The following is a 56,547-nucleotide window of genomic DNA, read 5'->3' as shown; positions in this document are numbered from 1 at the left end:
GGTGGGCCGGTGTCGCCCGCTACAGCCAGGCCCCGGACCGCGCGGGCGCGAAGCAGTTCGTGCAGCGGGTCTACGACACGGTGAAGACCGGTGCGAGCCGGCTCACCGCGGACGGCCAGGCGCTGACGCTCGACGCCGACCCGTCGGTGGCCCCGGTGGAGCCGACGAGGGTCCCGCTGGCCGCGTCCACGACCCCGGCCCCGGCGGTCACCAGCGCCGTCTCGGCGGATTGCCCCTCCGGGCTGAGCTGCAGCTTCGTGGCAGCCGCGTACAAGCAGAACAGCACCACGCCGGACGACTTCGGCAACTACAACGTGACCGACCGCCCCGGCAACGGGGAGGACGTGCGCTACATCGTCATCCACGACATGGAGGGCACCTACGACGGCAGCATCAAGGAGTTCCAGACCTCGACGGCGTACGCCAGCGCCCACTACCTGATCGCCGACGACGGCCGCGTCACCCAGATGGTGCAGCTCAAGGACGAGGCGTGGCACGCGGCGAACAAGACCGTGAACATGCACTCGGTCGGCGTGGAGCACGAGGGCTTCGCGATCAAGACCGGTGACTGGTACACCGAGCAGGAGTACGACTCCTCCGCCGTCCTGGTGAAATACCTGGCCCAGAAATTCGGCATCCCGCTGGACCGCGAGCACATCATCGGCCACGACGAGGTGCCCGGGCCGCTGGACGCCAACGTCAAGACGCAGCACTGGGACCCGGGGCCGTACTGGGACTGGAACCACTACATGTCGCTGCTCGGCGCCCCCGACGGCGCGGGCGGCGCGGGCGGCCCGTTGAAGACCGGCCAGCTGATCCGGGTGGTGCCGCCGTACACCACGGCGAACCAGCCGGCGCTGACCAACGGCGGCGCGGCGGTCCCCGCGCACCCGGCGAACTTCGTCTACCTGTACACCTCGCCGTCCACCGGTGCCTCGCTGCCCGTCGACCCGTACCTGGGCAGCGGCGTGAAGTGGAGCGAGGGGTCGAACTGGGCCGACAAGGTCCCGGCGGGCGGTGCCTACGTCGTCGCGGGAGTGCAGATCGACTGGACGGCGATCTGGTACCAGGGCCGCGCGCTGTGGTTCCACAACCCGGGCGGGCAGTACGCCTCGGTCGTCTCCCCGACCTCCGTGCTGACCCCGGCGTCCGGCAAGTCCACCATCCCGGTCTACGGCCGGGCCTACCCCGAGGACACCGCCTACGCGGGCACCGGCGTCCCCGTGCAGGACAGCAACTCCGCCTCGCTGACGAAGTACACCATCGCGGCGGGCCAGGCCTACGCGCAGGCGGGCCCGGAGAAGGCCGGCGACTACTGGTACGCGGGCACCTACGCGGGCACTGCGACCGGTGACCGCACCCTGGTCAAGGGCACGGCGCTCTTCTACCCGATCCGCTACAACCACCGGATCGCCTGGGTGCGGGCCAGTGACGTGCAGCAGATCACCAGCGGCGCGGCGGCGTCCACCACGGGCCGGCACAACCTGCTCGGCCGGGACGCCTCCGGCGTGCTGTGGCAGTACCAGGGCAGCGGCAGCGCCACAACGCCGCTCTTCTCCCGCTTCCGGGTCGGCGGCGGCTGGCAGGGCTACAACGTGCTGAGCGCGCTCGACACCATGAACGCGAACGGCACCGGCGACCTGGTGGCCCGCGACGCCACCGGGACGCTCTGGTACTACCGGGGCAGCGGCAAGCCCGCGACGCCGCTGCTGAACCGGGTGACGGTCGGCGGCGGCTGGAACACCTACGGCAAGCTCCTCGGCGCGGGCGACGTCACGGGAGACGGACGCCCCGACCTGATAGGCGAGGGCGGCACCGGCTACCTCTGGCTCTACAAGGGCACCGGCAGCGCGACCGCCCCCTTCTCCGGCAGGTCCCCGATAGGCGGGGGATGGAACATCTACAACGCGCTGACCGCCCCTGGCGACATCACCGGCGACGGCAAGGCCGACCTGGTGGCCCGCGACTCCGCCGGCAGCCTCTGGCTCTACAAGGGCACCGGCAGCCCCACCACCCCCTACGCGAGCAGGACGAAGATCGGCGGCGGGTGGCAGATCTACAACACGCTCACCTGACGGACGACGTCCCGGTGCGCTAAGGTCTGCGGCATGATCGCGCTGCAGAACCCGCTGACGCACCAGGACTGGTGGTGGACCGCTCATCCGGCGGCCCGCTGAATCGCGCGTATCAGCAGCACTTCGCGAAGGCCGCCCGCAGGGGCGGCCTTCGGCGTTTCCCGGACCGGTCGCCGCCCCTTCCTCCCCGCCGTCAAGGAAGGACCACCGACCGTGCCACAGAACCCGGCCGCCGTACGGCTCGTCACCCGACTGCTCACCCCAGGACACCCCCCCTTCGCCCTGCTGCACCGCAGGACGCCGGGGCGGCCGGAAGGGGTCGTGGAGGTGCTGGCGGGCCCCGTCGGCACCGTCTCCCGGCTCGCCGACATCCCGCTGCCCACGGGAGCCGCCGGCGGTGCCCGCACCGACGCCCTCGCCCTGATCCCCTTCCGGCAGATCCGCGAACGCGGCTTCGACGTCCGCGACGACGGCACCCCGCTGGTCGTGCTGCACCCCGAGGAGTCCGCCGAGGTCCCGCTGGCCGACCTGCTCGACGCTCTGCCCGACATCCCCGTCGAGGTGGCGGACGGCGCCTTCGACGTCGACGACGACGCCTACGCCGGCATCGTCGGCCGGGTCATCGAGGACGAGATCGGCCGCGGCGAGGGCGCCAACTTCGTGATCCGGCGCACCTTCCGCGGCAGCATCCCCGGCTACGGCCCCGCAGCCGCCCTCGCCCTCTTCGCCCGGCTGCTGCGCGGCGAACGCGGCGCCTACTGGACGTACGTCGTGCACACCCCCGAGCGAACCCTGGTCGGCGCCAGCCCCGAGGTGCACGTGCGGATGTCCGGCAACACCGTGGTGATGAACCCGATCAGCGGCACCTACCGCTACCCGCCGGAGGGCCCGAGCGCCGCCGGGCTGCTGGACTTCCTCGCCGACCCCAAGGAGGCCGAGGAGCTGACCATGGTGGTGGACGAGGAACTGAAGATGATGTGCACCGTCTGCGACCTGGGCGGGGTCGTGGTCGGCCCGCGGCTGAAGGAGATGGCGCACCTCGCGCACACCGAGTACGAGCTGCGCGGGCGCTCCACGCTCGACGTCCGCGAGGTGCTGCGCGAGACGATGTTCGCCGCGACCGTGACCGGCTCGCCGGTACAGAACGCCTGCCGGGTCATCGAGCGCCACGAGCCCGGCGGGCGCGGCTACTACGCCGGTGCGCTGGCCCTCATCGGCCGGGACGCGGGCGGCGCCCAGACGCTGGACTCCCCCATCCTGATCCGCACCGCCGACATCTCCCCGTCAGGTGAGCTGCGCGTCCCGGTCGGCGCGACGCTCGTACGGCACTCCCTGCCGCACGCCGAGGTCGCCGAGACCCACGCCAAGGCCGCGGGTGTGCTCACCGCGCTCGGGGTGCGCGAGGCTCCGGTCCGCGCCCCGGGCGCGCCCGGGCCCCGGCTGGCCGACGACATCCGGGTGCGGGCCGCGCTCGACGCGCGCAGGGCGCATCTGGCGCCGTTCTGGCTGCGGATGCAGGCCGAGCACCCGCTGCCGACCGCGCACGCCCTGATGGTCGACGGCGAGGACACCTTCACCGCGATGCTGGCCCACCTGCTGCGGTCCTCGGGCCACGCGGTGACCGTACGCCGCTACGACGACCCGCGGTTGCGGGCCGCGGCGCTGGGCCACCAGGGCCCGGTGGTGCTCGGCCCCGGCCCGGGCGACCCGGCCGACACCGCCGACCCCAAGATGCGCCTGCTGCGGCAGCTCGCCGCCGACCTGGTCCGTGACCACCCGCACGGCCTGCTCGGGGTGTGCCTCGGCCACGAGCTGCTGGCCGCGGAACTGGGCCTGGACCTGGTCCGCAAGGACGAGCCGTTCCAGGGCGCGCAGCGGACCGTCGACCTCTTCGGCCGCAAGGAGACCGTCGGCTTCTACAACTCCTTCACCGCGCGCTGCGACGACGCCGCCGCGGAGGAACTGGCGATGCACCGGGTCGAGCTGAGCCGCGACCCGGTCACCGGCGACATCCACGCGATGCGCGGCCCCGGCTTCGCGGGTGTCCAGTTCCACCCCGAGTCGGTGCTGACGCTGAACGGCTCGGAGATCGCCGCCGGCCTGCTCGCGGGGGTGCTGCTGCCCTCCGGCTGACCCCGCTCAGGCGGTCTCGCCGTAGTAGCTGGCGTCCAGTGCCGATTCGGCGAGCACCGGCTCGGCCAGCACCGGGCCGATCAGCGTCAGCACCTCGGCGATCATGGCGTATTCGTCGGCGGTGCCGTCCACCACGAGGTCGGCGAGCGAGCGGGAGGGGGCGACATGGGCGGCATGGCGCTCCCGTCCGCTGGCGAGGTAGTTCAGCAGCGACACCCGCGGGTCCTGCCGCTGGACCTCGATCTTGCGGAGGATCTTCCTGGCCAGCCGGATGTCGTCAGGCGTGTCCACGTAGACGCGCCAGGCGGCCCGGGCGGCGACCGCGGGCAGGGTCAGGGCGAAAAGGCCCTCGACCACCACCAGGCGGTGCCGCCCGGACCCGGCGGCCGCGTCGATCGCGGCGGTCACCGCGGTCTCGTCGATGGACCCCGGGTGGTTCCAGTCCAGGGTCTCCGCGCCGGTCGCGCTGAGCGTCCTGACCCCGCGCAGCGGATCGTGCGCGGGGACGTAGAAGTCGTCGAGATGGATCAGCCCGACGGTGTCGGGATGATGCAGCGCCAATGCCTCCGCAAGGGTGGACTTGCCGGACGCGGTGCCGCCCGCGACCGCCAGTACGGGCACGCAGAGCCCTCCCGCTCGCCACCCGCCACCGCCCTTGTTCGGTGGCGCTTCGCGCGTGGCCTTATCACCCGCCATACCGGGCGCTCCTCATGTGCTCAAAGGGGGAAACGAAGCGGCCGGACAAGCCGGGTGCAGGGAGAATAGGTCGCGGGGAACACCTGCTGCAAGCGCTGTCGGTCTGCGTCTTCGCGGCTACCCGAAGAAGACCCCCGCCTCCGCGTAGAGCGACGGGTCGACGGTCTTGATCCGCGCCGTCGCGTCACCGATCGGCACCCGGACGATCTCGGTGGACTGCAGCGCGACCATCTTCCCGAAGTCCCCGTCCCTGACCGCCTCCACGGCGTGCAGGCCGAAGCGGGTGGCAAGCCAGCGGTCGAAGGCGCTGGGGGTGCCGCCGCGCTGGACGTGGCCGAGAACGGTGGTCCTGGCCTCCTTGCCGGTGCGCTTCTCGATCTGGTTTGCGAGCCATTCGCCGATGCCGGACAGCCGGACGTGCCCGAAGGAGTCGAGGGTGCCGTCCTTGAGGACCATGTCGCCGTCCCGCGGCATCGCACCCTCGGCGACGACCACGATCGGCGCGTAACGGATCTTGAAACGGCTCTCGACCCAGGCGCACACCTGGTCGAGGTCGAAGCGCTGTTCCGGTATGAGGATCACGTTGGCGCCGCCGGCCAGGCCGGAGTGCAGCGCGATCCACCCCGCGTGCCGGCCCATCACCTCGACCACCAGGACCCGCATGTGCGACTCGGCGGTCGTGTGGAGCCGGTCGATCGCCTCGGTCGCGATGTTGACCGCGGTGTCGAAGCCGAAGGTGTAGTCGGTGGCGGACAGGTCGTTGTCGATGGTCTTGGGGACCCCGACCACTTTTACGCCGTGTTCCTGATGGAGGGTGGCGGCGACGCCGAGGGTGTCCTCGCCACCGATCGCGATGAGCGCGTCGATGCCCTCCGCCGCCAGGTTCTCCTGGACCCTGCGCACGCCGCCCTCGATCTTGAGCGGGTTGGTGCGCGAGGAGCCGAGTATGGTGCCGCCCCGCGGCAGTATGCCGCGGACTGCCGGGATGTCGAGCCGTACCGTGTCCCCTTCGAGGGGACCCCGCCAACCGTCCCTGAAGCCGGTGAAGTCGTACCCGTACTCCTGGACGCCTTTACGTACGATGCCGCGGATGACCGCATTGAGGCCGGGGCAGTCTCCGCCGCCAGTCAGGACTCCGACTCGCATGGACTCTTCCCTTCGTCGCAAGCCAGCTGTGCCGGATGTGACAACCTCCGCCAAGCTAGCGTGACTTGGGTCACATGTCGCCGTCCTTGCGGGCCGCCGGGCCCTCGTCGAGACCCGCCTCGATCGCGTATCGGACAAGCTCGACGCGATTGTGCAGCTGGAGTTTGCCGAGGGTGTTCTGCACGTGGTTCTGCACCGTCCGGTGCGAGATGACCAGGCGCTGGGCGATCTGCTTGTAGCTCAGCCCCTTCGCGACCAGCCGCAGCACCTCGGTCTCCCGGTCGGTCAGCCGGGGCGCGGCCGCGCCGCCCGGTGCGGCGGGCGGCGGGACATGGGCCAGCCGCCGGTATTCGCCGAGCACCAGCCCGGCCAGGCCGGGGGTGAAGACCGGGTCGCCCACCGCGGTCCTGCGAACCGCGTCCACCAGCTCCTCACGGCCCGCGGACTTCAACAGGTAGCCGGTCGCCCCGGATTTGACCGCTTCCAGTACGTCGGTGTGCTCACCGCTTGCGGACAGCACCAGGACCCGTACGGCCGGGTCGCCCGCCACGACCTCCTTGCAGACCCGCACACCGGACGCGCCGGGCAGGTTGAGGTCCAGGACCAGCACCTGCGGGCGGGCGGCCTTCGCACGGCGGATCGCCTCCGGGCCGTCGCCGGCCGTCGCCACCACCTTGAAGCCGGCCTCCGTCAGGTCGCGGGCCACGGCCTCACGCCACATCGGGTGGTCGTCCACCACCATCACCGTGACCGGCTGCTGGGCGGCCAGGTCGTCGCCGACCGTCATGCGGTGCCTCCTCCCTCGGCGGCGACGACGACCGCCGCCTCTTCCTGTACCGGACACAGCCTGGGCAGCCGCAGTTCCACCTCGGTGCCCTGGCCGGGCAGCGACAGCAGCTCCGCGGTGCCGCCGAGGTCCCGCAGCCGCCCGCGGATCGACTGCGCCACGCCGAGCCGCCCCTCCGCCGCCGCGGCCGCCAGCCGGCCCTCCGCGATACCGGGACCGTCGTCGCGCACCGTCACCAGCACCGCGTCCGGCTCGTCCTCCACCAGGATCCAGGCATGCGCCCGCTCCCCCGCGTGCCGCCACACGTTGTCCAAAGCCGCGCCGGCGGCGGCCGCCAGCTCCGCGGCCGCCGCCGGGTCGAGCAGCACGGGGGTGCCGGGCGCGGACAGCGTCACCCGGGCCGAGGCGTACGGCGCGAGCAGGGTCCGCAGATCGTGCGGCCCCCGCGGCCCTTCCGCCCCCGCATGCGGCGCGGGAATCGGGGCGCCGCTGACCAGGGTGCGCAGCGCGGCCTCCTGCTCGCCGGCCATCCGGCCCAGCTCCGCGGCCTCTCCGCCCGCCTGGTCGCCGCGCCGCTGGACCATCGCCAGCACCTGGAGCACGCCGTCGTGGATGTCCCTCGCCAGCCGCTCCCGCTCACGGGTGGCCGCCTCGATCTGGAGCGCGCGGGCCAGGGTGCGCTCGCTGATCCTCGCCACCTCGACCACATAGCCGATGCCGATGCTGGCGACCCAGACCAGCAGCACGTTGTGCAGGGTGTCGCGGCCCGGGACGCCGCCGCGCTCGGCCAGATCGGCCGCCGCCACCAGCGAGGAGGCGAGGGCGGCCCACCGCCAGCCGCCCTTGATCGCGAAAGCCAGCACCGAGCCGGCCGTCCATATGGAGGGCAGCGTGAAGGCGCCGCCATCGATGCGCGCCTGGGTGTCCACGACCGCCGTCAGCAGGATGCCGGTGATCGCCAGCGTCAGGTCGGCGGCGAGGAATCCCTTGGTGCAGCGCCGCTCCGACATCACCCGGCCGAGGGTGGCCAGCGTCCACACCGCGAGCGCCGCGATGTAGGCGCCGCCGGTCAGGGGGTGGCGGAGGTCGTCGTACGCGTAGCAGTACAGCGCGACCGCGTAGCCGGCCGTCAGTACGCGGTACGCCACCAGTGCGCGCCACAGCGGTTGTTCCACGGACATCCGCATCCGTGCCCCCTCTCCCCCGCCCCACCTTATCCGCGGCGGCGCCCCCGCCCCAGGGCGCGGGGAACCCCCACCCACCGTCGTATGCCGCCGAACCGCCACCACCCCCCAGCGGCGCGAGCAACCCCCCACTCACCGTCGTATGGCGACGAACCGCACCACCCCAGGGGCGCGTGGGGGCGCCCCCAGGCGAAGCCCTGGGGGAGAAGGGAGCGACCAGCCACGCACGGCCGTCGTGCCGCGACGAACCGCACCACCTCAGGGGCGCGAGGAACTGCGCGACAAGCCCCCCACCGGGGCGCGGGTCGTCACCGACCCAAAGGGGCAATTACTGTCGCACACGGACCACCGGCCGGTGGCCGGTTGCTCGCGCCGTTCCCCGCGCCCCTGGGTGGTTGCCCTCTCCCGCAAGGGCGCCCCGCAGGGGCGTGTGAAGGCACCCCAGGCGAAGCTCTGGGGGGAGAACTGCACGACCAGCCACGCACGGCCGTCGCGCCGCGACGAACCGCCACCACCCCAGGGGCGCGTGGGGGCGCCCCCAGGCGAAGCCCTGGGGGAGAACGGAGCGACAAGCCCCCACCGGGGCGCGGGTCGTCACCGACCCAAAGGGGCAATTACTGTCGCAGACGGACCACCGGCCGGTGGCCGGTTGCTCGCGCAGTTCCCCGCGCCCCTGTATGGCACCGCCCGACGAAAACGCACCCCAGCCCCGCGCCAGCGGACGCTCACCGCCCGAGGCAAAAGCACCCCGGACCCGCGCCAGCGGAAGGGCGCCGCCCGCCGCAAACGCACCCCAGACCCGGGGCAGCGGAGGGGTGCCGCGGGGCAGAAGGGGGCCGCACTCGCAGGTGCGGGGAGGGGGCTGCGGGCTATTGGGCCGCCGCCTTGGCCTCGGCGAGCTGCCGCTTCGCGGCGGTGGCGTAGATGTCGACGTACTCCTGCCCCGAGAGCTTCATGATCTCGTACATGACTTCGTCGGTGATCGACCGCAGGATGAAGCGGTCGCCCTCCATGCCGCTGTAGCGCTCGAAGTCCAGCGGCTTCCCGATCCGGATCCCCGGCCTGATCGACAGCTTCGGCATCACCTTGCCGACCGGCTGCACCTTCTCCGTGTCGATCATCGCGACGGGGATCACCGGCGCGCCGCTGGCGAGGGCGACCCTGGCGAGTCCGCCGGGCTTGCCGCGGTAGAGGCGGCCGTCGGGTGAGCGGGTGCCCTCGGGGTAGATCCCGAAGAGCTCACCTCTGGCCAGGACCGCGACCCCGCTCTTGACCGCGGCTTCGCCGGCGCCGCGGGCGCCGGACCGGTCGACGGGCAGTTGGCCGACGCCTTTGAAGAAGGCGGCGGTGAGTTTCCCCTTGACGCCCGGCGACGTGAAGTACTCCTCCTTGGCGATGAAGGTGACCTTCCGGTCGAGCACCGCGGGCAGGAAGAAGGAGTCCGAGAACGACAGGTGGTTGCTCGCGAGGATCGCGGGACCGTCGTGCGGAATGTGCTCGAGGCCTTCGACCCAGGGTCGGAAGGCCGCCTTGAGTGGCGAGCCGATGGCGATCTTCATCGCGCCGTAGAACAACCTCGGACCTCCTGTAGCCGACGCACCGACCTTAACGCCACAAGGCCGCTCAGGCTGGTTGCGATGGGGCTTACCGCTTGGTATCGCGGCCGCGTACGCTGAACGTCCGACCTCCGTGTACTTCGTGTACCCGCGTACCCGGTTCCACGCCCCCGAACAGGAGACCCACGGTGCCGCTCATGCCAGGAGCCGAGCCGTACCGCCATGACGGCGGCGAGATCGGCGTGCTGCTCTGCCACGGTTTCACCGGTTCGCCGCAGTCCATGCGCCCTTGGGCCGAGTATCTGGCGGAGCGCGGGCTGACGGTGTCCCTGCCGCTGCTGCCCGGTCACGGCACCCGCTGGCAGGACATGCAGGTGACGGGCTGGCAGGACTGGTACGCCGAGGTGGACCGTGCGCTGGGGGAGCTGACCGACCGCTGCTCGCAGGTCTTCGTGTGCGGCCTGTCGATGGGCGGCACGCTGGCGCTGCGGCTTGCCGCACGGCATGGCGCCGAGATCGGCGGACTGGTGCTGGTCAACCCGTCGGTGAAGGCCGACAGTCCGGCGCTCAAGGCGGTTTCTGTGCTGCGCCATGTGGTGCCGTCGGTGCGCGGCATCGCCAGCGACATCGCGCGGGAGGGCGGCGCCGAGATCGGCTACGACCGTACGCCGCTGCACGCGGTGCACTCGCTGACGAGGCTGTGGCGGCTGGTGCGGCCGGCGCTGCCGCAGGTCACGCAGCCGCTGCTGCTGTTGCGCAGCAGGGTCGACCACGTGGTGGACCCGTCGAATTCGGCGGTGCTGCTGGGCTCGGTGTCGTCCACGGACGTGACGGAGGTGGTGCTGGATCGCAGCTTCCACGTCGCCACGCTCGACCATGACGCGGAGCGGATCTTCGAGGAGTCGTACGCCTTCATCGACCGGCTTTCGGCCGGTTCCGGCCTGGTGGACGACGCGGTGAAGGAGGGCACGGCCGGTGGCTGACCGCGAGGACGAGGGCACCGCCCCGCATGAGGAGGAGCCGCCCCGCCCGCCGCTGGACGAGGACGCGGCCTGGGCCGCGCTGATCGCGGGCTACGACGACGACCCGGAGCCGGGCACGGCTGCCGCGTGGCCGGAGGCGGAGAACGTCCCGGTGGCGCCGGCCGACCCCGACCCGACCGACCCGGCCGCGGTGAGCACGGCCCCGCCGCCGGCCGACCGCACGATCGTGATCCACCCGGTGATCAGCGGGCCGCGGGACTACGAACTGGCGGAGGACGACGAGGAGGCGCACTTCGTGCCGCCCGAGCCGCCGCCGCTGCCCGACGCGGACGTGACGACCAAGTTCGCCTGGATCGCGGTGCTCGGCGGCCCGCTGCTGCTGCTCGCGTTCGTCCTGTTCCAGATCGAACTGACCTGGTGGGCCGTCACGGTGGGCGTCGGCGGCTTCCTCGGCGGCTTCGCCACGCTGGTGGCGCGGATGCGCACCGACGAGGAGGACGACGACGACCCGGGCCGCGGGGCCGTCGTCTGACGGCCGCGCCGCCGGGTACGGCCCGGCGGCGCCGCTTGCCGGGTGCGGGGCTCAGCGGATGTAGAGCGCCTCGATGTCGGCGGCGTAGTCCGCGAGCACGACGCTGCGCTTGAGCTTCAGCGACGGCGTCAGATGGCCGGACTCCTCGGTGAACTGCGCGGGGAGGATGCGGAATCGGCGCACCGACTCGGCCTGCGAGACGGCCGCGTTGCCCTCGTCGACCGCGTGCTGGACCGCGGCCAGCAGGTCGGGGTCCGCCGCCAGTTCGGTGACCGTGCTGCCCGACTTGCCGTGCTGGACGGCCCATCGGGGCAGGAATTCCTCGTCCAGGGTGATCAGCGCGGCCACGTAGGGGCGGGCCTCGCCGACGACCATGCACTCGGCGATGAGCGCGTCCGCCCTGATCCGGTCCTCGATCACGGCCGGGGCGACGTTCTTGCCGCCGGCGGTGACGATGATCTCCTTCTTGCGGCCGGTGATGGACAGGTAGCCGTCCTCGTCGAGCGCGCCGAGGTCGCCGGTGTGGAACCAGCCGTCGGCCATGGCCTCCGCGGTGGCGGTCTCGTTGTTCCAGTAGCCGGTGAAGAGGTGCTCGCCGTAGAGCAGCACCTCGCCGTCGTCGGCGATCCTGACGGTCGAGCCGGGCAGCGGCTGGCCGACGGTGCCGATCTTCTGGCGGTCCCAGGGGTTGAAGGCGGTGGCCGCGCAGGACTCGGTGAGGCCGTAGCCCTCCAGGACCGTGAAGCCGATGCCGCGGTAGAAGTGGCCGAGGCGCTCGCCGAGCGGGGCGCCGCCGGAGACGGCGTGGGTGGCCCTGCCGCCCAGTACGGCCCGCAGTTTGGCGTAGACGAGCCGGTCGAAGACCTTGTGGGTGAGGCGCAGCCGGACCGAGGGGCCTGCCTCGGTGTCCAGCGCGCGGCTGTACTCGATCGCGGTGGCCGCGGCCCGGTCGAAGATCTTCCCCTTGCCGCCGGCCTGCGCGGTGGCCCTCGCGGTGTTGTAGACCTTCTCGAACACCCGCGGCACGCCGAGGATCAGGGTGGGCCTGAAGCCCTGGAGGTCGTCGGTGAGGTGCTTGATGTCGGGCACGTGGCCGAGCCTGACCGGCGCCATCACGCTGGCGACCTCGATCAGCCGCCCGAAGACATGGGCCAGCGGCAGGAAGAGCAGCACGGAGGAGTCGCCGGTGCGGAAGAGCGGGGCGAGGCGTTCCAGCACGTTGCCGCACTCGGCGAAGAAGCTGCGGTGGCTGAGCACGCAGCCCTTGGGCCTGCCGGTGGTGCCCGAGGTGTAGACGATGGTGGCCGGCGAGTCGGCGTTGGCGGCTGCGGCACGCTCGTCGAGCACCGCGTCGGCGATGTCGCCGCCCGCGGTGACCAGCGCGTCGACCGCGCCGGTGTCGATCCGCCAGACGTGCTTGAGCTGCGGCAGCCGCACGCGTACCGACTCCACGGACCGCTCGTGCGGGTCGGACTCGACCACGACCGCGACGGCACCGGAGTCGGCGAGGATCCATTCGAGCTGGGAGGCGGACGACGTCTCGTAGACCGGCACGGTGACCGCTCCGGCGCTCCAGATCGCGAAGTCCAGCAGCGTCCACTCGTAGCGGGTCCTGGACATCAGCGCGACGCGGTCGCCGGGCTGCACGCCCTCGGCGATCAGCCCGCGTGCGGCGGCCCGCACCTCGGAGAGGAAGCGGGCCGCGGTGATGTCCTCCCAGTGGCCGGCGGAATCCTTGCGGCCGATGACCGGAGTGTCCGGGTGCTGGGCGGCGTTGCGGCGGATCAGATCCGTCAGATTGCCGTCAGCGGGGACCTCGTACAGGGCCGGAAGGCTGAACTCACGCAAGGCGACTGCTCCTCATCGGTGCCACGGCGCACCCGGAGGGAAGGTGATGGACGGGCTGGACGTTACCCATCGGTAAAGCTCCGGCGATAGGGGGGCGTGACGAGATGTTTTAAGCATCACACACCGGGCGGAGCGGGGCGCCGATCCACGGAAGACTAGACCAGAGCGCGGCCGATCCGCAGATGACCCGCACGCGGGGCGGCCAGGGCGGGGCGCTATAAAGTGGCCGTATGCGGGTGCATGTGGTGAGCGACGTCCATGGTGCGGCCGACGCGCTGGCCCGGGCCGGCCATGGCGCCGACGCGCTGGTGTGCCTGGGCGATCTGGTGCTCTTCCTGGACTACGCCGACCACTCCCGGGGCATCTTCCCCGACCTGTTCGGGGTCGGGAACGCCGACCGGATGGTCGAGCTGCGCACTGCCCGCCGCTTCGAGGAGGCCCGCGAACTCGACGCGCGGCTGTGGTCGGGGATCGACCGGCGCGACGCGATCGAGAGCGCGGTGCGCCGGCAGTACTCCGAGCTGTTCGCCGCCTTCCCGACCCCGACCTACGCCACCTACGGCAATGTCGACATCCCGGACCTCTGGGCCGAGTACGCGGGGCCCGGCACCACCGTGCTCGACGGGGCCACGGCGGAGATCGGCGGCCGCGTCTTCGGCTTCGTCGGCGGGGGCCTGCGCACCGCGATGCGCACGCCCTACGAGGTCAGCGAGGAGGACTACGCGGCCAAGGTCGCCGCCCTCGGCCCGGTGGACGTGCTCTGCTCGCACATCCCGCCGGCGATCCCCGACCTCTGCTACGACACCACCGCCCGCCGCTTCGAGCGCGGCAGCCAGGCGCTGCTGGACGCGGTCCGCAGCGTGCAGCCCAAGTACGCGCTCTTCGGCCATGTCCACCAGCCGCTGGTCGCCCGCACCAGGATCGGCCGCACCGAGTGCGTCAACGTGGGCCACTTCAACCACACCCGCACCCCGTGGGTACTGGAGTGGTGAGCCATCCGGCGAACCGGACCCGGCGGGATGACGGGCCTGCGACCTGGGCGCGATAGCCTCTCAGCACACTCCCAGCAGCATCCTGCACCAGTAGTCCGGAGGGCCACGGCGATGGCGGAACACACACGGTCGAGCATCACGATCGAGGCGGCACCGGATGCCGTCATGGGCGTCATCGCCGACTTCGACCGCTACCCGGAGTGGACCGGCGAGGTCAAGGAGGCCGAGGTGCTCTCCCGCGACGACGCGGGGCGGGCCCAGCAGGTGCGGCTGCTGCTCGACGCCGGCGCGATCAAGGACGACCACACCCTGGCGTACACCTGGATCAGCGCGGACGAGGTGCGCTGGTCGCTGGTCAGGTCGCAGATGCTGCGCACCCTCGACGGCTCCTACGCGCTCGCCCCGCTGGACGGCGGCAAGAGCACCGAGGTCACCTACCAGCTGACGGTGGACGTCAAGATCCCGATGCTGGGGATGATCAAGCGAAAGGCCGAGAAGGTCATCATCGACCGGGCGCTCGCCGGTTTGAAGAAGCGGGTCGAAGCCGCGCCGGAAGGCGCTGTGGACGAGGCCGACGCCGAGACCGCGGGCTGATGCCCGCGGCTCCCGTACGCACCCTGCTGATCACCGGCGCCGGCGGCGCGGGCCGCACCACGGTCGCGGTCGCGACCGCCGCCGCGGCCGCCGCGGCCGGCACCCGCACCCTGCTGCTGACCTACGACAGGGAAGCAGCCGCCGCGCTGGCCGGCACCGTCCCCGGGCTCGGTGTCGCCTCCGTCGACCCCGGCGCCGCCTTCGAGGACGCGCTGCTCGACCTCCAGACCCGCGGCGGCACCCTGCTCACCCTGCTGGGCGCCGCGCCGCTGGACCCGGAGGAGCTGACGCCGCTGCCGGGCGCCGAGGCGCTCGCGCTGCTGCGGGCGGTGCGCGCGGCCCACGACGGTACGTGGGAGCTGGCCGTCGTCGACCTGCCGCCGGTACGCGAGGCGGTGACGCTGCTCGCGCTGCCCGGACAACTGCGCCGCTACCTGGCCCGGTTGCTGCCCGCCGACCGGCAGGCGGCCCGCGCGCTGCGGCCGGTGCTCGCGCAGCTGGCAGGGGTGCCGATGCCCACCGAGTGGGCGTACGAGGCGTCCGCCCGCGCGGACCGCGAACTGGCCGCCGTCCAGGCGGTGATCGAGGACCCGGGCACGTCGGTCGCGGTGGTCGTGGAGCCCGGGGCGCACGCGGCGGACATCGTCCGCACCGCCAGGACCGGGCTCGCGCTGTACGGCCTGGGCCCGGCGGCGGTCGTCGCCAACCGGCTGCTGCCGACCGGCGCGGCCGACCCCTTCCTCGCCGGCCTGTCCGGCACCCAGCGGCGCCACCTCGGTGCGCTGGCGGAGTCCTGCGCGGCGGACGGCACGGCCCTGCACGAACTGCCGCACCTGGGGCGCGAGCCGCAGGGCCCCGAGGAGGCGCTCGCGGTGCCGTACGCGGCTGCCGCGGCGGGCGGCGGCGACACCTGGTCCGTGGAGGACCGGCTCGGGGACGAGGGGCACTTCGTGTGGTCGCTGCCGCTGCCAGGGGCCACCAAGGACGGGCTCGACCTGGTGCGGCGCGGGGACGAACTCGTGGTGGACGCCGGGGGTTTCCGGCGGATCCTGCCCTTGCCGTCGGCGCTGCGGCGCTGCACGGTGGAGGGGGCCGCGCTGCGGGACGGCGCACTGCGGGTGCGGTTCACGCCGGACCCGGGACTCTGGCCGCGCTGACCGGCCGCCCGCACCGGCCGTTCAGGTACCGTCGAGGGAGTTGGCGTACCGACCGAAGCGCCCCGTTTGGAGCCGATCATGAGCGAAGCCACCGACCGTCCCGACGCCGACGCGTGGGCGAAGGCCAGCGCCGAGGACATCGCTGCGGAGCACGCCAGGCGACGTGAACAGGCGGGCCAGGGCAGCGCCGCGGAGGAGCTGCGGCGTTTCGCCGAGGCCGTGGGCGACGCGGTCGGTGACCGGCTGGCCGCGCTGCGCAACCCCGCGGTGCAGATCGCCGCGCAAGGCGTCCTGTCCCAGGTGCGTTCCGTTGTCGAACCCATCAAGGAGCGGAATCCCGACGTCTTCGATCACCTGACGGCCGCCGGGGCCGAATTGCTGGCGGCATACCGGTCCGCAGTGGCCGGAGCGGAATCCCGCTGGACCTCGGGCGACGGCTCCTCGCGTTCAACCGCTGAACACATCGACCTCGACTGACCCCCTCTCCGGTACGGTTCTCTTAGCGGGGATCGACCGAAAACTGAGGGACACATGGGACTCACCATCGGCGTCGACATCGGCGGCACCAAAATCGCGGCCGGAGTGGTCGACGAGGAAGGCTCGATTCTTGAGACCGTCAAGGTGCCGACGCCGCCGACTCCCGAAGGCATCGTGGACGCGATCGTGGAGGCGGTGCGCCAGGTCAGCACCGGTCACACGATCGAAGCCGTCGGCATCGGCGCCGCCGGCTACGTCGACGACAAGCGTGCCACCGTGCTGTTCGCGCCCAACATCAACTGGCGGCACGAGGCACTGAAGGACAAGGTCGAGCAGCGCGTCGGTCTCCCCGTGGTCGTGGAGAACGACGCGAACGCGGCGGCTTGGGGCGAGTACCGCTTCGGCGCCGGACAGGGTCACTCCGATGTGATCTGCATCACACTGGGGACCGGGCTCGGCGGCGGCATCATCATCGGCAACAAGCTGCGCCGCGGCCGGTTCGGCGTGGCGGCCGAGTTCGGCCACATCCGGGTGGTGCCCGACGGCCTGTTGTGCGGTTGCGGCAGCCAGGGCTGCTGGGAGCAGTACGCCTCCGGTCGCGCCCTGGTCCGCTACGCCAAGCAGCGGGCCAACGCCACCCCGGAGAACGCGGAGGCCCTGCTCGCGCTGGGCGACGGAAGCGTGGACGGTATCGAGGGCCGGCACATCAGCGCCGCCGCCCGGCAGGGCGACCCGGTCGCCGTCGACTCCTTCCGCGAACTGGCCCGCTGGGCCGGTGCGGGGCTCGCCGATCTGGCGTCGCTCTTCGACCCGTCCGCGTTCATCGTCGGCGGCGGTGTGGCCGACGAGGGCGAACTCGTCCTCGACCCGATCCGCAAATCCTTCCGGCGCTGGCTGATCGGCGGCGAATGGCGTCCGCACGCCCAGGTCCTCGCCGCCCAACTGGGCGGCAAGGCGGGGCTTGTGGGAGCTGCCGACCTGGCACGACAGGGCTGAGCCGATGACCGTGGAGGATCTGCCGGGTTCCACCACCGAGCCGGCCTCGGCGGTCGTCCGCGTGCTCAGCTACAACATCCGCTCGATGCGGGACGACACGGCGGCGCTGGCCCGGGTGATCCGAGCCTGCGCCCCCGATCTCGTCCTGGTCCAAGAGGCCCCGCGGTTCTTCCGATGGCGTAAGGCCGCGGCCCGCCTCGCCCACGCCACCGGTCTCGTGCACGTGACCGGCGGCGCCACCGCGGCGGGGCCGATGATCCTGTCCTCGCTGCGGGCACATGTCGAGCACACCGAGGACGTGCTGCTGCCGCACCACCCGCCGCTGCACCAGCGAGGGTTCGCCACCGCCGTACTCCGGATCGGTGGCGCCCGGCTCGGCGTGATCAGCACCCATCTCAGCCTCAGCCCGGCCGAGCGCTACGACCAGGCCGGGCTGCTGCTGGACCGGGTGGCCGCGATGGGCGAACCCCACGTGGTGGTCGGCGGCGACTTCAACGAGCCGCCCGACCGCCCCGGCTTCGCCCGGATCGCCGCCCGCCTCCAGGACGGCTTCGCGGTCGCCCCCTGGGGCGGCGAGGTCACCAATGTGCGGGCACCCTTCCAGCGGATCGACGCGGTCTTCGCGACCGGGCCGGTCGAGGTGCTGGGCTGCGGGGTGCCGCGCTCGGTCCCCGGCGTCGACGACGCCGACCTGCACGCGGCCACCGACCATCTGCCGGTGCTCGCCGCCCTGCGCATCCCCAAGGCCTGACCCCGGTCTCCCCGCTGCCGACGTCCCGGCGGCGGGGACCCGGGCCGGCGACGACCGGGCGCCCGATCGCTCAGGTCCTGCGGCGGACCGCTGTCGGAGGCGTCCGCGGCCCGTGCCCGTACGACCGCACCCAGAGTCCTGCGCAGGACCGCGCGCCCGCGCCCCGCGACGCCCGCACCTCAGGACGGATCGGGCCTCAGAGCAGGTCGCGCCTCAGAGCAGGTCGGGCCTCAGGACAGGTCGCGCCTCAGGACAGGTCGCGCCTCAGAGCAGGTCGCGCAGCCGCTGGGCCAGCAGGTCCCAGCGCCAGGACTCCTCCACCCAGGCCCGCCCCCGCTCGCCCATCCGGCGGCGCAGGTCGGGGTCGCGCAGCAGGGTGAGGATGCGCTCGGCGGACTGCTCGGGAGACCCGCCGCGTACGACCCAGCCGGTCTCGCCGTCGAGGACCGCGTCGGGGGCGCCGCCCGAGTCACCCGCGACGACCGGCAGACCGGTGGCCGAGGCCTCCAGGTAGACGATGCCGAGGCCCTCGACATCCAGGCCGCCGCGGCGGGTCCTGCACGGCATCGCGAAGACGTCGCCCGCGCCGAAGTGGGCGGCCAGTTCCCCCTCGGGAACCGGCCCGGTGAAACGGACGGCGCCCGCGACACCGGTGCGCTCGGCGAGCGCCTCGAGCTCGCTGCGGTACGGGCCGCCGCCGACGATCAGCAGCGCGGTGTCCGGCTTCTCGCGCAGGATCCGCGGCATCGCCAGGATCAGCGTGTCCTGGCCCTTGCGCGGCACCAGCCGCGACACGCACACCACGACCGGCCGGTCGGCGAGCCCCAGCCGGGCCCTGACGACCGCGCCGCCAGAACCGGGGTGGAAGGTCTTCTCGTCGACCCCCGGCGGCAGCCGCACCATCCGCTCGGCGGCCCGCTCGGTCAGCGCGGAGGCGATACGGGAACGCGTGTAGTCCCCCAGGTAGGTGAGGGTGTCGGTGCCCTCGCCGATCCTGCGCAGCAGCCCGCGGCTCGCCGGCAGCTGCGCCCAGGCCGCCTCATGGCCGTGGGTGGTGCCGACGATGCGCGACGCCCCCGCCTTGCGCAGCGCCGGGGCCATCAGGGCCAGCGGCGCCGCCGCCCCGAACCACACCGACGAGCAGCCGTGCTGCCGCAGCAGCCCCACCGCGGTGCGGGTGACCCTGGGCGTCGGCAGCAGCATCTTCGTCCGGTCCCTGACCACCGGGAAGGGCTGCTCGGCGTCGAAGGACGCCACCTCGGTGCCGTCCTTCCACGTCGAGGCGTAGACGACGACCCGCTCGGGGTCGAGACGTCGCGCCATGCTGTGCACGAAGGACTGGATACCGCCCTGGCGCGGCGGGAAGTCATTGGTGACGATCAAGGTCTTTTCCATCCCCGCCGAGATTACTCCGGCGCCGCGGGCCGCCGCGCGCGTCCCTCCCGGTGGCCGGCGGTCACGGGCCGCAAGATGCATGACGTGAGATATCCGCACATCAGCGGTCCGGTGCCGGTGGTCGTCTGCTGGGTGCTCAGCCGTGCCGCGCTGCTGCTGTTCGTCTTCGAGCTGGCCGACTTCCCCGGCCAGTCCGTGGTCTACGACGTGGCCGTGGTCTACCGGGACTGGTATCCGACGCTGCTGCACGGGGCATTCCCCGCGCATGACGTGACCTGGCAGTATCCGCCGGGGGCCGCGGCCGTGCTGGTTGCGCCGGGCGCGGTGCCGCATCTCGGCTACACCGCGGCCTTCTTCTGGCTGGCCTTCCTCGCCGACGCCGCGGTCTTCGCCGCACTGCTGCGCGACGCACACCGCAGGTCCTGGCGGCTCGACGGGGCGTGGGTGTGGGTCGCGGGCATCGCGCTGCTCGGGCCGATCGTCTACGCGCGCTACGACGTGACGGCCACCGCGTTCGGCGTCGCCGCGCTGCTCGCGCTGCGGCGGCGCCCCGCGCTCGGCGGCCTGCTGGCCGGGGCCGGGGCGCTCGTCAAGGTGTGGCCGATCCTGCTGCTGCTCGGCACCGCGCCGGGACGCGCCACCCGCCGCGCCTGGACGTCTGCCGCCGCAACGGCCGGCTTCGTCTGCCTGCTCTGCTACGCCACGATGCGGGGCGCCTTCTCCTTCCTTGTCGCACAGCGCGACCGCGGAACCGAGATCGAGTCGCTCGGCGGCCTGGTCCTGCACCTGGCAAGGCACGCCGGCTGGCACGGCCGCACCGTGCTCCGCTACGGCTCGATCGAATTCCTCGGCCCGCACGTGCGGCTGGTCGGCGACGCGGCGCTCGCGCTCAGCGTGCTGGCATTGTGCTGGCTGCTGCTCTGGCGGCTGCGGGCGCGGGTCTTCACGGCGGCGACACCGTACGACGCCGGATTCGCCGCCGTCCTGGCGTTCACCACCACGAGCCGGGTGATCAGCCCGCAGTACCTGGTGTGGCTGGTCGGCGTGGGCGCGGTCTGCGTCACCCTGCGGGAGAGCGTGATGCGGCTGCCGGTCCTCCTGCTGATCCCCGCGGTGCTGCTGACGACGCTGGAATTCCCGGTGTTCTTCCCGCACGTGGTCCGCAGCGACCTGCCGGGCGTCGCCCTGATCCTCGCCCGCAACGCCCTGCTGGCCTCCGCCACGCTCATCGCCTCCCGCCGCCTCTGGCGTGCGGCCCGCCCCCTGCCGCCTGCCGCACCGCCGGAGGTGCCGAGCGCCCGGAGCCTGACCCGCGGTTCCCCGCGGGCCTGACCCTGCCCGCGGCCCCCCGGGCGGTCACTCGGGCGCGGGCGCCGGGACCTCGGCCCTGGCGAGGGCGATGCGGGCGGACGGTGTCGGGTGGGTGCCGAAGAGGAGGTGGAGGGCACGGGGCGGGGTCGGCTCGCCGACGTTCGCCACGGTGAGCCGCCGCTGCATGGCGATGAACTGCGCCGGATCCGCCGTGACGCGCAGCGCATGCCGGTCGGCACGGACCTCGACGCGCCTGCTGACCGCGCAGCCGACCGGGCCGGCCAGCGCGGAGCCCACCGCGGCGACCGCGGCGAGCAGCCACGCCGAACGCGGGTCCGCGAAGCCGTCGGCGCCCGCCAGGTCGAGCAGCGCCGGCCGGCTGACGACCGCGGCCAGCACGCACACCCCGGCCGCGGCGCCCACCGCCCCGAGCGCGGTGCCGCGCGCCACGTCGCGGTGCACGACGTGGCCGAGTTCGTGGGCGACCACCAACTCCACCTCCCTCGGCTCCGCCGTGCTCAGCAGCGTGTCGTGGACGACGATCCGCCGGGTCCTGCCGAAGCCGGAGACGTAGGCGTTCAGCGCCGTGGTGCGCCGCGACGCGTCGGCCACCAGGACGTCCCTCACCCTCACACCGTCGCGCGCGGCCAGGGCGAGCACGGCGTCGCGCAGCGGGCCCGCGGCCATCGGCGTGAAGCGGTTGAAGAGCGGCTCGAAGACCACCGGCGCGGCCCAGGACAGCGCGACCGTGACGGCCGCGGCGCCGAGCGCGGACCACGCCCACCACCAGCGGGTGGCACCGGCCAGGGCGTAGACCGCGAAGAGGGCGCCGCCGACCAGCGGCAGCGAGATCAGCAGGCCGCGCAGCACGTCCACCGCCCAGCCGCCCCAGCCCTGGGTCACCAGGCCGAAGCGGGCCCGCACGACCCGGGCGCGGGCCCCGAAGGGCAGCGACAGCAGCTGCGGCAGCAGCACCAGGGTGACGGCGGCGCCGGCGACCCGCGCGGCCCACGCACCGCCGAAGGCCCCGACGAGGCCGGCGCCCGCGGGCGTCAGGCCGAGGGCGAGCAGCAGCGCGAGTCCCGCGGCCCGGCCGGCGAGTGCGACCGGCCAGACGCCCTGCCGCAGCGCCCGCGCCCTGGCGATCTGCTCCGCGGTGAAGTCGCCTTCGCCTTCGCCTTCGCCGTCCCGCTCGCCGTCCGGCCGCCCTGTCATCCCAGCTCCTGCCGTACGTAGGTGCGCCAGCGCGCGGTGAAGGCGGCGGACGACAGGTGCAGTTGCCCGCGGAGCACCGAGTCCAGGCTCGCATCGGTGCCGGCGGCGCGGTAGAGGGCGGTCAGCCGGTCGGGCGACCACTGGTCGGCGACCATCCGGCCGGCGAGCCAGCCGCCTTCGTATGCCTGCGCGAGACCGCTGGAGGTGGGCCGGAAGTCCGCCGCCGTGGGGAGGGCCGCGGGGATGTCGCCCGCCCGGACGTCCTTGGCCAGCTCCGGGGCGATCTCGGGGGCGGTGCGGCCGGAGTCGCGGTAGGCGACCCAGTCGGCGAAGCCTTCGGAGAGCCACAGCGGGGTGTGCGTGGTGGTGGCGAGCCTGGTGGCGACGTGCGTGGTCTCGTGGGTGAGCACCACCTGCCGCCCGAAGGGCGACAGTTCACCGAAGGCCGCCGGGTTGACGATCACCCGGTCCGCCGGGGCTTGCGCACTGCCGCCCAGCTCCCCGGTGGTGACGGCGGCGATGCCCTGGTAGTCGGCGGGGTTCGCGGCGAGCAGCGCGCCGAGCTGGTCGAGGGTCCGCGGCGCCTCGATGACGACGGTGCCGGGCCAGCCGGCCCGGCCCCAGGCGTGCTGCACCTGCGGCACCGCCTGGTCGGCGTCGGCCGCGTAGCCGCGCAGCGTCGCGGTGTCGCCGAGGCCGAGCACCAGGCTGTGCGTCCCGCGCACCACGGTGACCTTGCCCTGGTCCCACAGCTGTACGGCGCTGCGCCGGCCCGCGGAGGCCCCGTCGTCGTCGGCGGCGAGATACCAGTGCCCGGCGCGCCGGGTGAGGGTCAGATAGGACGTGGAGACCACCGGCTGCGCGTCGTAGCCGCTGAGCCGGTAGCGCAGCTGGACCTCGGCGGCGGTCCTGCGGGTGCCGTCGGCGGCGGCCTCTGGTGGCAGCGGGAAGGCGTCGGTGCGGACCAGCCGGTAGGACCAGTCGGCGAGCGGCACCTGCGCGAGGTTGCCGAACATCCGGCGCTGGGCGGCCAGGAAGCGGGTGGAGCGCGGGTCGATCCCGGCGAGGAAGGCCTGCTCGTCGTGCCCGCGCACCGCCGCCGCGTGCGTGTCGAGCAGGTGCTGCACCGCGGGGTCGGCGGTGGCGGGCGCGGGCTTGTGCGGCGCTCCCCCGCAGCCGGTCAGCACGACGAGCAGCCCGATCAGGGCGGCGAGGGCGGGCACGACGCCTGCCGTCGGGCGTCGTGGGTGCACCGCGGTCATGGGGCCGATCGTACGGCCCCGCGCCCGGCAGGCGTCGGCGGGTGATCCGCACCCGCGGCGCTACGGCCGGGTGACCGCCGTGATCGGCATCATGCCCACCGGGTCGTAGCGGACCCGGGCGCCCGGGTAGGGGGCGTGGATGACGCGGCCGCCGCCGACGTACATGGCGACATGGCTGGCGTCGCCGCGGTAGATCACCAGGTCGCCCGGGCGGGCCTGGTCCAGCGGTACCCGCTCGCCGGCCTTCATCTGCTCCTGGGACGTACGCGGCAGCGCGACCCCCGCCCGGCCGTAGGCGTACTGCATCAGGCCGGAGCAGTCGAAGGAGTTCGGCCCCGTGGCGCCCCACACATACGGCGAACCGAGGGCCTGGCGGGCGGCCGCGACCGCGAGGGCGGCGCGGCCCGAGGCGGCGGGCAGCGCGGGGAGGTCGGCGAGGTCGGGGATCACGAGGCGGTCGCGGGAGGCGCGGTCGCCCATGCCGGGGGCGAAGCGGGCCTGCTCGGCGGGCGGCAGGGTGTGCAGCACCTGCTGGGCGGCGGCGAGCGCCTGCTGTACGGAGGCCTTGCGCCGCCGCAGCTCGGCGCTGGTCTGGTTCAGCTCGGCGAGCTTGCCCGCCGCCTCGTCGCGCTGCCCGCGCAGCGCCCTCTCGGCGTCCTGGAGTTCGCGCAGCTGCCCGGCCTGGAGCGCGCCGAACCGGTCCAGGGTGGCGGCCCGGTCGAGGGAGCTCTCTGGGTCGTCGGAGAGCAGGAGGGCGAGCGAGGGGTCGAGGGCGCCGCCGCGGTACTGCTCCGCGGCCAGCGAGCCGAGTCCGTCGCGCAGTTCGTTGACGCGCTGCTGGCCCTGGGCGGCCCGGTCCTGGAGGGTGGCGAGGTCGGCGCGCAGCCGCTTGGTGCGCTCCTGGACGGCGTCGTACTTCTCGGTGGCCTGCTCGGCCTGCTGGTAGAGCCGGTCGAGCCGGCTCGCGGTGTCCTGGCCCGCGGTGCCCGGCTGGTCGGCCACCGCGATCTGGGCGGTGCCGCCGGACAGCGCGGCGGTGGCCGCGGCCGCCGCGGACAGCACGGTGACCCGGGTGGTGCGGACGGCCAGGCCCGGCTGCGGTGCACGTCGATGGGATGCCACAGCAGCCGACAGTAGCCAGCCGGACACTGTCAGTACAAAGTCGCCGCGATCCGTACGCTTGACCGGTCGGCACTCAGCCGCAGGTCACACGGCCGGCAGCGGCAGCCGGGAGCCCGCGGCACCACCCGAACGCCGTAGCGGCGGAGGGTTGCCGGAGGTCAGATGCGGACGCCGAACTGGAAGGGCATGTCGCTGATCGCCTCGTAGCGGACCACGGTGCCGGGCTTCGGGGCGTGCAGCACCATGCCGTCGCCCGCGTACAGGCCCACATGGTGGTGGTCGCCGTAGAAGATGACCAGGTCGCCGACCGCGAGCTGCGACTGCGAGTAGATCCGGGTGCCGGCGTTGGCCTGCTCGGCCGCGGTCCTGGGGATGGTGACCCCGGCCTGGCGGTAGGCCCAGGAGGTGAGCCCGGAGCAGTCGAAGGTGTTGGGGCCCGAGGCGCCGTAGACGTACGACTTGCCCTTCTTGCTCTGCGCGTACGCGTAGGCCGCGGCGGCACGTCCGCTTGCGGCCTTGCCGCCGAGCGGGGCTCGCCCGGTGGAGCGGTTGGCGCGGGCGTCGTCCTGGGATATCTGGGCGCGCTGCGCGGCGGTGAGCGAGTTCAGGATCGCCTGCGCCTGGGAGAGCTTGTTCTTGGCCTCGGTCTTGCGGTTGCCCAACTCGGTCCTGGTGGATTCGAGTTCGGTGAGCTTCGCGGTGGCCTGGGCGCGCTCCTGGTCCAGGGTGCGCTTGGCGTCCTGGAGTTGCTGGAGCGCGCTGCTCTGGATCGAGCTGACCTGGTCGAGCGCGGAGGCCTGGTCCAGGTAGGTGTCCGGGTTGGACGACAGGAACAGCTGGAGCGACGGGTCGATTCCGCCGGTCCTGTACTGGGAGGCCGCGATGCTCCCCAGGCTGTCCCGCAGGGTGTTCAGGTGCGCCTGCTGCCGCGCCACCTGGTCCTGGAGGGTGCCCGCTTCGGTCTGGAGCGACTTCAGCTTCTCGTTGGCCGCGTCGTACTTCTCGGTGGCCTGCTCCGCCTGCGTGTAGAGCGCGTCCACCTGGGCCTTGGCGTCCTTGACCGAGGTGGGCTTGCTGGGCTTGGCGGGGGCGGCGTTGGCCGCCTGGGCGGAGAGCGCTACCGCGGCTGCGGCGGTCGCGGTGAGCACGGTCACGCGCGTGCGGCTTGCCGGCTTGGGACGACGGTGGGACGCCACGAAGGCGAGCTCCTTCTTCCTTCAGCCGCCTACCGGTTGACCACTGGCGGGCGGCCCCCGACGCGCCATCCGGATTGGATGATCGACTGCGCGGAGGTTCGAGGTCTGACCCTAGTGACCCTTCTGTGATCGGTTCAAATCCCTGAAGGCAAAATCTCGACCGGTTCGCGTTTTCTTTACAGATCTCATACGGACAGCGATGACCGATCGACACTGCGTGCACACTGGTGCGCTAGTGAACACTCCCGCGGGTTCGAACAGCGGAAGAGGCCATGCGGTGATGGACGGTCCGGCCGTCGCGCACGACCGGCGAGGCGGTCCGAGGGGCCGGTCGCAAGCGGGCCGGGAGCGGGCTCAGACCCGTGCGAGCCGGCGCAGCAGCAGCGTCGAGGCGACCGGGCGGGCACCGGCCTTGGCGACCCCGTCGGCGACCTCGCGGTCCGCGGAGACCACCACGATCTGCCGCCCTGGCGGCTCCGCCCGCACCAGCCGCCTGATCAACTCGTCAGCGGTCTCACCGGCCTTGCTGAACAGCACCCGCACCCCGCGCGGCGGCGCCAGCAGCACCGGCATGTCCAGGTCTGCGCCGTCGAAGACGCAGGTCACCTCGGCCCCGCTCTGCGCGGCGAGCGCCGCGAGACCGCCGAGCAGCCGCAGCCGCTGCTTCTCCAACGGCAGCGAGGGGTAACCGGTCTTGGTGACGTTGTAGCCGTCGACCACCAGATGGGCCTGCGGCAGCGCGAGCATCTGGTCGAGCAGCGCGGGGTCGGTCTCCGACAGGGCGCGGGTGGCGATGTCCCGGGCGCTGAAGGCACCGGGCGCCACCGCGTCGACGGTGTCCGCGGGGCGCACCGCCATGGTGTCCCGCGGCGGCAGGGCGAGTTCGCGGCGCAGCCCCGAGGCCGCGTCGAGCACCGTGTCCAGCAGCAGCCGCAGCCGTACGTCCTCGATGCTGCGCCCCTCGCGGGCGGCCTTGCGGCCGGTCTCGATGACCGCCTCGGCTTCCGCGAGCCGGGTACGCAGCCGCCGCGCCTCGCTGTCGGCCGCCGCCTTGTCATGCGCGGCGGCGGACCGCAACTCGTCCACCTCCGCCTGCAGTCTGCGCTGAGCGGCCTCGGCCCGCTTGACGTCGCTCAGTGCGCTGCGCAGCTTGCGGTGCAGCGCGTCGCCCTCCTTGCGGACCGCCTCGATCTCGGCCCTCGCCCTGACCGCGTCCGCCCTGCCGTGCTCGTGCAGCGCCTCGACCTCGGCACGCAGGGAGGCCAGTTCGCGCAGTGCCTCCTCGTCGGCCCGCTCGGCGTCCGCCCGCTGGGCCTCCTCGCCCGCGGTCGCCACCAGCTTCGCCCAGCCCGCCGGGCGCAGCAGGTACGCGGCGGCCGCCACGTCCAGCGGGTCGGCGGCCGGCGGCGGGGTGCCGCCCTCCAGCGCCCCCGCCAGCTCGGCCTGCGACTCTCGCAGCCGGCCGGCGACCTTCTTCCGGAAAGCGGGGTCGTGCTCAAGGGCGGCGGCCAGCGCCGTCCCTGCGTACTTCACCCGCCGGCTGGGCGTGAATCGGGCGTAGGGGCGCAGCGAGACCGGCAGTTCCTGGTACGTGAAGCCGCCGAAGGCCTCCGCGGCGATGGCGACCACCCGGTGGCGTACCCCCTCGGGCAGCGGCCGGTCGAGCGCGGGCTCGGCGCCACCGGCCTGCTCGGCGGTTTCGCCCAGGTCAGCCGGGGCGCCGGGGTCGGCGGACCCGGCCGGTACGGGCGGTCCGGCGGACTCCGCCGCGGCACCGCTCGCCCCGGCATGCGGAAAACCGCCGATACCGTCCACCAGTCACTCCCGTCCGGTTCCTCGGCGTCCTCCCGGCCCCCTTCGATCCTCCGGCCCGCCGCCCTGCTGCTTCCATTGTCCCCGCCGGCGGCTCAGCCCGACGCGGAACCGCTCCCGGCGGCACTTTCCGTACTGCTGTTCCCGTCATCCGCCGCCCCCGCGCCCGGGCGGTCCACCAGCTCGATCCGGTCCACCGCGTTGCACCAGCGGCAGCGCACCGACTCCAGGGTCTCGGCCAGCACCTCGGTCTCCTCGACCGACGGCTCACCGCCGAGGTCCAGATGCACGTACTCCACCACCCGCGAGGAGCGGGTCACGTCGAAACGGGTCAGGTTTCCGCACAGAGTGCAGCGCCACCGCGTCGTCGCGGTCGGCAGGGGAACCGGCATGGCAGGTACCTCTTCCTCTGGGGAGCGTGCGTCCCGGTCACCCTAAGGCCTCGGAGGTACGGAGCGCTGCGGCGAGGCGGCCTATGTCCGTCATGACCACTACGTCATGATCGGTGCATGGTCATCCCGGTGTACGACACGAACCCGGTCCGCCGTACGCCGGTCGTCACCTACGGGCTGATCGCCGCGTGCACCGCCGTCTTCCTGCTCGGCCCGCTGTCCGGCTTCACCCCCGTCTACGGCACCGGGCACCGGCTGCTCTGCGAGCAGGCGCTCTACTTCGACCGCTGGGGCGTCATCCCCGCCGAACTCTTCCACGGCCGGCTGCCCGCGGCCGGCCTCGGACTGCCCGCCGGCTGCGGCGCCCCGCCCGACTACGCCAAGGCGCCCTTCCTGTCCGTCTTCACCTCGATGTTCCTGCACGGCAGTTGGCTGCACCTGATCGGCAACATGCTCTTCCTCTACGTCTTCGGCGACAACGTCGAGAACCGCATGGGCCGGCTGCGCTTCGCGCTCTTCTACCTGGCAGCGGGCTGCCTGGCCACCTACGGCTTCGCCCTCGCCCACGCCGACGACACGCAGAGCCTGGTCGGGGCGTCGGGAGCGATCTCCGGGGCACTCGGCGCCTACCTCTACCTCTATCCCAAGGCCCGGGTGACCAGCCTCTTCCCCTTCCTCTTCTTCGTCCCGCTGCGCTTCCCGGCCTGGATGGTGCTCGGCTTCTGGTTCGTCCTGCAGTGGTTCGCGGCACAGACCGCGGCGGGCGGCCCCGGGGTGGCCTACCTGGCCCACGTGGTGGGCTTCGCCTTCGGCTTCTGCTGGGCGTGGGCCTGCCACCGGCCCCGGTCTAAGCTGGGCGTCGTTGCCGGGACCACCCAAGGAGACGTTCAGTCGTGATCACCGCGATCGTGCTCATCAAGACCACCGTGGATCGGATCCCCGAGATCGCCGAGGAGATCGCCGCGCTGGACAGCGTCAGTGAGGTGTACTCGGTGACCGGTACGTACGATCTGATCGCGCTGGTGCGGGTGGCCCGGCATGACGACCTGGCGGACATCATCCCGGGGCGGATCAGCAAGATCCCCGGGGTGCAGGTCACCGACACGCATGTCGCGTTCCGCACGTATTCGCAGCATGACCTGGAGGCCGCGTTCGCGATCGGGCTCGACTCCTAGCCACTCCCCCCGGGGGCGTTGACCTGCGCGGGCGCCCCCCACGCACCGTCGCGTCACGACGACCAGCCCCCACCGGGGCGCGGGTTGTCACCGGCCCGAGGGGGCTGATCGGTCTGATCCGGACCGACCGGCCGGTGGTCGGTTGCCCGCGCCGTTCCCCGCGCCCCTGTATGGCGACGTCCGCGGCATCCGCCCCCAGCCCGCGGCAGGGGGGCGCCGGGGGACGCGTGCGTCCCGGGTCCTAGGCGGAAGGGGAGGGCACGCAGCGGCCGTTTTCCGTGTGGTAGGTCCATGAGGCGCCCTCACGGACGAGTGTGCCGAGGGCGCGGACGAAGCGCAGGACGTGCTCGGGCGGGGTGCCGACGCCGAAGCTGACCCGGACCGCGTTGAAGGACAGCTCCTCGGGGGAGCCGCAGGCCCCGGGGTCCTCGGGTTCACCGCCGAGCAGGTGCCGCACCAGCGGGTGGGCGCAGAAGAGTCCGTCCCGCACCCCGATGCCGTATTCCGCGGAGAGCGCCGCGGCGAGGTGCGAGCTGTTCCAGCCCTGGACGACGAAGCTCAGCACGCCGACCCGGTCGGCGTCCGCGCCGAAAAGCGATAGCACCCGCACCTCGGGGATCGCGGCGAGCCCGTCCCGCAGCAGGGCGAGCAGCCGCTCCTCGTGCTCGACCAGCCGGTCGAACCCGGCCTCGGTCAGTGCCTTGCAGGCCGCCGCGACGGCGTACGCCCCGATGACGTTGGGCGATCCGGCCTCGTGCCTGGCGGCGGCCCCCTGCTGCCACTCGGCGTCGACCTGCCCGTCGGGGCGCCGGACCACCGAGCGGGTGGCGCCGCCGCCCGCGAGGTAGGGCTCGGCGTCGCGCAGCCAGTCCGCCCGCCCGGCGAGCACCCCGGCACCGAAGGGCGCGTAGAGCTTGTGGCCGGAGAAGGCGACCCAGTCGACGTCGAGTTCCGCGATGTCCACCGGGCGGTGCGGGGCGAGCTGTGCGGCGTCCAGCACGATGCGGGCACCGTGCCGGTGCGCGGCGGCGGCCAGCCGGCGTACCGGCCACAGCTCGCCGGTGACGTTGGACGCTCCGGTGACGCACACCAGCTTGGGCCCCTTGGGCGCCCCGTGCAGTGCCACGTCGAGGGCGGCGACCGCCTGCTCCGGGGTGTGCGGCGCGGGCAGGAAGGTGACCTGGGCGTCCCGCGCCCGCTGCCAGGGCAGCAGCGCCGCGTGGTGCTCGGTCTCGAAGACGAAGACCTGGGTACCGGCCGGCAGGGCCGCGGCCAGCAGGTTCAGCGAGTCGGTGGTGGACCGGGTGAAGACGACCTCGTCGGTGGGTCGACAGCCGAGGAAGCCGGCGACGGTGGCCCGGCTCTGCTCGAAGAGTTCGGTGGACAGCTGGGAGAGGTAGCCGGCGCCGCGGTGCACGCTGCCGTAGTAGGGGGCGTACGCGGCCACGTCGTCCCACACCCGCTGGAGCGCGGGGGCGCTGGCGGCGTAGTCGAGGGCGGCGTAGGTGACTTCGCCGCCGGTCACCAGCGGCACGGACACGTCCCGGCCGAGCACGGGCAGCGGCGCGGCGGCCGGCTCGGGGCTTGCGGCGGCATCGGAGGGGGCGACGGGGGTGGTCACGGAAAAGGTCATGGCAGGCTCCTGGCAGCAGGAAGGCACGTGACAGCGCCGCGCGCCTGGCGAGGCGCTACGCGACGGTCGGACGGCAGCGGGCGGACGAGGGACCGGTGCACTGCGGCACCGCGGTATGGCGGAACCGGGGCCGAAAGGCCCTATCGCATTCGCTTGCGCATGAAAGAACTCCCGTTGTCCGGCTTGCTGCGAGCCTCGCTGCCCACAGCCCGGTCATCACCCGGGGCACCCCGCCTCGGACGGAGGGTTGCCGGACAGCGAGCCGGGGCCTTTGCGCTGTCACTCGTGACCTGGAAGGGATTCTGCCACAGGACGCCGTACGCGCAAGGCGCCGTCCGAGGTTCGGACGGCGCCTTGCGGTGCGGTCAGGCGTTGGTGGCCGCGGCCCAGCGTTCGAGCGCCGCGGCGGCGGCGCCTGAGTCGAGGGACCGCGCCGCGGTGGCCACTCCCGCGGCCAGCTGCTCCTCGAGCGTGCCGGTGCCCGGGTCCAGGGCGACCAGCGCGGCCGCCGAGTTGAGCAGCACCGCGTCCCGTACGGGCCCGGTCTCGCCGGCCAGCAGCCGCCGTGCGACGTCGGCGTTGTAGGACGGGTCGCCGCCGCGCAGCGCCTCGATGGGCACCAGGTCGATCCCGATGTCGCGCGGGTCGAAGGAGTGCTGGGTGACCTTGCCGTCACGGACCACCCACACCTGCGAGGGGGCGGTCGTGGTCAGCTCGTCCAGGCCGTCGTCGCCGCGGAAGACCAGGGCGGACGAGCCGCGTTCCGCCAGCACCCCGGCCATGATCGCGGCCATCCGCAGGTCGGCGACCCCGGTGGCCTGCGCGCGCACCCGGGCCGGGTTGGTCAGCGGGCCGAGGAAGTTGAAGGTGGTGGCGACCCCCAACTCGGCCCGCGCGGTGGCGACATGGCGCAGCGCCGGGTGGAATCGCACCGCGAAGCAGAAGGTGATGCCCGCCTCCTCCGCGACCTCGACGACCCGCTCGGGGGTCAGGTCCAGGTTCACCCCGAGCTGCCCGAGCACGTCGCTGGCACCGCTGGCGGAGGACGCGGCCCTGTTGCCGTGCTTGACGACCTTCGCACCGGTGCCGGCGACCACTATCGCCGACATGGTGGAGATGTTGACCGTCTTGGCCCGGTCGCCACCGGTGCCGACGATGTCCACGGTGGGCCCCGGCACGGTGATGGTCCTGGCGTGCGAGTACATCGCCCGCACCATGCCGGTGACTTCCTCGACGGTCTCGCCCTTGGCCCGCAGCGCCACCGCGAACCCGGCGATCTGCACGTCGGTCGCGGTACCGCGCATCACGGCGTCCATCGCCCAGGCCGTGTCGTCGGCCTCCAGGTCCCGCCCCGCGATCAGCGTGGACAGTACGTCGGGCCACGTCCGCAGTGCCCCGGTCTCGTCACCTGCCGGGTTCACAACGCTCATGGTCCACACTCCTGGTGGTGTAAGGGTCTCTGCGGCCCCAGCCTAGCGGCGCGGAGCGCCCCGTAGGGGCGTGGGGAACCTGGTGACCCGGTCCGCCGCGGGCGGCCGGTCGGGCCACGCCGGAAGGGCGGTATCAGGCCGGGAAAGCGCCAGGGCCGGCCGGACACCCGGTGAGGGGTGACCGACCGGCCCTGGGGCGGTCGTCAAAGCCGTGACGGCGGGTCAGTGGTGGCCGTGGCCACTCGTGATCTCGTCGTACTCCTCGACTGTCGGCTTGGGGATCTGGCTGTGCTCGCCGTAGAAGTTGCGGGAAAGCCGTGCCCGCACCTTCGTGACCGGGCTCACCTTGCGCTCCACGCCGTTCTCGTCGACCTCGGGGCCGACATCGAGCGGCTGCGGCTGCGGGTGGGCGGTGAGGACGTGCAGCTCCTCCTGGCCCAGCGGCTCGTGCACCTCGATGAACTCGCCGTGCGGGAGCCGCTTGATGATGCCGGTCTCGCGACCGTGCAGCACCTTGTCGCGGTCCCTGCGCTGCAGGCCGAGGCAGATCCGCTTGGTGATGAAGTAGGCCGCGACCGGCAGCACGAAGAAACCGATCCGCACCGACCAGGTGATCGTCTCGATCGACAGGTGGAAGTGCGTCGCCCACAGGTCGTTGCCGCCACCGATCAGCAGCGTGAAGTAGAGCGTCAGCCAGGCGACACCGAAGCCGGTGCGCACCGGGCGGTTGCGCGGCCGGTCCAGCAGGTGGTGCTCGCCCCGGTCACCGGTGACCCACGACTCGATGAAGGGGTAGACGGCGATGGCGGCCAGCACCAGCGGGAAGATCATCAGCGGTACGAAGACGCCGAGGACCAGGGTGTGGCCCCAGGCGTTGATCTCCCAGCCTGGCATCACCCGGATCAGGCCCTCGGAGAAGCCCATGTACCAGTCGGGCTGCGCTCCGGTGGACACCTGGTCTGGTCGATAGGGACCCATGGTCCAGATCGGGTTGATGGTGGCGATCGCCGCGATGGCCGCGATGACACCGAAGACCAGGAAGAAGAAGCCGCCGGCCTTCGCGGTGTAGATCGGGAAGAACGGCATGCCGACGACGTTCTTCTCGGTCTTGCCCGCGCCCGGGAACTGGGTGTGCTTGTGGTAGAAGACCAGGATCAGGTGGCCGACGAGCAGCGCCGCCATGATGCCCGGGAACAGCAGGATGTGCACCGAGTAGAAGATCGGCACGAAGTTGTGCCCGGGGAACTCGCCACCGAACAGGAACATCGACAGGTAGGTGCCGACGATCGGGGTGGAGAGCACCGCGCCCTCGGTGAAGCGGACACCGGTGCCGGACAGCAGGTCGTCGGGCAGCGAGTAGCCGGTGAAGCCCTCGAACATGCCGATGAAGAGCAGCGTCCAGCCGAACAGCCAGTTGAGCTCGCGCGGCTTGCGGAACGCTCCGGTGAAGAACACCCGCATCATGTGGACGATCATGCCGCCGATGAAGATCAGGGCGGACCAGTGGTGGATCTGCCGGATCAGCAGACCGCCGCGCACCTCGAAGCTGATGTGCATGGTGGACGCGTACGCGTCCGACATCCGTACGCCCTGAAGGGGCGCGTAGGGGCCGTTGTAGACGACCTCGTTCATGCTGGGGTGGAAGAACAGCGTCAGATACACACCCGTGAGGATGAGGATCGTGAAGCTGTAGAGGCAGACCTCTCCGAGCATGAACGACCAGTGGTCGGGGAAGATCTTCCGCAGGTTGGACTTGCCGAGCTTGTAGAGGCCGACTCGGGCGTCAGCCCACTCCGCGACGCGCTGTCCGGGGGGTTTGGGGCCTCGGCGAGTGCTCGTCGAGGTCTCTGTCGAAGTACTCATCCGCGCTCCCAGAAGGCCGGACCGACGGGAACCTCGAAGTCGCTCATAGCAACGAGGTTGCCCTCACCATTGACGCTGATCCGAAGCTGCGGCAGCCGGTGACCCGCGGGACCGAAGATCACCCTGGCGCCGTCCGACAGGTCGAACGTCGACTGGTGGCATGGGCAGAGTACGTGGTGTGTCTGCTGCTCGTACAGGCTGACGGGACAGCCGACGTGCGTGCAGATCTTCGAGAAGGCCACGATGCCCTGGTGCGACCAGTCGAGTTCCTTCTTGTCCTTGATGTCCTCCGGCTTGAGCCGGACGACCATCAGGGCAGCCTTGGCGATCTGCTGCTGGAAGTCCTCGTCCGCCTCGTTCAGCCCGTCGGGCTGGGCGAAGGTGAGCGAACCGACCGGGATGTCCTCGGGACGCAACGGCTTGTTGGTGTTGGGGTTGATCAGCGCCTTGCCCTTGGCCCAGGCGGTGTGCCTGAGCTTGTCCTCCGGCAGCGGTCCGAGGTCCCGGAGGATCACGACCGCTGACAGCGGTACCAGGGTGAGCGCGCCCAGCATGGTGGTGCGGACCAGCTTGCGCCGGCCGAACGCGCTCTCCTTCGTGCCCTGCTTCCACTGCGCCTCGATGTTGGCGCGCAGTTCGTCGTCCGCGTCGGCCCGGTGCCGCTCGTCGGGCATCTCCTCGTCGGACATCAGCGTGCGGGCCCAGTGCACGGCGCCCGCTCCGATGCCGAGCAGTGCGACGGCCAGCGACAGGCCGAGCGAGAAGTTCAGCGCGCTGACGTGCCCGATCGGGAAGACGAAGATGTACTTGTCGACCGGGAAGATCACGAAGCTCGCGATGAAGGCGAGAGTGCCCAGCATCGACAGGGTGAACAGCCCGGCGACGACCCGCTCGGAGTGGTTGGCCGCCTTCTCGTCGATGTCCTGACGGCGGTACTCGTGCTCCGGGTGGCCGGGGTTGGCGAACGGGTCGCCGGGGACCGCGACCTCGGCGCCGTGGGCGCCGTGGGCGGTCGGGAGGTTGCCTTCTGGCTCTGCCATGTCGTTGTGGGATCCGGTTTCGCTCATGACTTCTTGGCCTTGGTCGTGCGGGCCGCGACCCAGGTGGCGACGGCGATCAGCGTGCCGAGGCCGAAGATGTAGGCGAACAACCCCTCCGGCACCGGGCCGAGGCTGCCGAGAGTGAAGCCGCCCGGGTTCTGGCTGTCGGCGGTGTCGACCGCCTGGAGGTACGCGATGATGTCGCGCTTGTTCTGCGACGTCATCGTGGTGTCCGGGAAGGACGGCATGTTCTGCGGGCCGGTCTGCATGGCCTCGTAGATGTGCTTGGGGTCCACGCCCTTGAGGCTGGGCGCGTACTTGCCGTCGGTCAGCGCGCCGCCCTTGCCGATGAAGTTGTGGCACTGCGAGCAGTTGGTACGGAAGAGCTCACCGCCCTTGGCCGCGTCGCCACCCGCCGGGTCGTACTGATCCGAGGCCGGCGTCACCGGGCCGGGGCCGAGCGAGGCGATGTACGCAGCCAGCTGGTCGATGTCCGACTGGCTGTACTGCACCTTCTTCTTCTGGATCTGCGGGCCGGGCTGCTGCGCGGGCATCCGGCCGGTGCCGACCTGGAAGTCCACCGCGGCCGATCCGACGCCGACCAGGCTGGGCCCGTCCGAGCTCCCCTGGCCGTGCGCGCCGTGGCAGCTCGCACAGCCGACCGAGAACAGCTTCTTGCCCTCGGTGATCTCGATGGACTGGGACGAGTCGTCGGCCTGCGCCTTGGGCGCCGGCGCGAGCGCGGCGTACAGCCCCCCGGTGGCCGCTAGCGCGAAGAGTAGGACGACAAGCGCCGCCAGCGGGTGGCGCCGTCGTGCGGAGAGCTTTTTCACGGATTACCCCGGTGTCAGGATCTCTTGTGTCGATGCTTCGGGTTGTGCCTGTCCGGCACCGTGCTGCGGTACGCGACCGACTACTTGATCAGGTAGATCGTGGCGAAGAGGCCGATCCAGACGACATCGACGAAGTGCCAGTAGTAGGACACGACGATGGCAGCCGTGGCCTGCTGGTGCGTGAACCGCTTGGCCGCGTACGTACGGCCGAGCACCAGCAGGAACGCGATCAGACCACCCGTCACATGCAGCCCGTGGAAGCCGGTCGTCAGGTAGAACACCGAGCCGTAGGGGTCGGAGCTGAGTGAGATCCCGTCCTTGCGGACCAGGTTCGTGTACTCGAAGATCTGCCCGCCGATGAAGACCGCGCCCATCACGAACGTCACGATGAACCACGAGCGCAGCTTCTTCACGTCGCCGCGCTCAGCGGCGAAGACGCCCATCTGGCAGGTGAAGGAGGAGAGCACCAGGATCGTGGTGTTCGTCGCGGAGAACGGAACGTTCAGCGCATCGGCGTGTTCCTTCCAGAAGTCGGCACCCGTGACAGACCGAATGGTGAAGTACATCGCGAAGAGGGCCGCGAAGAACATCAGCTCGGAACTCAGCCAGATGATGGTTCCGACGCTGGTGAGGTTCGGCCGGTTGACCGACGGGTGCGCGTGCCCGGTTTCTACTGCTGTTGCTGTCGCCACGTCCGACATTATGTCGGTCGCTTATCCGGCGCTCACTCCGGGGGTCCCCTTCGGTGTGTCAAGGTCCCGCAGGATGCCGTGTCGGCCGCCCGCGGGGTCCCCCGAACGAGGGATGACGATCCGTCCGCGGGATCTTGGGCCGCCGCGGACCCTCCACGGACGGCCCCCGCGGGAGTAGCATCCGGAGCACTTGAGAATCCGTTCACGAGCTTCACCCGCTGCACGGGGTTCACGAAGATCACGAGGAGGAGCCAGGATGCAGGCGACTGCCACGGTGCTGGTCTACAGCGACGACGCGAACACCCGGGAGCAGGTCCGGCTCGCCGTCGGCCGCAGGCCCGCCGCCGACCTGCCGCCGGTGGAGTTCGTGGAGTGCGCGACGATGCCCGCCGTGCTGACCGAGCTGGAGAAGGGCGGCATCGACGCCTGCGTGCTGGACGGCGAGACGGCCCCGGCGGGCGGTATGGGCGTATGCCGGCAGATCAAGGACGAGATCTTCCGCTGCCCGCCGGTGCTGGTGCTGATCGGCCGCCCCCAGGACGCCTGGCTCGCCACCTGGAGCCGTGCGGACGCGGCGGCCACCCACCCGGTGGATCCGGTGGCGCTCAGCGAGACGCTGGCAGTGCTGCTGCGGCACCGGCTCGTGCCGGCCTCCAAGGCCGTCGCGGCCCGCTGACCCGGCGCCCGGCGGCGCGTACGGGCGATCGCCGCGTACGGGCGGGGCAGCGCGGCCCCGGACATGCCGGACGGCCGCCCCTCGGGGCGGCTCAGGCGGTCTCCGGGCGGAGCCTGGCCGGGTCGGACATCGGGTTCTTCGGGAGGGCTGCCGAGCCCTGCTCGGCCAGGCCGGCTGCCTGCCCGCCCAGCGCGCTGCCCTGCTTCCATTTGGCCGCGTCGAGATTCCAGTCGCCGAAGCCGTTGTCGAACGGCGTCATCAGCGGGCCGTGGCTGTTCACGACCTGGACGATGTCGCCCTGGCGCACGTGGTCGAAGAACCAGTGCGCGTTCTCGGTGCTCATGCCCGTGCAGCCGTGGCTGACGTTGGCCGAGCCCTGCGAACCCTCGGACCACGGCGCGGCGTGCACATATTCACCGCTCCATGTCACCCGGGTGGCCCAGTAGACCGGCAGGTCGTAGGAGTCGGAGCTGCCGGCGGCTATCCCGACGGTGGCGCTCTTCATCTGGACGAAGCTCTCCTTGGCCAGCACCACCTTGATGCCGTTGCGGGTGTCGAAGCCGGGCTTGCCGGTGGTGACCGGGATGGTCTTCACGACCTTGCCGTCGTCCTTGAAGGTCATCTGGTCGGTCGCCGCGTCGGTGATCGCCTCGATGCGGTCGCCGGTGTGCAGGGTGAGCGGCTTGTCGGTGCCGCCGTAGAGCTTGTCCTGCACCTTCACGCCGTTGAGCGTGCTGCGGACGGTGATCTGGGCGTGCGCGGGCCAGTAGCTGCCGGGGCGGTAGTGCAGGGTGCGGTCGTCGACCCAGTACCAGGACCCGCGCGCGGCCTGCGGTGAGCTGCTGACCAGCAGGTTCGACTCGACCGCCGCGCGGGCGGCCGCGGTCTTCACCGGGGTGTTCAGCTCGGCCGTGATCGGCTGGCCCACCCCGTAGGTGCCGGCGTCGGGGCCGAAGGCGACATGCAGGCCCGCGTCGGCCGATGTGGTGTCGAAGCCGAGGACCTTGCGGCCGGGGTGGCCGTCGCCGTCCTCGGTGCTCACCCGGACCGTGTAGTGGGCGCCTGCGGCCAGCGAGGTGGTGGACTGCCAGCTGAGGCCGTCCGCGCTGAGTTTGCCGCGTACGTAGCGCCCTGCGGCGTCGGTCGCGGTGACATCGGTGATCCGGCTGCCGTCGTCCTTGATGGTGACCTTGAGCGGCTTGTTGGGGTCGGCCTTGCCGCCCTGGGCGACCGAGTAGGCGACCTTGGCAGCGGACTCGTAGGGCGGGGCGGCGAGCGGGTTGCCGTCTCCGCCGCAGGCGGTGAGCCCCACCGCGAGGGGCGCCACGAGAAGGGCGCAGCGCAACGCTATCCGGCGTCGAGGAATGTGGCTCATGGCCTCACGCTAAGAACCGGGGGGCGATTGCGCACGGCAGAGGGGTGCAAAAGGGGCGGGCCGCGGTACCTGGTCAGGTGCCGCGGCCCGCCCCGGGCTGCTGTACGGGTTCAGCGGGTGGTCACTGGGTGCGGTTCTCACCGCGGTAGTACTCGAACACCCAGCCGAAGATCCCCATGAGGATCACCGGCAGTGAGAAGAACAGCAGCCACCAGCCGAAGATGACGCCGAGGAAGGCCAGCGCGCCACCGGCGCCGAGCATCAGCGGCTGCCAGCTGTGCGGGCTGAAGAAGCCCAGCTCGCCGGCGTCGTCCGCCACGTCGGCGTCCTCGCGGTCCATCGCGCCGGTGTCCGCCCGGTTCGCGGTGAACCCGAGGTAGAACGCGATCATGGTGCACAGTGCGAACGCGAGGAAGAGCGCGGTCGTACCGGTCGGCTCCTTGGACCACAGGCCGTACACGACGGCCGTCGCCAGGATGAAGGCCGCGAAGCCGCCGAACATCCAACCCTGTACCTTCACTGACCCGCCCCCTTGCTCTCGGCACCGGCGATGGCGGCGCTCGTACCGTGACCCGCGAGCGCGTCGATCGCCGCGATCTCAGGGTGGTGCAGGTCGAAGGCCGGGGATTCGGAGCGGATCCGCGGCAGCGAGGTGAAGTTGTGCCGCGGCGGCGGGCACGAGGTGGCCCACTCCAGGGAGCGGCCGTAGCCCCACGGGTCGTCGACCTCGACCTTCTTGCCGTACTTGGCCGTCTTCCACACGTTGTAGAGGAAGGGCAGGATCGACAGGCCGAGCAGGAACGAGCTGATCGTGGAGACCGTGTTCAGCGTGGTGAAGCCGTCGGCGGCCAGGTAGTCGGCGTACCGGCGGGGCATGCCCTCCGCACCCAGCCAGTGCTGGACGAGGAAGGTGCCGTGGAAGCCGAAGAACAGCGTCCAGAAGGTGATCTTCCCGAGGCGTTCGTCGAGCATCTTGCCGGTCATCTTCGGCCACCAGAAGTGGAAGCCGGCGAACATCGCGAAGACCACGGTGCCGAAGACCACGTAGTGGAAGTGGGCGACCACGAAGTAGGAGTCCGAGACGTGGAAGTCCAGCGGCGGCGCCGCCAGGATCACACCGGTCAGACCGCCGAAGGCGAAGGTGATCAGGAAGCCGACCGACCAGAGCATCGGGGTCTCGAAGCTCAGCGACCCCTTCCACATGGTGCCGATCCAGTTGAAGAACTTCACCCCTGTCGGCACCGCGATCAGGAAGGTCATGAACGAGAAGAACGGCAGCAGCACACCGCCGGTGACGTACATGTGGTGCGCCCACACCGTCACGGAAAGGCCCGCGATGGAGATGGTCGCCGCGACCAGGCCGATGTAACCGAACATCGGCTTCCGGCTGAAGACCGGAATGACCTCGGAAATGATGCCGAAGAACGGCAGCGCGATGATGTACACCTCTGGATGGCCGAAGAACCAGAAGAGGTGCTGCCAGAGCAATGCGCCGCCATTGGCGGAATCGAAGACGTGTGCCCCGAATTTGCGGTCGGCTTCCAGTGCGAGCAGCGCGGCCGCGAGCACCGGGAAGGCCAGCAGCACCAGAACGGCGGTCAGCAGCACGTTCCACACGAAGATCGGCATGCGGAACATCGTCATGCCGGGTGCGCGCATGCAGATGATCGTGGTGATGAAGTTGACCGCGCCGAGGATGGTGCCGAAGCCGGACAGCGCAAGACCCATGATCCACATGTCGGCGCCGACACCGGGCGAGTTCACCGCGCTGGACAGCGGCGAGTACGCGAACCAGCCGAAGTCGGCCGCACCCTGCGGGGTGACGAAGCCGCCGACCGCGATCAGCGAGCCGAACAGGTAGAGCCAGTAGGCGAACATGTTCAGCCGCGGGAACGCCACGTCGGGCGCGCCGATCTGCAGCGGCATGATCCAGTTGGTGAAGCCGGCGAACAGCGGTGTCGCGAACATCAGCAGCATCACGGTGCCGTGCATCGTGAAGGCCTGGTTGAACTGCTCGTTCGACATGAACTGGTTGCCGGGCCGTGCCAGTTCGGCTCGCATCAGCAGCGCCAGCACGCCGCCGATCAGGAAGAACGCGAACGACGTGACCAGGTACAGGGTGCCGATGGTCTTGTGGTCCGTGGTGGTCAGCCACGTGACCACCACGGAGCCGGGCTTCTTCCGGCGGGCCGGGATTTCGTCCGCGTAGGTGTCATCGGCCGGAGCCGCGCCCTGCGGTTCGTTGAGAATGCTCATGTGGTCTTGGGCTCCGAGTTCTTCGCGTTGCCCGTGGTGGCGATACCGGACGGGATGTAGCCCGTCTGCCCCGCCTTGGCGAGGTCCTTGAGGTGCTGCTGGTATGCCGCGGGCGATACGACCTTCACGTTGAACAGCATCCGGGAGTGGTCGACGCCGCACAGCTCGGCGCACTTGCCCATGAAGGTGCCCTCCTTGCTGGGGGTCACCTCGAAGACGTTGGTGTGGCCGGGGATGACGTCCTGCTTCATCAGGAACGGCACGATCCAGAAGGAGTGGATGACGTCGCGCGAGGTCAGGACGAAGCGGACGGTCTCACCCTTGGGGAGCCACAGCGTCGGGCCGGGGTTGCCGGTGTCCGGGTTCCGGCTGGCGGGGGTGCCCACGTCGTAGACGCCCTCGGCACCTGCCGGGAACAGCAGCTTGTTCGCCGGGATGTTGTCCAGCTCCGACGGCACCTTGCCGGATGCCGGAGTCGCCGGATTGCCGTCCACGTTCTCGACGTAGTTGAAGCCCCAGCTCCACTGGAAGCCGACCACGTTGACCACGTGCTGCGGCTTGGCCGAGGTCTCCAGCAGCTTGTTCTCGTCGCGGGCGGTGAAGTAGAAGAGCACCGCGATCACCACGATCGGGACGATCGTGTACAGCGCCTCGATGGGCAGGTTGTAACGGGTCTGCGCAGGGACCTCCACCTTGGTGCGGCTGCGGCGGTGGAAGATCACGCTCCACAGGATCAGGCCCCAGACCAGCGCACCGGTCGCCAGTGCCGCGGCCCAGGAACCCTGCCACAGGGCGAGGATCCGTGGTGCCTGTTCTGTGGCCGGACTGGGCATGCCGAGGCGGGGATAGTCCTTGTACGAGCAACCAGTGGCCGTTGCAAGGACCAGGCCCGCAGCCAGCGCCTGCGGCAGCCTCCGCCGCAACCCACGCCGGGACGTGGGGGTACCGCCCACGCCCTTTGGGCGGTGGGGGAGGTCGGAGCCGTTGGGACTCACGTAGCGCCTTCCCGAGAGTCTCGCCCGCGCGTCCGGCTGTTCCGGCCGTGTGCTGGTCGGACCGCCCGAGCTGCAGGCAATGAGGTGTGGATGTTTATGCGGACCAAACCCTACTGGACGCTATTTGGGGTCGCGCGGGGAGGGGGTCCAACGCGCCGGGGCTCTCCCCGAAGGGGTGGAATCCCGCGCGCGGGAGGTCTTCTGACACAGCGCCCGGCCGCGCCCCGCGGGTGGCGGGGCACCGGCACCCGCGGCGGGGGCCGGGGGGCGTAGCGTGCTGAGGTGTCCTATTTCGATATGGCTTCCGCCGCCCCGCTGCACCCGGTGGCCCGGCAGGCGCTGCTGGCCGCGCTCGACGAGGGATGGGCGGATCCGGCCCGGCTCTACCGCGAGGGGCGGCGGGCCAGGCTGCTGCTGGACGCGGCCCGGCAGACCGCCGCGGAGGCCGTCGGGTGCCGGCCCGACGAATTGGTTTTCACTCCTTCGGGGACCCGCGCACTGCACACGGGTGTCGCCGGGGCGATGGCCGGGCGGCACAGGACGGGCCGCCACATGGTCGTCTCGGCGGTCGAGCACTCGGCGGTGCTGCACGCGGCCGACGCCTACGACAGCACCGCGGTGGGGGTGGACAGGGCCGGGCGGGTCGCGCCGGGCGATGTGGCGGCGGCGCTGCGGCCCGACACCTCGCTGGTGTGCCTCCAGTCCGCCAACCACGAGGTGGGTACGGTCCAGCCCGTCGCCGAAGTGGCCGGGATCTGCCGGGCGGCGGGGGTGCCGCTGCTGGTGGACGCGGCGCAGTCGCTGGCCTGGGGCCCGGTCGACGGCGGCTGGTCGCTGCTGGCCGGCAGCGCGCACAAGTGGGGCGGCCCCGCGGGAGTGGGGCTGCTCGCGGTGCGCAAGGGCACCAGGTTCGCGCCCCAGCACCCCGCCGACGAACGGGAGTCGGGCCGCTCCCCCGGCTTCGAGAACCTGCCGGCCATCGTGGCGGCGGCCGCGTCGCTGCGCGCGGTGCGCGAGGAGGCCGCGGCCGAGGCGGCCCGGCTGTCCGCGCTGGTCGACCGGATCAGGGCGCGGGTGCCCGGGTCGGTGCCGGATGTCGAGGTGGTGGGGCACGGCACGCTCCGGCTCCCGCACCTGGTGACCTTCTCCTGCCTCTACGTCGACGGCGAGGCTCTGCTGACCGCGCTGGACCAGGCCGGCTTCTCCGTGTCGTCCGGTTCCTCGTGCACCTCGAGCACCCTGACGCCGAGCCATGTGCTCAAGGCGATGGGCGTGCTGTCGGAGGGCAATGTGCGGGTCTCACTGCCGCCGGGCACGGCCGCTGCGGAGGTCGACCGCTTCCTCGACGTGCTGCCCGGTCTCGTCGCCGAGGTGCGCGCGCATCTCGACTCCGTCCCCGCGCCCGACGCGTCGGCGGCGCAGTCCCCCGAGGAGGGCCTGGTGGTCGACTCGCTCGGCAAGCTGTGCCCGATCCCGGTGATCGAGCTGGCCAAGGTGATCGGTGAGGTGCCGGTCGGCAGCCTGGTGACGGTGCTGTCCGACGACGAGGCGGCCGGGATGGACATCCCGGCCTGGTGCTCCATGCGGGGCCAGGACTACCTGGGCCCGCGCCCCGCCCCGAAGGGCACCGCCTACCTCGTGCGCCGGCGCAGCTGACCTGCGCTGACCTGCCCGGTCAGCCGTGCAGGTGCTGCCGGACCTCGGTGGCCGCGTCGTCGCCGTACGCCTTGGTGAAGCGCTCCATGAAGTGGGTGCGCTTCAGCTCGTACTCCTGGGTGCCGAGCGTCTCGATGACCAGGGTCGCCAGCATGCAGCCGACCTGGGCCGCGCGCTCCAGGCCGACTCCCCAGGCCAGGCCGGACAGGAAGCCGGCCCGGAAGCCGTCGCCGACACCGGTCGGGTCGACCTTCGCCTGCTCCTCCGCGCAGCCGACCTCGATCGGCGCCTCGCCCTTGCGGTCGATCCGCACGCCCTGGGCGCCGAGGGTGGTGACCCGGGTGCCGACCCGGTCCAGGATCTCCTCGCCGCTCCAGCCGGTCTTGGTCTGGATCAGGCCCTTCTCGTACTCGTTGTTGAACAGGTACGCGGCGCCGTCGACCAGGACCCGGATGTCGTCGCCGTTCATCCGGGCGATCTGCTGGGAGAAGTCAGCGGCGAAGGGGATGCCGCGGGTCCTGCACTCCTCGGTGTGCCGGATCATCGCCTCGGGGTCGTCCGCGCCGATCGACACCAGGTCGAGGCCGCCGACGCGGTCGGCGACGTGCTGCAGCTCGATCAGCCGGGCCTCGCTCATCGCGCCGGTGTAGAAGGAGCCGATCTGGTTGTGGTCGGCGTCGGTGGTGCAGATGAAGCGGGCGGTGTGCAGCACCTCGGAAATGCGGACCGAGGCGGTGTCCACGCCGTGCCGCTGGAGCCAGGCACGGTATTCGCCGAAGTCGTTGCCCGCGGCGCCGACCAGGATCGGCGCGGTGCCGAGCAGGCCCATGCCGTAGCAGATGTTGGCGCCGACCCCGCCGCGCCGCACGTCGAGGGCGTCGACCAGGAAGGACAGCGAGACCGTGTGCAGCTGATCGGCGACCAGCTGGTCGGCGAACCGGCCGGGGAAGGTCATCAGGTGGTCGGTGGCAATGGATCCGGTGACGGCGATACGCATTGGCGGCAGGCTCCTGGGGGCGGGTGGATTGGTGCACGGGGGTTGCGTCGTTCGGGGCAGTCCTCCACGCTACCGGCAAACCGGCGCGCGGCCGGGACATCCGCGGGTCGCCCGCCTGTCCTGCCGGTCGCCGGCGGGCCGCGGCGGAACTACCCGATAGTAGGGCTTTCTCCCCCGGGCGCCCGTGCCTAGTGTCGAAGGCATGAGGCCTACAGCGCGTGCCGCGAACTCCCCGTCCCCGATCGCCCCGCTCCCGCTCGCGGAACCGGACTCGCTGGAGCAGCTGATCGGCGACTCGCGGCGGATGGCCGCGCACTGGCACGTCCCGGCGGGCGACGAGCGGGCGGCCGCCGCGCCCGCCGGCCTGCGCGGCATCTCGGTACCGCCCGCTTCCGCGCACGTGGTCGCCGGCATGGCGGAGTTCTGCGACTGACCCGCCCGCCGCGGCCCGGGGAACCGCCGGGCGGTGGGCCGCGTCACATCGGCACCTGACGGTTGACGGAGCCGAGGAGTGTGCGCGGTGAACAGCGAGCACGACGATCACGAGGACCATGGGACCGGTACGGACGCCGACGACGACCTCCTCGTCGGCGGGGCCGACGGCGGGCACGGGCAGGACCGGCCGCCGCGCGGGCGGCGGCTGACGGTCGCCCTGGTGGCCGCCGCGGTGCTGGCGGCGGCGGGCGGCGGCGCCTACTGGGCGGTGTCGGCGGACGGCGGCGGGAAGCCGGCGGCCACGCACCCCGGCGCCTCGACGTCCCTGACGGCCGTGGCACCCGAGGGCGAGGACCCGGCGGGGCCGGGAGCGGCCGCCGCGGGCGGCGGCTACCGGCTGACCGGCACCCTGCCTGCGGACGGCCCGGCGTCTGCGCCGCTCTACCGGCCGGACGGCGGCGCGGACAAGGCCGCGGTCGGCAGGCTCGCGACGCTCCTGGGGCTCACCGGCCCGGTGGTCGCGGACAGCGGTTCGTGGCGGGTCGGGTCAGCGGACGGCACCGGCCCCGCGCTGCTGGTGAGCCAGGACGCGCCCGGCACCTGGTCCTACGCGCGCAACGGCCAGGCGGCCCCGGGCGCGGGGACGTTCGTGCCGCCCGCGCTGCCGAAGGTCCCGCCGCCCTCCGACGGGGGCGCCGCGGACCAGGGCTCGACCTCGCACCGGGCGACCGGCTCGGGTACGGCCGCGGACGGCGGCACCGCGCCGGTCTCAGGACAGCGGGCCGAGGCGGTGGCGGCACCGGTGCTCGACGGCCTCGGCCTGTCCGGGGCGCGGGTGGACGCGACCAGGACGGCGGGCTCGACCCGTACGGTGACGGCCGACCCGGTGGTGGGCGGGCTGCCCACGCACGGCTGGGAGACCGGTCTCGAGGTCGGCCCCGACGGGCGGATCACCGGCGGCCACGGCCGGCTGTCGGCCCTGGCCGAGGGCGGCAGCCTCCCGGTGATCACCGCCGACCAGGCGTACCGGAACCTGTCGTCGGCCCGGGTCATGCAGCCGGACCACCGGATGTCCTGCCAGGTGCCGATGCCGGACCAGGGGCGGACGCAGGCGGGCGGGAACGCCGCGGGACCGACGGTCTCGCCCACCTACCCGGGCCAGGACAAGACGCTGCCGCACAGCGTGCCGTGCGTGGCGCCGCACGTGCCGCCGACCGACATCACGGGCGCGGAGTTCGGCCTGGCCACGCAGTTCGCCGCCGGCGGGCAGGCGCTGGTGCCCGCGTGGCTCTTCACGGCGGTGCCCGAGGGTGGGACCGCGGGCTCGGTCATCGCCCAGCAGGCGGTGGACCCGGCGGACCTCCCGGGGGGCCGGGACGGCGGCAACGCACCGGGCGGGCCTTCGCCCGCGTCCCCCGCGACTCCGCCGGCGCCCGCGGGGCCGCCCTCCGCGGACGGCTCGCACCGGAGCGCGGTGTCGGGCTACCGGCTGCACGGCAGCTCGCTGACGCTGACCTTCTGGGGCGGGGTCTGCGAGACCTACCGCGGCTCCGCGATGGAGACCGCGGACCAGGTACGGGTCACGGTCATCGGCACCGTGAAGGATCCGGGCGCGGCCTGCCCGGCGATCTCGAAGTCGCAGACCACCACGGTCGCGCTTGACGGTCCGCTGGCGGGGCGGACCGTCGTGGACGCGGTGAGCGGCGCCCCGGTCAAGGGGTCCTGAGGCTCCGGCCGCCGGTTCCACGGGGGGCCGACGGCACGGACGCGAGAGCGGCGGCACCCCACTGGGGGTGCCGCCGCTCGGCGCGCTGGGCCTTCCGGCCGGAACCGGTCCCGGCGGGACCGGCGCCCGGCTCAGTGGAAGGAGTCGCCGCAGGCGCAGGAACCCGTGGCGTTCGGGTTGTCGATCGTGAAGCCCTGCTTCTCGATGGTGTCCACGAAGTCGATGGACGCGCCGCCCAGGTACGGGGCGCTCATGCGGTCGGTGACGACCTTGACGCCGCCGAAGTCCTTGACGACGTCGCCGTCGAGCGAGCGCTCGTCGAAGAAGAGCTGGTAGCGCAGGCCCGAGCAGCCGCCGGGCTGGACGGCGACCCGCAGTGCGAGGTCTTCGCGGCCCTCCTGCTCCAGCAGGCTCTTGACCTTTCCGGCGGCGGCGTCGGACAGGAGGATGCCGTCCGTCGTGGTGGTCTCGTCCTGAACCGTCATCTGCTTCACTCCCGGGTTGTACGGACTACTGGCTTACCGACTGCTAACCGGTGCCCTTCCGGATTCATTCCGGGCGGGTCGAGCGAGTCCGCGGCGTCTTCGTCCCCACCATGCTCGCACACAGCGCCACCCGCGCGGCGGCGATGGACGAATGCGTCACACTGACGCGACCTGGCATCGTCAATCTGACGCGAACGGGCTATGATAGATAGCGTCAAGTAGACGAAAAGGTCTGCGATGCAAAGAAAGGGCGTCCGGCCCGTGACCACCACAGAAACCCTGGACGTACAGCCCACCCCGCTCGCACTGCTGCTGCTCGGCCGCGAATCCGACCCGCGCAGCGAGCGGGGCGTCGACTGCCCCGGCGACCTGCCCGCACCCTCCGACCCCCACCTGGTGGAGCGCGCCAGGGCCGCCAAGGCCCGGCTGGGCGAGAAGGTCTTCATCCTCGGCCACCACTACCAGCGCGACGAGGTGATCGAGTTCGCCGACGTGACCGGCGACTCCTTCAAGCTGGCCAGGGACGCGGCGGCCAGGCCGGAGGCCGAGTACATCGTCTTCTGCGGTGTCCACTTCATGGCGGAGTCCGCGGACATCCTCACCTCGGCGAACCAGCAGGTGATCCTGCCCGACCTGGCAGCCGGCTGCTCGATGGCCGACATGGCGAGCGCGGAGCAGGTCGCCGAGTGCTGGGATGTCCTGGCGGACGCCGGCGTCGCGGAGGTCACCGTGCCGGTGTCGTACATGAACTCCTCGGCCGACATCAAGGCCTTCACCGGCCGGCACGGCGGCACGATCTGCACCTCGTCCAACGCCCGCCGGGCCCTGGAGTGGGCCTTCTCGCAGGGCGAGAAGGTGCTCTTCCTCCCCGACCAGCACCTCGGCCGCAACACCGCGGTGCGGGACCTGGGCTTCGCGCCTGAGGACTGCGTCGTCTACAACCCGCACAAGCCGGGCGGCGGGCTGACCCCCGAGCAGCTGCGGGACGCGAAGATGATCCTGTGGCGCGGCCACTGCTCGGTCCACGGCCGCTTCTCCCTGGAGTCGGTCGAGGACGTCCGCGCCCGCATACCCGGCGTCAACGTGCTGGTGCACCCCGAGTGCAAGCACGAGGTCGTCTCGGCCGCCGACCACGTCGGCTCGACCGAGCACATCATCAAGATGCTGGACGCCGCCCCGGCGGGCTCGGCGTGGGCGATCGGCACCGAGCTGAACCTGGTGCGGCGGCTCGCCAAGGCGCACCAGGACAAGCAGATCGTCTTCCTCGACAAGACCGTCTGCTTCTGCTCGACCATGAACCGCATCGACCTGCCGCACCTGGTGTGGGCGCTGGAGTCGCTCGCCGACGGCAAGACGGTCAACCGGATCGAGGTCGACGCCGAGACCGAGCACTTCGCCAAGCTGGCCCTGGAGCAGATGCTCGCCCTGCCGTAGCCGGGAAAGGGCCGGGGTCCGCCCCCGGCCCGGGCCCCGACTCCCTTTCGGCGCGGGCCACTCGGGGCAATGATGGATCGGTGATCCTTCGACCGGTTCGTGACGACGACGAGGACGCCGAGGTCGTGCGGGAGATCACCGCCGCCGCCTTCGGCGCCGCACACGCGCTCGGAGGGGGCCCGACGGCCCCTCAGGAACCCGCGGGCGGACCCGGCACCGCCGCACGGGAGCGCGGCCGCACCCGCCATCTGGCCAGGACCGACCCCGGCGGCTGCTGGATCGCCCAGGACGAGGCGGCAGGCCCGGTCGGTGCGGTGCTGTCGTCCCGGCGCGAGGGCACCTGGGGCCTGTCGCTGCTGGCCGTCGCGCCGGGCGCGCAGGGCAAGGGGGTCGGCAAGGCGCTGATGGCGCGGGCCATGGTGCACGGCCGGGCCTGCCTGCGCGGCATCATCTGCAGCACGCGGCATCCGGCCGCCCCGCGCACCTTCCGCAGGGCCGGCTTCACCCTGCACCCGGCGATGCGGCTGACCGGGACCGTCGACCCCGCGGGCCTGGCGCCGCTCGACGGCGCCGTGCACGAGGGCACCGCGCGGCACCGCGACCTGATGGACTCCGTGGACCGTCGCACCCGCGGCGGCGCACACGGCCCCGACCACGAGGAACTGCCGCGGCACTTCCGGCTGTTCGTGGTCGACGACCTGGCGGGCAGCGGCTACTGCTACGCCGACGAGCGCGGGGTGGAGGCGCTGGCCGCGACCTCACGGCGGCTGGCCACCCGGTTGCTGACCGCAGCCCTGGTGAGCATGCCGCAGGGCCGGCCGGTGCGGGTGGCGGGGCTGACCGCCGAGCAGGAGTGGGCGGTGGACGTCGGCATCGCGGCGGGCCTGGAGATCTCCAACGCCGGCTACGTGTGCCTGCGCGGGATGCGGCCGCCCAACCCGTACATCCCCTCGCAGCTCTTCCTCTGACCTTCCGCCCGCGCTCCCGCAGTCGGACCCGCGGCCGGACCCGCGGTCAGCCGCACGCACCGTCCGCCGGGGCGGGGGCGGCCTGGTGGTGGCGCTGGGTGCGGGGCGGGGCGGACAGCGGAAGGCGGACCCAGACCCGGAAGCCGCCACCGGGGCGGGCGCCGGCCCGGCAGACCCCGCCGAGCGCGCTGGCGCGCTCGTACACCCCCAGCAGGCCGTGCCCCCCGGTGCCGCGCTCGGTGGGGCGGCCGGGGCAGGGAATACCGGGCGGTACCTGCGAGCCGCCGCCGCCCGCCGCGTCCGGCCGCGGTGAACTCCGCGGCGGCGGCAGCGACTCGGCGGTGCCCGGAGCCCCGTCGTCGTCCACCACCACCTCGAGTGCCCCCGAGTCGCGCCTGATCCGTACGACCGCGCCCGCACCGGGCCCCGCGTGCTTCTGCACGTTGGTCAGCGACTCCTGAATCACCCGGTAGGCGGTCAGGTCGACGCTGGCCGGCAGCGGCCCCTGCGGGAGCGGGGCCGGGTCGGCGCCGGTCCGCTCCTCCACGGTGACGCGCAGCCCGGCCCGCCGGAAGCCGTCGAGCAACTGGTCGAGCAACCCGAGCCCAGGGGCCGGCTCCATCGGCGCGGCCGGCTCGTCGCGCTGCCGCAACAGCCCTACGGTGGCGCGGAGTTCGTCCAGCGCGGACCGGCTGGCCTCGCGTACGTGGGCCAGCGCCTGCCGGGCCTGGTCGGGGCGGCGGTCCATGACATGGGCGGCGACGCCGGCCTGCACGTTGGCCAGCGCGATGTGGTGGGCGACGACGTCGTGCAGCTCGCGGGCTATCCGCAGCCGCTCCTCCGCGACCCGGCGCTTGGCCTCCTCCTCGCGGACCTCCTCGGCCCGCTGCGTCCGCTCGGCGATCGCGGCCGTGTACGCCCGGCGGCTGCGTACCGCGTCCCCCGCGGCGACGGCGGTACCCGCCCACGCCAGGACCGCGACCACCCAGCCGTCCACCCAGTGCCGCACGATCAGCAGCGCGGACAGCGCGCACCAGATCAGCAGCACGGCCCACAGCGCCCTGCGGCGCGGCACAGCCCGCCCTCTCGCCGGCCGGCCCGGAGCTCTCCTGGGATACTGCACGGTAACCACTGTATTCCGGGGCGAAGCCCCCGCTGTTCGCACCGGACGGCCTGTGTCCCCGGTGTCCCTGTCCCGGTCCCGGCCGGGATCAGCCCGGAATCAGCCCGTCGTCCTTGAGCATGGCCTTGACCTCGTCGAGGGTGGCGTCCGCCGTCGGGAGGATCAGCTCCGAGGGTTCCAGTGCGTCGTCGGGAAGCGGCACGCCGAGGCGGCGCACCGAGTCGAGCAGGGCGCCCAGCGTCTGCCGGAAGCCCTTCTCGTCACCCGCCTCCACCGCGGCGAGCAGCTTGGTGTCCAGCTCATTGAGCTCGGTGAGGTCGGCGTCCGCCAACCTCACCTGGCCCTCCCCCATGATCCGCGCGATCATGACGGCCTCCTCCGTTGCGACTCCGTTGCGGCCGGGCATCACTGCCGGTCACCGCGTGACTGCGTGACGGTGAATCCGGTCGGCACGAGCGCCGACCGGGCTGGCTACTGCTTGTCGAACCTCGGAGTGTCCTGCGGCTCGCCCTGCGCGTCACGGCCGCTCTTGCCGCCCTCGATCGCCTGGGGTCCGCTGCCGCCCGCCAGCTCCGCCTTCATCCGCTGGAGCTCCAGCTCGACGTCGCTGCCGCCGGAGATCCGGTCCAGCTCTGCCTGGAGGTCGTCCTTGGCCATGCCGGTCGGGTCGTCGAGGGCGCCGGAGGCGATCAGCTCGTCCAGCGCTCCCGCGCGGGCCCGCAGCTGCTCCGTCTTGTCCTCGGCACGCTGGATCGCCATGCCGACGTCGCCCATCTCCTCGGAGATGCCGGAGAACGCCTCGCCGATCTGGGTCTGCGCCTGGGCGGCGGTGTAGGTGGCCTTGATGGTCTCCTTCTTCGTACGGAAGGCGTCCACCTTGGCCTGCAGGCGCTGGGAGGCGAGTGTGAGTTTCTCCTCCTCGCCTTGGAGCGTGGTGTGCTGCGTCTCCAGGTCGGTGACCTGCTGCTGCAGGGCCGCCCGCCGGGACAGCGCCTCGCGGGCCAGGTCCTCGCGGCCCAGCGCCAGCGCCTTGCGGCCCTGGTCCTCATACGTCGACGACTTCTTCTGCAACTCGGTCAGCTGCAGTTCGAGCCGCTTGCGGGAGGTGGCGACGTCGGCCACACCCCTGCGCACCTTCTGCAGCAGCTCGAGCTGCTTCTGGTACGAGTAGTCAAGCGTCTCGCGCGGGTCCTCGGCCCTGTCCAGGGCCTTGTTGGCCTTCGCGCGGAAGATCAGTCCCATCCGCTTCATGACACCGCTCATGGGCCTCGCGCGCCCCCTTCTCCGGCAACTGCTCCAGCACCTCTACAGACCCCAGCCTACGGGCCTTGGTTCCATTACCGCACTGTTCGGGCCCGGATGCGCTCATCCGCAAGGACGATCACAGTTCGGTGACCCCCTGCCCAGGGAGTAGGCGGGGGGCTGGGGTCGGGCGGCGGAAGCACGTAACCTTGGAGACGTGTTCCGACGCCGTTCAGAAGATGAGCAGGCCCTCGCAGTAGCCGCAGTGCTGGAGGGCCAGACCCGCGACCCGCAGGCTCCCAAGGGTCGCCCCACGCCCAAGCGCAGCGACGCCCAGTCGCAGCGCCGCAAGGCGGTCAACACGCCGACGGACCGCAAGTCCGCCGCCAAGGCGGCCCGCGAGGCCCGCCGGGTGGACATGTCCAAGCGCCGCGAGGCGCTGGCCAACGGCGACGAGCGCAACCTGCCGGCCGCCCACCAGGGCCCGGTGCGCAGGTTCACCCGCGACTACGTGGACTCCCGCTACCGCGTCGCCGAGTTCTTCCTGCCGATGGCCGTGCTGATCCTGGTCGGCAGCCTCCTGCCTGCCGTGCAGACGCTCTCCCTCTTCCTGTGGGTGCTGGTCATCGTGCTGATAGTGGTCGACTCGGTGATCACCGGCTTCCGGCTGCGCGGCGAGCTGGCCAGGCGCTTCCCCGACCAGAACACCAAGCGCGCCGTCACCTACGGCCTGATGCGGACGCTCCAGATGCGCCGGATGCGGCTGCCCAAGCCGCAGGTCCAGCGCGGCGCCAAGCTCTGAACGCCGTCGTGCCCGGCGGGCCGCACGCGCCGGGCGCGGGCGGATTCCACGGCGGCGCGAACACCTGGCTCGGCAACCTCGGAGGGCTGCGGAACACCGTCAGGCAGGAACTGGTCGCGCGGCAGCTGGACGAACAGCTCGCCGCGCACTTCCCGCCCGCGGCCGGTGCTCACGCGGTACGCAGGCTCAGGGTGCTCGACATCGGACCCGGCCAGGGCACCCAGGCGCTGCGGCTGGCCCGCGCCGGGCACCTCGTCACCGGCCTCGAGGCCGACCCCGCCATGCTTGGCGCCCTGCGGGCCGCGGTGGCAGCCGAGCCGGACGACGTACGCGGCCGGGTCGTCGTGCTCCAGGGCGACGGCCGCGAGACCGGCAGGCACTTCGGGCCCGCCTGCTTCGACGTGGTGCTCTGCCACGGCGTGCTCATGTACGTACCCGACCCCGAGCCGATGCTCGCCGCCCTCGCCCGGGTGCTTGCCCCCGGCGGCCTGCTGTCGCTGGTCGTACGCAATGGCGACGCCCTGGCCATGCGGCCGGGGCTGCACGGCGACTGGACCTCCGCGCTGCGCGCCTTCGGCTCCGACGGCTACGTCAACCGGCTCGGGCTCGCCACCAGGGCCGACCGGCTGGCCCCGCTGACGGCGACGCTCACCGGCATCGGCGTGCCGCTGCACACCTGGTACGGCGTGCGGGTCTTCACCGACACCGCACCCGACCACGCGGTCGGTCCCGCAGACCCCGGCACCCTCGCGGCACTCCTCGACGCCGAGGACACCGCCGGCCGCACCGACCCCTACCGGGCGGTGGCCGCGCTGCTCCACGTCTGCGGAATCCGCCCCTGAGGGCTGCTCCCGCCCGGAGCCCGGCGCCGCCCGCCACCTGGGGCGTAGCCCTAGAGCGACCCGATTGGACGCCGGCGGCGGGTGGGCCGGCGCCGGGAAAGACACAATTTGCGCATGAGCGGAACGCGCACCCCCCTCCTGCCCGGCGCGGTCGCCTGCGCCCTCCTGGCGCTCGCGGCCACCGGTTGCAGCTCCGACGGGGCAAAGCCACGGGCCAGTGCCCAGGAGGCGGTCGCCGTGTCGGCCGGCGGCGGCAACGACCTGCAGAGCGCCTACCAGGCAACCGTCAAGGACGTACTGCCCTCGGTCGTCCAGATCACCACCCGGCAGGACCTCGGCTCCGGCGTCGTCTACGACGACAAGGGCGACATCGTCACGAACGCCCACGTCGTCGGCAACGCGACGTCCTTCCAGGTGTCGCTCGCCACCGGCGGCAACCCGCTCGGCGCGAAGCTGATCTCGTCCTTCCCCGCCAGCGACCTCGCCGTGATCCGGCTGACATCACCCCCGAAGGGGCTCAAACCGGCCGACTTCGGGGACTCGGGCAAGGTCGCGGTCGGCCAGATCGTGCTGGCGATGGGCAATCCGCTCGGCCTGTCCAGCAGCGTCACGCAGGGCATCGTCTCCGCGACCGGCCGCACCGTCAGCGAGAGCGGGGAGAACGGCGGCACCGGTGCGACGATCCCCGACATGGTGCAGACGTCCGCCGCGATCAACCCGGGCAACAGCGGCGGCGCCCTGGTCAACCTCGACAACCAGGTGATCGGCATCCCCACGCTCGCCGCGACCGACCCCCAGTTCGGCAGCGGGGCCGCACCCGGCATCGGCTTCGCGATCCCGTCCTCGACGGTCAAGCGGATCGCCGACCAGATCATCAAGAACGGCAAGGTCACCGACTCGGGCCGGGCCGCGCTCGACGTGACCGTACGCGGCGTCGTCGACCAGAACCAGCAGCCCGCGGGCGTCGCGATCGTCTCCGTCCAGAAGGGCGGCGCCGCCGCCAAGGGCGGGCTCCAGGCCGGTGACGTGATCACCAAGGTCGGCAACGCGCCGATCACCACCGTGCAGAGCCTCACCGGGGCGCTGGCGGCACTCACGCCGGGTACGAAGGTGCCGGTCGCCTACAGCAGGGGCGGCGTCGCGAGGACCGCCCAGGTCACGCTGGGGTCGCTGGGCTGAGAAGGGGTGCGTCCCCCGCGCCCGCGGGGGACGCGGCCGTCACCCTTCGGCGTGCAGGCTCATCGGGCCGTAGATCTTCGCTTCACCCTCCGACAGGACGACCTGGTCGGCGCCGCCCTCCAGCAGCTCCTTCCAGGCCTCACCCAGCCAGGACTCGGCGTCGCCCTGCGTGGTGAACTCCTCGGGCTGCACCGCGGGCTCGACCTCGGTGCCGTCGGCCTTCTCGAACCGCCACGTCCACGCCATGTATGTCTCCTCGGTACCGAGTCCGAAAGCCCGCACACTCCAGGTCCAGGGTGCCGCGGGGGCCTGCCAGGGCAGCGTAACGGCACGGTCGGGCGCGGCGGGGGCCGTCGCACCACATGGCGGACCCCGCGCGCCGCCCCGGGCACGACGCGAGACGATCGTGCCGTGGAAGCGACTCTGCTCGGCACCGCGGGGCCCGAGGGCCTGCCGATTCCGGACTGCCCCTGCGCGGCCTGCGCCCTCGCCGTCGGCGCCGGCGCCAGGGCCCCGAGCTCGGTCCTGGTCGACGCCGTGGTGCTGCTCGACCTGACCCCCGGCGTGGCCATGGCCGCCGCCCGCGCCGGGCGCAGCCTCGGCGGGCTGCGCCTCGTCCTGCTCTCCCACCCGCACGACGGCCCCGCAGTGGAGATCCCCGCCGGCCTGCCCGCGCCCGCCCGGGTCCCCGACGGGCAGCGGCTCACCCTGATCACCGGCCACAAGGTGCTGGCCGTGGCGATGGACGCGCCCGGCACCGGGTACGCCGTCGAGTCGCCCGACGGCCTGCGGCTGCTGTACCTGCCGCCCGGCGGCGCACCGGCAGGACTCGACGACACGGAGGAGCCGTACGACCTCGTGCTGCTCGACGTGATCGGGCGCCCCGACGCGCTCGCCCGGCTGCGGGCGGCAGGCGCGGTCACCGCCACCACCGACGTGGTCGCCGTCCACCTCGGCCACCAGGCGCCGCCCGAACCCGAACTGAGCCGGCGGCTCGCCGCGTACGGCGCCAGGGCCGTGCCCGACGGTACGGCGCTGGTCGCCGGCGACTACCACGCGGTGCCCGACGTGCCGCGCCGCACCCTGCTGCTCGGCGGCGCCCGCTCCGGCAAATCCGTCGAGGCCGAACGGCGCCTCGCCGCCTCCCCCGACGTCCTCTACGTCGCCACCGGCGGCACCCGCGACGGCGACACCGACTGGGCCGACCGCGTCGCCCGGCACCGCGAGCGCCGCCCGGCCGGCTGGCGCACCCTGGAGACCTGCGACCTGGTCCCGCTGCTGGCCGACACCACAGGGCCGCCCCTGCTCATCGACTGTCTCGCGCTCTGGCTCACCGACGTCCTGGACACCGAGAGCGCCTGGGACGACGACGTCTGGCACGGCGGGGCCGCGCATCGCGTACGGGCCCGCGTCGACGAACTGGCCGACGCATGGCGTGCGACCCGTCGCACCGCCGTGGCCGTCACGAACGAAGTCGGCTCCGGCGTGGTCCCCGCGACCTCCGCCGGGCGCCGCTTCCGCGACGAGCTGGGCCGGCTCAACGCCGCGATGGCCGCTGAGTCCGAACATGTGCTTCTCGTGGTGGCCGGGGTGCCGCTCACCCTGCGCTGAGCCCCTCCCGGGGGGTGCCTATGCGGCCGTGGCCCACGCCCTGGGGGGTGCCCCTGCCGGGGGGGGTGTGCCCTCCCGGGGCGCGGGCTCCACCGTACGTCCGGGGGTGATCGGTCGGCCCCGGACCTGCCGGCGGTGGGCGGTTGCTCGCGCCGTTCCCCGCGCCCCTGGAAGGTGCCGCCTGGCGTCGGGGTGAGCCCCGCCGGGGCGCGGGCTCCACCGGACGTCCGGGGCCGATCGGTCCGCCCCGGACCTGCGGGCGGTGGGCGGTTGCTCGCGCCGTTCCCCGCGCCCCCGGAGGGTGCCGCCTGGCGTCGGGGTGAGGTCAGGGGTGTCCCCGCTGCCGGACGTCCGGGGGTGATCGGTCCGCTGCCGGACCTGCGGGCGGTGGGCGGTTGCTCGCGCCGTTCCCCGCGCCCCCGGAGGGTGCCGCCTGGCGTCGGGGTGAGGTCAGGGGTGTCCCCGCT

At 72.4% G+C, this 56,547-nt stretch carries 51 protein-coding genes, 1 pseudogene and 1 riboswitch (1 of these 53 running past the window's edge); of the genes and pseudogenes, 23 read left to right on the top strand and 29 right to left on the bottom strand.

What is annotated here, in order from left to right:
- A protein-coding gene (locus tag ACGFMP_RS08820) for an N-acetylmuramoyl-L-alanine amidase (protein WP_393671212.1) crosses the window boundary here: on the top strand, positions 1–2,075 show its 3' portion. It extends 601 nt beyond the left edge of the window; the window shows 2,075 of its 2,676 coding nt (coding positions 602–2,676); its start codon lies beyond the left edge, outside the window; its stop codon occupies positions 2,073–2,075.
- 213 nt (positions 2,076–2,288) lie between these two features.
- The gene (locus ACGFMP_RS08815) at positions 2,289–4,208 is read left to right on the top strand and encodes an anthranilate synthase family protein (RefSeq protein ID WP_393671211.1); all 1,920 of its coding nucleotides are present in this window, start codon (positions 2,289–2,291) and stop codon (positions 4,206–4,208) included.
- Positions 4,209–4,214: 6 nt separating this feature from the next.
- Here the strand turns inward: ACGFMP_RS08815 and ACGFMP_RS08810 are convergent, their stop codons facing one another.
- The 5 genes from ACGFMP_RS08810 to ACGFMP_RS08790 form a co-directional block, all read right to left on the bottom strand.
- Complete coding sequence (locus ACGFMP_RS08810) at positions 4,215–4,829, bottom strand: uridine kinase (RefSeq protein ID WP_393671209.1); 615 nt, start codon at positions 4,827–4,829, stop codon at positions 4,215–4,217.
- Between the two features lie 192 nt (positions 4,830–5,021).
- Positions 5,022–6,050 carry a 6-phosphofructokinase gene (locus ACGFMP_RS08805; protein WP_393671208.1) on the bottom strand — a complete coding sequence of 343 codons (1,029 nt, stop codon included), beginning with the start codon at positions 6,048–6,050 and terminating at the stop codon, positions 5,022–5,024.
- Positions 6,051–6,120: 70 nt separating this feature from the next.
- Positions 6,121–6,837 (bottom strand): response regulator, encoded by a 717-nt coding sequence (locus ACGFMP_RS08800; RefSeq protein ID WP_393671206.1) that lies wholly within the window; start codon positions 6,835–6,837, stop codon positions 6,121–6,123.
- On the bottom strand, positions 6,834–8,024 hold the full coding sequence (macS, locus tag ACGFMP_RS08795; protein WP_393671205.1) for a MacS family sensor histidine kinase: 1,191 nt from the start codon (positions 8,022–8,024) through the stop codon (positions 6,834–6,836). Before macS ends, ACGFMP_RS08800 begins: the two co-directional genes overlap by 4 nt.
- 866 nt (positions 8,025–8,890) lie before the next feature.
- On the bottom strand, positions 8,891–9,595 hold the full coding sequence (locus ACGFMP_RS08790) for a lysophospholipid acyltransferase family protein (RefSeq protein WP_393671203.1): 705 nt from the start codon (positions 9,593–9,595) through the stop codon (positions 8,891–8,893).
- 170 nt (positions 9,596–9,765) lie between these two features.
- On the opposite strand from ACGFMP_RS08790, the gene ACGFMP_RS08785 reads away from it, so the two are divergent.
- Both ACGFMP_RS08785 and ACGFMP_RS08780 read left to right on the top strand, forming a co-directional pair.
- Positions 9,766–10,560, top strand: coding sequence for an alpha/beta hydrolase (locus tag ACGFMP_RS08785; RefSeq protein WP_393671201.1), 795 nt, complete (start codon positions 9,766–9,768; stop codon positions 10,558–10,560).
- Positions 10,553–11,092, top strand: a complete 540-nt coding sequence (locus ACGFMP_RS08780) for a hypothetical protein (protein WP_393671200.1) — start codon at positions 10,553–10,555, stop codon at positions 11,090–11,092. Before ACGFMP_RS08785 ends, ACGFMP_RS08780 begins: the two co-directional genes overlap by 8 nt.
- A gap of 51 nt (positions 11,093–11,143) precedes the next feature.
- Here the strand turns inward: ACGFMP_RS08780 and ACGFMP_RS08775 are convergent, their stop codons facing one another.
- Entirely contained in the window at positions 11,144–12,940 is a 1,797-nt protein-coding gene (locus ACGFMP_RS08775) for an AMP-dependent synthetase/ligase (RefSeq protein WP_393671199.1), read from the bottom strand.
- Between the two features lie 230 nt (positions 12,941–13,170).
- Here ACGFMP_RS08775 and ACGFMP_RS08770 point away from each other — a divergent pair, with 230 nt between their 5' ends.
- From ACGFMP_RS08770 to ACGFMP_RS08745, 6 genes are all read left to right on the top strand, one after another.
- Positions 13,171–13,932 (top strand): metallophosphoesterase, encoded by a 762-nt coding sequence (locus ACGFMP_RS08770; protein ID WP_393671198.1) that lies wholly within the window; start codon positions 13,171–13,173, stop codon positions 13,930–13,932.
- Positions 13,933–14,043: 111 nt separating this feature from the next.
- On the top strand, positions 14,044–14,526 hold the full coding sequence (locus tag ACGFMP_RS08765; protein ID WP_393671197.1) for an SRPBCC family protein: 483 nt from the start codon (positions 14,044–14,046) through the stop codon (positions 14,524–14,526).
- Positions 14,526–15,683: an ArsA family ATPase gene (locus ACGFMP_RS08760; protein ID WP_393671195.1), complete on the top strand. Its 1,158-nt coding sequence runs from the start codon at positions 14,526–14,528 to the stop codon at positions 15,681–15,683. The genes ACGFMP_RS08765 and ACGFMP_RS08760 overlap by 1 nt, the downstream gene beginning before the upstream one ends.
- A 78-nt stretch (positions 15,684–15,761) precedes the next feature.
- Positions 15,762–16,160 carry a DUF5304 family protein gene (locus tag ACGFMP_RS08755; protein WP_393671193.1) on the top strand — a complete coding sequence of 133 codons (399 nt, stop codon included), beginning with the start codon at positions 15,762–15,764 and terminating at the stop codon, positions 16,158–16,160.
- Positions 16,161–16,214: 54 nt separating this feature from the next.
- Positions 16,215–17,156, top strand: a complete 942-nt coding sequence (locus tag ACGFMP_RS08750; RefSeq protein WP_393671192.1) for an ROK family glucokinase — start codon at positions 16,215–16,217, stop codon at positions 17,154–17,156.
- 4 nt (positions 17,157–17,160) lie between these two features.
- On the top strand, positions 17,161–17,907 hold the full coding sequence (locus ACGFMP_RS08745; protein WP_393671190.1) for an endonuclease/exonuclease/phosphatase family protein: 747 nt from the start codon (positions 17,161–17,163) through the stop codon (positions 17,905–17,907).
- Between the two features lie 264 nt (positions 17,908–18,171).
- On the opposite strand, the gene ACGFMP_RS08740 is transcribed toward ACGFMP_RS08745, so the two are convergent.
- Positions 18,172–19,302 carry a glycosyltransferase family 4 protein gene (locus ACGFMP_RS08740; RefSeq protein WP_393671188.1) on the bottom strand — a complete coding sequence of 377 codons (1,131 nt, stop codon included), beginning with the start codon at positions 19,300–19,302 and terminating at the stop codon, positions 18,172–18,174.
- A gap of 75 nt (positions 19,303–19,377) precedes the next feature.
- On the opposite strand from ACGFMP_RS08740, the gene ACGFMP_RS08735 reads away from it, so the two are divergent.
- Positions 19,378–20,634, top strand: a complete 1,257-nt coding sequence (locus tag ACGFMP_RS08735; protein WP_393671186.1) for a glycosyltransferase family 87 protein — start codon at positions 19,378–19,380, stop codon at positions 20,632–20,634.
- 24 nt (positions 20,635–20,658) lie between these two features.
- On the opposite strand, the gene ACGFMP_RS08730 is transcribed toward ACGFMP_RS08735, so the two are convergent.
- From ACGFMP_RS08730 to ACGFMP_RS08705, 6 genes are all read right to left on the bottom strand, one after another.
- Positions 20,659–21,828, bottom strand: coding sequence for a M48 family metalloprotease (locus tag ACGFMP_RS08730; RefSeq protein WP_393671185.1), 1,170 nt, complete (start codon positions 21,826–21,828; stop codon positions 20,659–20,661).
- Positions 21,825–23,090 (bottom strand): hypothetical protein, encoded by a 1,266-nt coding sequence (locus ACGFMP_RS08725; RefSeq protein WP_393671183.1) that lies wholly within the window; start codon positions 23,088–23,090, stop codon positions 21,825–21,827. The genes ACGFMP_RS08730 and ACGFMP_RS08725 overlap by 4 nt, the downstream gene beginning before the upstream one ends.
- A gap of 60 nt (positions 23,091–23,150) precedes the next feature.
- Positions 23,151–24,212, bottom strand: a complete 1,062-nt coding sequence (locus ACGFMP_RS08720) for an NlpC/P60 family protein (protein ID WP_393671182.1) — start codon at positions 24,210–24,212, stop codon at positions 23,151–23,153.
- Positions 24,213–24,370: 158 nt separating this feature from the next.
- The gene (locus ACGFMP_RS08715; protein WP_393671180.1) at positions 24,371–25,408 is read right to left on the bottom strand and encodes an NlpC/P60 family protein; all 1,038 of its coding nucleotides are present in this window, start codon (positions 25,406–25,408) and stop codon (positions 24,371–24,373) included.
- Between the two features lie 354 nt (positions 25,409–25,762).
- The gene (locus ACGFMP_RS08710; protein WP_393671381.1) at positions 25,763–27,115 is read right to left on the bottom strand and encodes an NYN domain-containing protein; all 1,353 of its coding nucleotides are present in this window, start codon (positions 27,113–27,115) and stop codon (positions 25,763–25,765) included.
- Between the two features lie 200 nt (positions 27,116–27,315).
- Positions 27,316–27,612: a hypothetical protein gene (locus tag ACGFMP_RS08705; protein WP_393671179.1), complete on the bottom strand. Its 297-nt coding sequence runs from the start codon at positions 27,610–27,612 to the stop codon at positions 27,316–27,318.
- Positions 27,613–27,729: 117 nt separating this feature from the next.
- Between ACGFMP_RS08705 and ACGFMP_RS08700 the strand changes: the two genes are divergently transcribed.
- Complete coding sequence (locus tag ACGFMP_RS08700; RefSeq protein WP_393671178.1) at positions 27,730–28,509, top strand: rhomboid family intramembrane serine protease; 780 nt, start codon at positions 27,730–27,732, stop codon at positions 28,507–28,509.
- Entirely contained in the window at positions 28,506–28,787 is a 282-nt protein-coding gene (locus ACGFMP_RS08695) for an Lrp/AsnC family transcriptional regulator (RefSeq protein ID WP_393671177.1), read from the top strand. Before ACGFMP_RS08700 ends, ACGFMP_RS08695 begins: the two co-directional genes overlap by 4 nt.
- A 241-nt stretch (positions 28,788–29,028) precedes the next feature.
- On the opposite strand, the gene ACGFMP_RS08690 is transcribed toward ACGFMP_RS08695, so the two are convergent.
- The 6 genes from ACGFMP_RS08690 to ACGFMP_RS08665 all read right to left on the bottom strand — a co-directional run bounded on the left by ACGFMP_RS08690 (position 29,029) and on the right by ACGFMP_RS08665 (position 36,287).
- Positions 29,029–30,420: an aminotransferase class V-fold PLP-dependent enzyme gene (locus ACGFMP_RS08690; RefSeq protein ID WP_393671175.1), complete on the bottom strand. Its 1,392-nt coding sequence runs from the start codon at positions 30,418–30,420 to the stop codon at positions 29,029–29,031.
- A 174-nt stretch (positions 30,421–30,594) separates the two neighbouring features.
- Positions 30,595–30,711, bottom strand: a riboswitch (SAM riboswitch).
- A 74-nt stretch (positions 30,712–30,785) separates the two neighbouring features.
- The gene (gene trpD / locus ACGFMP_RS08685; protein ID WP_393671174.1) at positions 30,786–31,850 is read right to left on the bottom strand and encodes an anthranilate phosphoribosyltransferase; all 1,065 of its coding nucleotides are present in this window, start codon (positions 31,848–31,850) and stop codon (positions 30,786–30,788) included.
- A gap of 222 nt (positions 31,851–32,072) precedes the next feature.
- On the bottom strand, positions 32,073–33,713 hold the full coding sequence (locus ACGFMP_RS08680; RefSeq protein ID WP_393671173.1) for a cytochrome bc complex cytochrome b subunit: 1,641 nt from the start codon (positions 33,711–33,713) through the stop codon (positions 32,073–32,075).
- Positions 33,710–34,780, bottom strand: a complete 1,071-nt coding sequence (locus ACGFMP_RS08675; RefSeq protein WP_393671172.1) for a Rieske 2Fe-2S domain-containing protein — start codon at positions 34,778–34,780, stop codon at positions 33,710–33,712. The genes ACGFMP_RS08680 and ACGFMP_RS08675 overlap by 4 nt, the downstream gene beginning before the upstream one ends.
- Positions 34,777–35,586, bottom strand: coding sequence for a c-type cytochrome (locus ACGFMP_RS08670; protein ID WP_393671170.1), 810 nt, complete (start codon positions 35,584–35,586; stop codon positions 34,777–34,779). The genes ACGFMP_RS08675 and ACGFMP_RS08670 overlap by 4 nt, the downstream gene beginning before the upstream one ends.
- A gap of 80 nt (positions 35,587–35,666) precedes the next feature.
- Positions 35,667–36,287 (bottom strand): heme-copper oxidase subunit III, encoded by a 621-nt coding sequence (locus ACGFMP_RS08665; RefSeq protein WP_393671169.1) that lies wholly within the window; start codon positions 36,285–36,287, stop codon positions 35,667–35,669.
- A gap of 247 nt (positions 36,288–36,534) precedes the next feature.
- Here ACGFMP_RS08665 and ACGFMP_RS08660 point away from each other — a divergent pair, with 247 nt between their 5' ends.
- Entirely contained in the window at positions 36,535–36,954 is a 420-nt protein-coding gene (locus ACGFMP_RS08660; RefSeq protein ID WP_393671168.1) for a hypothetical protein, read from the top strand.
- 91 nt (positions 36,955–37,045) lie between these two features.
- Here the strand turns inward: ACGFMP_RS08660 and ACGFMP_RS08655 are convergent, their stop codons facing one another.
- The 4 genes from ACGFMP_RS08655 to ACGFMP_RS08640 all read right to left on the bottom strand — a co-directional run bounded on the left by ACGFMP_RS08655 (position 37,046) and on the right by ACGFMP_RS08640 (position 41,580).
- Positions 37,046–38,329 carry an Ig-like domain-containing protein gene (locus tag ACGFMP_RS08655; protein WP_393671167.1) on the bottom strand — a complete coding sequence of 428 codons (1,284 nt, stop codon included), beginning with the start codon at positions 38,327–38,329 and terminating at the stop codon, positions 37,046–37,048.
- Positions 38,330–38,450: 121 nt separating this feature from the next.
- On the bottom strand, positions 38,451–38,849 hold the full coding sequence (locus tag ACGFMP_RS08650) for a cytochrome c oxidase subunit 4 (RefSeq protein ID WP_393671166.1): 399 nt from the start codon (positions 38,847–38,849) through the stop codon (positions 38,451–38,453).
- Positions 38,846–40,585, bottom strand: coding sequence for a cytochrome c oxidase subunit I (ctaD, locus tag ACGFMP_RS08645; RefSeq protein WP_393671165.1), 1,740 nt, complete (start codon positions 40,583–40,585; stop codon positions 38,846–38,848). Before ctaD ends, ACGFMP_RS08650 begins: the two co-directional genes overlap by 4 nt.
- The gene (locus ACGFMP_RS08640; RefSeq protein WP_393671164.1) at positions 40,582–41,580 is read right to left on the bottom strand and encodes a cytochrome c oxidase subunit II; all 999 of its coding nucleotides are present in this window, start codon (positions 41,578–41,580) and stop codon (positions 40,582–40,584) included. Before ACGFMP_RS08640 ends, ctaD begins: the two co-directional genes overlap by 4 nt.
- A gap of 282 nt (positions 41,581–41,862) precedes the next feature.
- On the opposite strand from ACGFMP_RS08640, the gene ACGFMP_RS08635 reads away from it, so the two are divergent.
- A complete protein-coding gene (locus tag ACGFMP_RS08635; RefSeq protein WP_393671163.1) occupies positions 41,863–43,236 on the top strand; it encodes a cysteine desulfurase/sulfurtransferase TusA family protein in 1,374 nt (457 codons plus the stop codon).
- Positions 43,237–43,255: 19 nt separating this feature from the next.
- On the opposite strand, the gene ACGFMP_RS08630 is transcribed toward ACGFMP_RS08635, so the two are convergent.
- Positions 43,256–44,233 (bottom strand): carbohydrate kinase family protein, encoded by a 978-nt coding sequence (locus ACGFMP_RS08630; protein WP_393671162.1) that lies wholly within the window; start codon positions 44,231–44,233, stop codon positions 43,256–43,258.
- A 202-nt stretch (positions 44,234–44,435) separates the two neighbouring features.
- Here ACGFMP_RS08630 and ACGFMP_RS08625 point away from each other — a divergent pair, with 202 nt between their 5' ends.
- Entirely contained in the window at positions 44,436–44,666 is a 231-nt protein-coding gene (locus ACGFMP_RS08625) for a hypothetical protein (protein WP_393671161.1), read from the top strand.
- A gap of 87 nt (positions 44,667–44,753) precedes the next feature.
- Complete coding sequence (locus ACGFMP_RS08620) at positions 44,754–46,394, top strand: hypothetical protein (RefSeq protein WP_393671160.1); 1,641 nt, start codon at positions 44,754–44,756, stop codon at positions 46,392–46,394.
- Between the two features lie 131 nt (positions 46,395–46,525).
- On the opposite strand, the gene ACGFMP_RS08615 is transcribed toward ACGFMP_RS08620, so the two are convergent.
- Complete coding sequence (locus ACGFMP_RS08615; RefSeq protein ID WP_033176230.1) at positions 46,526–46,879, bottom strand: iron-sulfur cluster assembly accessory protein; 354 nt, start codon at positions 46,877–46,879, stop codon at positions 46,526–46,528.
- Positions 46,880–47,116: 237 nt separating this feature from the next.
- Between ACGFMP_RS08615 and nadA the strand changes: the two genes are divergently transcribed.
- A complete protein-coding gene (gene nadA / locus ACGFMP_RS08610; RefSeq protein ID WP_393671159.1) occupies positions 47,117–48,313 on the top strand; it encodes a quinolinate synthase NadA in 1,197 nt (398 codons plus the stop codon).
- Between the two features lie 80 nt (positions 48,314–48,393).
- Positions 48,394–49,281, top strand: a complete 888-nt coding sequence (locus ACGFMP_RS08605) for a GNAT family N-acetyltransferase (protein ID WP_393671158.1) — start codon at positions 48,394–48,396, stop codon at positions 49,279–49,281.
- A 46-nt stretch (positions 49,282–49,327) separates the two neighbouring features.
- Here ACGFMP_RS08605 and ACGFMP_RS08600 read toward each other — a convergent pair.
- From ACGFMP_RS08600 to ACGFMP_RS08590, 3 genes and pseudogenes are all read right to left on the bottom strand, one after another.
- Positions 49,328–50,347 (bottom strand): annotated as a pseudogene (locus ACGFMP_RS08600) (sensor histidine kinase); the annotation flags it as partial.
- A gap of 145 nt (positions 50,348–50,492) precedes the next feature.
- Positions 50,493–50,771, bottom strand: a complete 279-nt coding sequence (locus ACGFMP_RS08595; RefSeq protein WP_393671156.1) for a hypothetical protein — start codon at positions 50,769–50,771, stop codon at positions 50,493–50,495.
- A gap of 104 nt (positions 50,772–50,875) precedes the next feature.
- Positions 50,876–51,667 (bottom strand): PspA/IM30 family protein, encoded by a 792-nt coding sequence (locus ACGFMP_RS08590; RefSeq protein ID WP_393671155.1) that lies wholly within the window; start codon positions 51,665–51,667, stop codon positions 50,876–50,878.
- A 196-nt stretch (positions 51,668–51,863) separates the two neighbouring features.
- Between ACGFMP_RS08590 and ACGFMP_RS08585 the strand changes: the two genes are divergently transcribed.
- The 3 genes from ACGFMP_RS08585 (at position 51,864) to ACGFMP_RS08575 (ending at position 54,469) form a co-directional block, all read left to right on the top strand.
- Positions 51,864–52,448 carry a DUF3043 domain-containing protein gene (locus ACGFMP_RS08585; protein ID WP_393671154.1) on the top strand — a complete coding sequence of 195 codons (585 nt, stop codon included), beginning with the start codon at positions 51,864–51,866 and terminating at the stop codon, positions 52,446–52,448.
- A gap of 110 nt (positions 52,449–52,558) precedes the next feature.
- Positions 52,559–53,290 (top strand): class I SAM-dependent methyltransferase, encoded by a 732-nt coding sequence (locus tag ACGFMP_RS08580; RefSeq protein WP_393671380.1) that lies wholly within the window; start codon positions 52,559–52,561, stop codon positions 53,288–53,290.
- Between the two features lie 114 nt (positions 53,291–53,404).
- A complete protein-coding gene (locus ACGFMP_RS08575) occupies positions 53,405–54,469 on the top strand; it encodes a S1C family serine protease (RefSeq protein ID WP_393671153.1) in 1,065 nt (354 codons plus the stop codon).
- 39 nt (positions 54,470–54,508) lie between these two features.
- On the opposite strand, the gene ACGFMP_RS08570 is transcribed toward ACGFMP_RS08575, so the two are convergent.
- The gene (locus tag ACGFMP_RS08570; RefSeq protein WP_393671152.1) at positions 54,509–54,715 is read right to left on the bottom strand and encodes a hypothetical protein; all 207 of its coding nucleotides are present in this window, start codon (positions 54,713–54,715) and stop codon (positions 54,509–54,511) included.
- A gap of 165 nt (positions 54,716–54,880) precedes the next feature.
- Between ACGFMP_RS08570 and ACGFMP_RS08565 the strand changes: the two genes are divergently transcribed.
- Positions 54,881–56,080, top strand: a complete 1,200-nt coding sequence (locus tag ACGFMP_RS08565; RefSeq protein WP_393671151.1) for a bifunctional adenosylcobinamide kinase/adenosylcobinamide-phosphate guanylyltransferase — start codon at positions 54,881–54,883, stop codon at positions 56,078–56,080.
- Positions 56,081–56,547 lie beyond the last annotated feature (467 nt).

The sequence above is a fragment of the Streptomyces sp. NPDC049040 genome, from assembly GCF_043197715.1.
Taxonomy (GTDB): Bacteria; Actinomycetota; Actinomycetes; order Streptomycetales; family Streptomycetaceae; genus Actinacidiphila.
Note: the sequence above shows the minus strand (reverse complement) of the source record. Positions and strands in the feature narration are given on the sequence as shown.

Coding starts and splice junctions, on each gene's coding strand:
- ACGFMP_RS08805 (WP_393671208.1), bottom strand. CDS start 6,050: ATGCGAGTCGGAGTCCTGACTGGCGGCGGAGACTGCCCCGGCCTCAAT.
- ACGFMP_RS08800 (WP_393671206.1), bottom strand. CDS start 6,837: ATGACGGTCGGCGACGACCTGGCCGCCCAGCAGCCGGTCACGGTGATG.
- macS (WP_393671205.1), bottom strand. CDS start 8,024: ATGCGGATGTCCGTGGAACAACCGCTGTGGCGCGCACTGGTGGCGTAC.
- ACGFMP_RS08770 (WP_393671198.1), top strand. CDS start 13,171: ATGCGGGTGCATGTGGTGAGCGACGTCCATGGTGCGGCCGACGCGCTG.
- ACGFMP_RS08765 (WP_393671197.1), top strand. CDS start 14,044: ATGGCGGAACACACACGGTCGAGCATCACGATCGAGGCGGCACCGGAT.
- ACGFMP_RS08760 (WP_393671195.1), top strand. CDS start 14,526: ATGCCCGCGGCTCCCGTACGCACCCTGCTGATCACCGGCGCCGGCGGC.
- ACGFMP_RS08755 (WP_393671193.1), top strand. CDS start 15,762: ATGAGCGAAGCCACCGACCGTCCCGACGCCGACGCGTGGGCGAAGGCC.
- ACGFMP_RS08750 (WP_393671192.1), top strand. CDS start 16,215: ATGGGACTCACCATCGGCGTCGACATCGGCGGCACCAAAATCGCGGCC.
- ACGFMP_RS08745 (WP_393671190.1), top strand. CDS start 17,161: ATGACCGTGGAGGATCTGCCGGGTTCCACCACCGAGCCGGCCTCGGCG.
- ACGFMP_RS08740 (WP_393671188.1), bottom strand. CDS start 19,302: ATGGAAAAGACCTTGATCGTCACCAATGACTTCCCGCCGCGCCAGGGC.
- ACGFMP_RS08735 (WP_393671186.1), top strand. CDS start 19,378: ATGCATGACGTGAGATATCCGCACATCAGCGGTCCGGTGCCGGTGGTC.
- ACGFMP_RS08730 (WP_393671185.1), bottom strand. CDS start 21,828: ATGACAGGGCGGCCGGACGGCGAGCGGGACGGCGAAGGCGAAGGCGAA.
- ACGFMP_RS08725 (WP_393671183.1), bottom strand. CDS start 23,090: ATGACCGCGGTGCACCCACGACGCCCGACGGCAGGCGTCGTGCCCGCC.
- ACGFMP_RS08705 (WP_393671179.1), bottom strand. CDS start 27,612: ATGCCGGTTCCCCTGCCGACCGCGACGACGCGGTGGCGCTGCACTCTG.
- ACGFMP_RS08700 (WP_393671178.1), top strand. CDS start 27,730: ATGGTCATCCCGGTGTACGACACGAACCCGGTCCGCCGTACGCCGGTC.
- ACGFMP_RS08690 (WP_393671175.1), bottom strand. CDS start 30,420: ATGACCTTTTCCGTGACCACCCCCGTCGCCCCCTCCGATGCCGCCGCA.
- trpD (WP_393671174.1), bottom strand. CDS start 31,850: ATGAGCGTTGTGAACCCGGCAGGTGACGAGACCGGGGCACTGCGGACG.
- ACGFMP_RS08680 (WP_393671173.1), bottom strand. CDS start 33,713: ATGAGTACTTCGACAGAGACCTCGACGAGCACTCGCCGAGGCCCCAAA.
- ACGFMP_RS08675 (WP_393671172.1), bottom strand. CDS start 34,780: ATGAGCGAAACCGGATCCCACAACGACATGGCAGAGCCAGAAGGCAAC.
- ACGFMP_RS08665 (WP_393671169.1), bottom strand. CDS start 36,287: ATGTCGGACGTGGCGACAGCAACAGCAGTAGAAACCGGGCACGCGCAC.
- ACGFMP_RS08660 (WP_393671168.1), top strand. CDS start 36,535: ATGCAGGCGACTGCCACGGTGCTGGTCTACAGCGACGACGCGAACACC.
- ACGFMP_RS08655 (WP_393671167.1), bottom strand. CDS start 38,329: ATGAGCCACATTCCTCGACGCCGGATAGCGTTGCGCTGCGCCCTTCTC.
- ctaD (WP_393671165.1), bottom strand. CDS start 40,585: ATGAGCATTCTCAACGAACCGCAGGGCGCGGCTCCGGCCGATGACACC.
- ACGFMP_RS08630 (WP_393671162.1), bottom strand. CDS start 44,233: ATGCGTATCGCCGTCACCGGATCCATTGCCACCGACCACCTGATGACC.
- ACGFMP_RS08625 (WP_393671161.1), top strand. CDS start 44,436: ATGAGGCCTACAGCGCGTGCCGCGAACTCCCCGTCCCCGATCGCCCCG.
- ACGFMP_RS08615 (WP_033176230.1), bottom strand. CDS start 46,879: ATGACGGTTCAGGACGAGACCACCACGACGGACGGCATCCTCCTGTCC.
- nadA (WP_393671159.1), top strand. CDS start 47,117: ATGCAAAGAAAGGGCGTCCGGCCCGTGACCACCACAGAAACCCTGGAC.
- ACGFMP_RS08595 (WP_393671156.1), bottom strand. CDS start 50,771: ATGATCGCGCGGATCATGGGGGAGGGCCAGGTGAGGTTGGCGGACGCC.
- ACGFMP_RS08590 (WP_393671155.1), bottom strand. CDS start 51,667: ATGAGCGGTGTCATGAAGCGGATGGGACTGATCTTCCGCGCGAAGGCC.
- ACGFMP_RS08575 (WP_393671153.1), top strand. CDS start 53,405: ATGAGCGGAACGCGCACCCCCCTCCTGCCCGGCGCGGTCGCCTGCGCC.
- ACGFMP_RS08570 (WP_393671152.1), bottom strand. CDS start 54,715: ATGGCGTGGACGTGGCGGTTCGAGAAGGCCGACGGCACCGAGGTCGAG.